Origin of the sequence: Lacticaseibacillus zeae subsp. silagei (assembly GCF_030770335.1) — a bacterium.
Classification (GTDB): Bacteria; Bacillota; Bacilli; order Lactobacillales; family Lactobacillaceae; genus Lacticaseibacillus; species Lacticaseibacillus zeae.
In genome coordinates this window covers 807,403-865,073 of the sequence record NZ_CP132484.1, presented here as the reverse complement: position 1 = coordinate 865,073, position 57,671 = coordinate 807,403, and the positions used below count along the sequence as shown (strand labels likewise).

Here is a 57,671-nt window from a genome sequence, read left to right as displayed (position 1 = left end):
ATCAGAAAAAAGCTACGGATCTAACGCCTTACCTGACGTCTGCGCAACGAAAAAATCCTGATTTATTGCATTATCAACGATACTTAAAACGTCTCTTCCTTCAAGATGGTGAAGGTTTGGCATATGGTGATTTGATGGACAACGGTGTGACCAATGAACACGATTTAGATGCGGCGGCCAGACTGATGGGGATCCTTAACTGGCGCTTTTTCACAGGTGATGACCACCCGAACAAAGCTGAACTCAAGCGTCTTCATGCCGATCCGGGGTGGGCGGTCCTCGAACGCTCGCCGATGTTGCGTCGTTATCTTAAAACCATTGTGCAGGATCACAATCTAAACGATCAGCATCTTGTCATCAAACATCCCTAATATTGTTTATCGGCAATGTTTCATTTTGTAAAAAGCAGGCCTTAGCGTCAACGCCAAAAGCGTTACTCTAAGGCCTGCTTTTAGCAGTACTGATGAACGAATGGCTTCTTGAGACTAGGATCACAATTGCGGCTGGCTTAAATGCTCTGTTAACCGAGTGATCGCTTTAGCAACGAGTTTCGGATCAGTGGCGAGGTTCAAGCGAATATACGTCGCCGTTTTGGGCGAGAACCATGCACCGTAGTCAACTGCCAAACCGCAGATGCCCTCAACAAAGGCCTTGACGTGGTCAGGTGCCACATATGCACCAATATCAACATAGGCTAAATAAGTCCCTTGAAGATCGGCAACAGTCGCTTTGGGAGCCGCCTGCGCTAAACCATCCAACAATTGCCGGTAGTTATACCGAACCACCTGAAGAACCTGATCCAGCCACGCAGCGCCATGCCGATAAGCAGCCTCGCCTGCGACCTGCCCCATCAAGCTGGTATCAACCGGATGCAGCTGTTTGATAAAGTCGTCATATTTGGCGCGCAGGTTTTCGTCTGGAATGATGATATGTGAGTTCAGCAGCGCAGCAAGATTGAACGTTTTCGAAGGGGCATTCAACACCACGAGATTTTGGCGGGCTTTGCCTTCCGCCACCTGCAAGGCTGACGTAAATTTAGGGCCGCTGACTTCAAGGTCACCGTGGATTTCATCGGAAACCACCGTGATATCATGCTGACTGGTAATCGTAAACAGCCGAGTTAATTCGTCCCGCGTCCAAATTCGTCCCACTGGATTATGCGGCGAACACAGAATCATCGCTTTAATGTGAGTTGTTGCCAGCGTCTTTTCCAATTGATCGAAATCCATTCGCCAGCCATCGGCAGTTAATTGCAGATCAACCGAAACTACGCGGCGGCCGAGGTCTTTGATCGCATTCATGAATGGATAATAAACCGGCTGCATGATTAAAACCGGGTCACCGGGGTCGGTCAGCCAGTTCACCATGGCATATAACGACTTCACCACGCCGACGCCAAACCGCATCCATTCCGGTTCGACTGTCACCCCATGGCGCTCTTTTTGCCAATTAATGAACGCACCATAATACGATTGTGGACGGATGGAGTAGCCAAACGTCCCTTCCTGTACGCGGGCGGTTAGGGCATCCAAGACCGCTTGCGGCGCCTTGAACTCCGTATCGGCAATCCACATTGGCAACAAATCATCCCGGCCAAATTCTTCTTTTAATCCATCCCACTTGACGGCATTACTATTTCGCCGATCAACCAAGTGTGCATCAACAAAGGCTGCAACGTCAGCTGGCAATTCTTCCATCAACGATCCCTGCTTTCTTGCTTTTGTTGCCATTGTACGCATCCATTCAGGGTGTGTCCACCGCGTTCAAGTCGCCATGACCCGCTAACGGCATACCGTTACTCAAGCAAGAACCTCTTTCAACGCCGGCTCAATCGCTTCAGGCGTTGTTTTCGGGGCGAATCGTTTCACAACCCGGCCATCGCGATCAACGAGAAACTTCGTGAAGTTCCATTTAATCGACTTCCCCAACTCACCAGGCGCTTCGGTTTTAAGATATTTGAAAAGTGGGGCCGTGTGCGCACCGTTAACTTTGATAAGCTGATGCATCGGAAAACTGACCCCATACTTCATTCGGCACGCCTCTGCCGCTGCATGACCGTCTGCCAACTCCTGTTTGAATTGATCCGAAGGGAATCCTAAGACGACAAAACCCTGATCTTTGTACTTTTTATATAGTTTTTCCAAACCGTCAAATTGCGGGGCAAACCCGCATTTAGTCGCCGTGTTCACGATCAGCAAGGGTTGCCCTTTATACTTGCTCAATGAATACTCTGCGCCATCTTCCAAAGTTGCATCGAAATCATAAATTGACATAGTTGGTCCGCCTTTCTTAATCAGAGTTGATGCCTTATACTAACACTTTTGGCGAAACAAACGGTACCGAAAAAATTCTTAAAACTTTTGCATACCGAAAAAATTCTTAAAACTTTTGCTTGCGTGGCCTACGCGCTTCCGCTATAATCATTTATGTTGTTGCCGCGATGGCGGAACTGGCAGACGCGCAGTGTTCAGGTCGCTGTGGGATTTATTCCCGTGCAGGTTCGATTCCTGTTCGCGGCATTTCATAGGATATTTTAGACTTCTTTAGAAAATGAAATGCCTATATATCAACGTTTTAGCCCTCCTAGGTTATCTTAGGCGGGCTTTGTTTTTGTTTTCAGGGGGGGACAAAAAGGAGACAAAATAAGCCTCCCTGAGCAAAGGAAGCGAATCATCGAGACTGTGTAGACTGGAACTAAAACTGCTTGGCTCAAATACGATCAAAAATTGCAAAAATGTAAATGATTCCTAAAATAAGCTCGAACGCCTATCGTCAATACTGCATCTAAGACTCACGCCACCTTGTATCTTTATAAATCACTTATCTTTTTTGTGAATAGGTGTTGACCGTTTGCTGTAAGATATGGATGGGTGTGTCCATTGTTCGAGTTTTCTAGGCGCTTCATCACCAGTTGCGAAAAACCGTTATTTGTATAAAATTCACGTAAATGAGGTTCATCGTCAACTTCAACGTATAAAACAAGTCCACCAACCACTTCATTTGCAACTTTTATAGTTTTATACGCCAAACTCAATAATTCTGCCCCAGTAATAAGATGAATGTCATGATACTGAAAGTTTAATCCAAGCTGCCCTAGTAATATCGAAGAAACGGCGTAATTCTCTTGCTCTGTCCTGTAGCCCATCGGCATCAGCTTGCGTTGCACAGACTTCGAAAGTCCACGCCAATTCTTCTTTGATATGGTCAGTGGTTTAGATGAAATAGAAAAATAACCAACAAGCACGCTTCTACCTTTGTACGAACTGAACACAAGTGTTGTCCGTGCTAGCGAGATTTTTTCAAACTCAATGCAACGCTCATGTAAGAAATTTTTACGTCTTTATTGATTGAAGTAAAAGAGGAGAGGCTCTCACGAACCTGCTCCTCAGGATACTTTTTTATAATTCCATTTAGAGAAACGAGATCAAGGGCCAACTTTCGCCCTCTCATGTCCACTACCAAAAAAAGAATCAAATTTGGCAGTTTTACTTAAGTCAGTGCTTGAGTAATGTCGAACCCTTTGTGTCACCTCAACATCAACGCGCTTAGACTGTTGTAACGCATTAGCCAAAGCACTCGCAGTTTTCGAAGTGAATTTAAAATCTGTTTGAAAGCTCTTCGTAGCCATGACTAACATCCCTTTCAATCTCATACTAAGCAATATTCTTACTCGATTTCAGTATTACTGGAGATCACCCAAATGTCAATAAAAACACTCTTAACCTAAAAAGATGGAGGCGAACTAATGACACATAAGACGCACCGCGCATTTGGCTGCTATGGGATTGCAACCATTGATCAGCACTTGATCGTCATTCGTAAAAATGGCGGCCCTTACATCCACCGCTTTGATCTTCCCGGCGGCAGCTTAGACGGCCCTGAGCCACTTGAGCATGATGTTTTGCGGGAGTTTAACGAGGAAACGGGACTCACCGCCACGATTGATCGTCAGTTGGGCGCTACCAGTTTTGTTTATCCTTGGCAGTATGAGCACTGGACCATTAATCAACATATCTGCGTTTTCTACACACTCACGATCACTGGTGGTCAATTAGCTAAAACCGTACCGCAATTCATCGGTCAGGATTCGCTAGGCGCGCAAGCCATCCCACTGGAAAAATTAACTTGGGAGAACGCCTCGCCGCTGGTCATGTTTGCAAAAAGTTTCTTACAAACCGGCCAAGCAGATTTAACCACTAAAACATTTCGTGAATGGACCGTGTTAAAGGAGGGCTCTGATTCATGAAGCAATTAACAGAACAGTTAGCGCAGGCAGTTGTGCGGCCACGGCAACGCAATACTTACAAAGGTAGTTTTGGCAAAATCCTTATTGTCGGTGGCAACGCACAGTTCGGTGGTGCCGCCATCATGAGTGCCAGTGCGGCGGTTTATGCCGGCGCCGGATTGGTCAGTGTGGCGACTGATCCAGTCAACCGCAGCGCCTTGCACGCCCGCTTGCCTGAAGCCATGATTCTCGATGCTGCTTCGTCTGCCCTCGAAACGGCTATTCGTCAAGCCACGGTAATTGTCGTCGGTCCGGGATTGGGAACCGATAACGCTGCCTTGGCGATTTTAAAGCGGGTCTTTGCGGCAGTTGAGCAGACGCAGGCTCTAATCATTGATGGTTCTGCCATTACCCTTGTGGCTGCGCATCATCTCGACTACCCGAACGCGCAGCTCATTTGGACGCCGCACCAGGTCGAATGGCAGCGGTTGTCTGGCCTTGCACTCCCCGACCAAACTGTCACCGCCAGTCAACAGGCGGCCAGCAGCATCCCTGGTATCGTTGTGGCCAAAAGTTCCCAGACGCATGTTTTTGTTGGCGATGACGTTTACGAAAATATGGCCGGTGGTCCGGCAATGGCCACAGGCGGCTCTGGCGACACGCTAACTGGCATCATTGCTGCATTTGCGGGTCAATTTCAGCCACTGAAGCAAGCGGTGTTAGCAGCCGTATTCGTCCACTCACATGTCGCTGATATTGTCGCTATGAATAGCTACGTGGCATTACCTACGATGGTGATTCGGGAGCTGCCTGCCTATCTGAAACAATTGTCTGAATCTTAAAAAGGTTACCAACCAATTCAGAGCATTTCCTTCATATAGGTGGGCAAGTCAGATTAAAAGCGGCAGCAAGAGCAGATTTTTCCACTCTTGCCGCCGCTTTTTATTAACGCAAGCTTATTTACACACCAAACTAATCTAGCCGTTATTTGGATATCTGTGCCAACTGTGCCCGTTCTTCATCTGTCAACGCGCGATAGTCGCCAGCGGCCATATTTTCCGGTAAATGCAGCGGTCCCATCGCGATGCGGGTCAAGGCAACCACCTCGTTGTCGACCGCCAACAACATACGCTTGATTTGATGATACTTACCTTCCGTGATCGTCATTTGAATCACTTTATTGTTAGTTGCCGGCACCACCGTTACTTCTGCCGGAGCTGTTGTAAAATCTTCTAAAACAATGCCTTGCTCCAACTGACGCTTCATGTCGTCAGTGAGTGCTTTTGCCAGTGTAGCGGTATAGGTTTTGGCAACGTGATGATTCGGTGCCAAGAGTCGATGCCCTAAATTGCCATCGGTGGTCAGCAGTAACAATCCGGTCGTGTCTTTATCCAATCGCCCAACCGGATATAAACCAGGCCGGTAATCATGCGGCCGAATCAAATCCAGAACAGTTGGTTGCACCGGATCCTCAGTTGCCGTAATGACCCCTGCCGGCTTATTCATCAAATAGTCGACTTCAAGCGGTCCATCGGCTTGCGCATCGTTCACTTCCACTGCGACGCCCGGTAAAATATTGTAACCCGGATCTGTCACAAGTTCGCCGGCAACTCGAACGCGTTTATCACGAATGAGCGCCTTGACTTCTTTTCGACTACCAAATTGCAAATGACTTAAATACTTATCTAATCGCATAACATCACCGAATGTGTAAGATTTCGCGTAACCGACTGACTCGTTCGCCAATAATCATGTCTGCCAAGCGCGTTTTTAAAATTAAATAACCATAAATCAATACCCCGACACCAACCGCTACCAACAAAACCAAAGCAGCGCCAAACTGGCTTTGCGGGTTAATGATCATACCGGAAAAATTCACGATCAGGTAACAAACGGCGCACATGATCAATGAAAACGCCAGAATACCGATACCGCGGCGAATCGTTTGACGCACGTGAATATTGTACATCCGATTCGTTGAATACAGCATCAACAGGCTTGATACCGTCATGCCAAGCATCGTTGCGATAATCGGCCCATAGACATCGAAAAAGAAAATCATCGGCCACTGCGCGATGACTTTGACCGCCATCCCCACTAACATTTCCTGAATCGCCAGACGATTGTTGAACAGGCCCTGAAGAATCGCAGCTAACACCGTAAATAGGCCCAGTAAAATTGCTAAAATTGATGACCACTGTAATAGCCTGATGCCCAACCAATCCATATCACGATAAAACAAAACATACAAAGGACGCGCAACCGCCACCATCCCAAAGGCTGAAGGAATCATTACAATAAAGAACAGCTGTAAGGTGTTCGTGATTTGCCGCGCCAACCCCGCAACATCACCACGCGTTTTGGCACCGGCCAGCAAGGGCACAACGGTAATGGCCATGGCAACCGCCAAGCTAACAATAATCATAATCAACTTATTCGCATTACCGGCAAATAAGGCGTAGAACCGATCCAGTTGGTCCTCACTTACGCGATAAAAAGCCTTCATCATCGGGTTAAACGTATATTGATCGATGATGTAGTAAATGTTAATCGTCGAATCCATGATGATGAATGGAATTGCCTGACGCACCACATCCAACAAAATCTCGTTGACGCTGATGTTCAGAGCCTGTTTACTTTGCGCCTCTAACGCATCTAAGCGCGGCTTTTGCTGAACAAAATACACAACCAATAGACCGAGTCCAAAAACTGCGCCAATAAACGCCGCAAACGTTGAATGAACCACCGCATCTAAGTAATGATGATTGCCGGCAACCATAATCGCATACGTCATCACCAGCATGTACAAAATTCGGGCGACCTGTTCAACAAACTGGCTGATCGCGCTTGGTGCCATTTCATTGTACCCTTGGAAAAAGCCGCGAATCAGACTCAACGATGGGATTAGCAGCAACGGCCACGCCAACGACCGGAAAACCGGGATCATCCGCGCATCCCCTGCCGCTAATAACGGTGCCAAAAGCCACATCGCACCGCAAGACAAAACACCCATAAGAAGCATGGCGATTGTCCCATGATAAAAGAGGCGCATGCCCGTTTTATACTCGCCCATCGCGTTGTACCGGGCAACTTGCTTGGAGACCGCCCCTGGAACACCCGCGGTTGAAATAATCAAAAACAGACTATAAATCTGATAGCCCTTGGTAAATAAGGCATTTGCCGTTAGAAAAGCTGCACCGAGCCAAATACGCCACGGAATGACATAGATGGCTCCTAAAATCCGCGAAAAAACACTGCCGGCAGTCATCCACGCCGAACCGCGGATCATTTTTTCCTTGTCTGAACGCGGCGGCTGATTACCGCTGCCCAGCAAATTTTCCATGATAAGCTCCTGTCGTGTTGCGTAATCCTTTATATTTTAGGCAATCCGCGCCTCACTTGCAATCTTTCCCGGATTTCTTTGGTGAATCAAAAGAAAACTTTGATAATTGTCGATAACACAATTATTAATATGATACCACGCCAAAGGAAGTTTAAAGACCGACTTGGCGTAATAGTCTGGAATGACGGGCTTTGTTTGGGGGGTTAACTTGTGTTTATAGTTGTTAGGGGGCTGGTTGATGCTCGCCAGCGCAGAAGCCTGCGTGTAAGGACCTTGGGTGCAATGGCCTAAGCCCGGGCCATCACGCCCAAGGCCACTTACACTCCGGCTTCTAACCGCGCTGACTCGCGCTCAAAAAAATCAGTCCCATCGACCCTCTCAGTCTTTGGCACCGATTTTGTTTTGCTGGAACCTAACGTTGAATGGTTGTCGTAAGATCTTGACGTCACGGATCTTCAATAACTCGCAATATCATCTCATTACTTGGCCACGATGTTGATGATTTTTCTTGGAACCACGATGATCTTTTTAATGTCCTTACCAGCCGTGAACTTCTGGACATTTTCATTGGCTAGTGCGGCTTGTTTGATGTCATCGTCGGATTCGTCAACATTGGCAGTGATGGAACCGCGGAGTTTGCCGTTGACTTGGACCATCATGTCGTACGTATCGGTCTTGAGCTTGCTTTCATCGTAAGTCGGCCATGGCGCATATGTCAGGCTGTGATCGTGGCCAAGTCGTGACCAGATTTCTTCCATCAAATGCGGGGCGATCGGTGCGAGCATTTTGACAAAACCTTCGACATACTCTAACGGCAAATCGTCGTCTTTGCGTGCGGAATTGATGAAGACCATCATCTGAGAAATTGCCGTGTTAAAATGCAAGGCTTCGTAGTCTTCGGTTACCTTTTTAACGGTTTCGTTATAAACCTTGTCCAAACGGCCGTCGTTGATGGTTGTGATGCGATCACGCAATTTGCCTTCGTCATCGATAAAGGCACTCCAGACGCGATCCAGGAACTTGCGCGCACCGGCCAAGCCCTTTGTGGACCACGCGATGCCGGCATCCAGCGGGCCCATGAACATTTCATAAAGGCGCAGCGTATCGGCGCCGTATTCGTCAACCACATCGTCAGGGTTAACGACATTACCCTTGGATTTACTCATTTTTTCATGATTGTCGCCCAGAATCATGCCTTGGTTGTACAGGCGCTGGAATGGCTCTTTATTCGGAATCGCGCCGATATCATAAAGGAACAGGTTCCAGAAGCGCGCGTACAAAAGATGCAGGACCGCGTGTTCAGCGCCGCCAATATAAAGGTCAACCGGCATCCACTGCTTGAGCTTGTCGTAATCGGCAAGTGCTTCTTTATTGTGCGGATCGACAAAGCGCAGGAAATACCATGAAGAACCAGCCCATTGCGGCATCGTGTTGGTTTCTCGCTTACCTTTGCGCCCGTTCTTGTCGACAACATTGACCCAGTCCGTCAAATTGGCCAATGGACTTTCACCGGTGCCACTCGGCTTGATATCGACTTCCTCAGGCAATACCAGTGGCAGTTCATCTTCCGGTACCAGCGTGGTTTCGCCGTCTTCCCAATGAATGACCGGAATCGGCTCGCCCCAATACCGCTGACGGGAAAAGACCCAATCACGCAACTTATAATTGACTTTGGCGCGACCAATCCCCTTATCTTCCAGCCAGCTAATCATCCGATCAATGGCGTCCTGTTCGTTTAAACCATCCAAAAATTCGGAATTGATGTGAACCCCATCGCCAGTGTAGGCTGCCTCATCAATATTGCCACCTTCGATAACCGGCTTGATTTCGATCCCAAATTTTTTGGCGAAGGCATAGTCACGATCATCATGCGCCGGTACTGCCATGATTGCCCCAGTCCCATAGGTTGCCAAGACATAATCCGAGATCCAGATTGGCAGTTTTTCGCCATTAACCGGATTGGTAGCATAAGCGCCGGTCCAGACGCCGGTTTTCTCTTTATCCAGCGCGGTCCGATCCAGATCGGACTTATGTGCAGCTTCCTCAACATAGGCATCGACAACTGCCTGCTGCTCCGGAGTCGTAATCTTTTCAACCAATTCATGCTCAGGCGCCATCACCACATAGGTTGCGCCAAAAAGTGTGTCCGGACGCGTCGTGAACACGTCGAATTTTTCCTGACTGTCAGTGACTGCAAAGGTAATCTGCGCACCGGTGGATTTACCAATCCAGTTGCGTTGCATCTGTTTGATCGATTCCGGCCAGTCTAGGTCATCGAGATCGGCAAGCAGTTTATCCGCATACGCCGTAATCTTCAGCATCCACTGCCGCATTGGTTTGCGAATGACCGGAAAGCCGCCGCGTTCGGTTTTACCATCGATAACTTCTTCGTTAGCCACAACGGTTCCTAAATCCGGGCTCCAGTTAACCGGCACTTCTGCTTCATAGGCCAACCCATGTTTATACAACTGTTCAAAAATCCATTGCGTCCACTTGTAGTAATTTGGATCTGTCGTATTGATTTCGCGATTCCAGTCGTATGAAAAGCCAAGACTATTAATTTGACGCTTAAATGTTTCAATGTTTTGCTTGGTGAAGGTACGCGGATTGTGTCCAGTATTCAAGGCATATTGCTCAGCCGGCAAACCGAATGCGTCCCAGCCCATCGGATGCAACACGTTGAAGCCCTGCATCCGTTTCATCCGTGCAACAATATCCGTTGCCGTATACCCTTCCGGATGTCCAACGTGCAGGCCTTGACCTGACGGATATGGGAACATGTCTAACGCATAAAAATTCGGTTTTTTCGGATCAGTCGTGGTATTAAACTCGTTATGTTCTGCCCAATAACGTTGCCACTTCTTATCGATCTTATGATGATCATATGCCATTTCTTTACCTCCTGATTATTTTGTGAGCGTGAACCGGCGCGCTTAGGGGTCGGAGTGTAAGCGGCCTTGGACGTGATGGCCCGAACTTAGGCCATTGCGACCAAGGTCCTTACACGCAGACTCCTGCGCCGGTGAACGCGTTACAACGTGAACTGGTTCACTAATTTTTCAAACAAAAAACCGCCCTATCTTCATTAGGACGGCTCAGCCGCGGTACCACCTAAGTTCTGTTTGCACAGCGCTCGAAGGAGATAACGGTCCGACCGGCTGCGATTACTGGCTTCACCGCAGCAACTTCAAAGGCCAGTTCAGTCTTAGCATCGTCAGGCTCGCACCACCGCCTGCTCTCTGATCCCCGCATCGACTTACTACTCCTTTGTTCGTTTGATGATTGCGTCAATCATAGCAAAAACCTTAGATGTGTTCAATGGTCTTTATGCTATTCTGTTCATATTAGTCATTTTCTTCGCGCATTCATCACAATTTATAGCGCTTAATTTTGGGGAGGTTTGTTTTGTTACATCGTCGTTCACTACCGCTCTGTCTTTCAGGAGCTGCATTGATCATTTTTATCACCCTATTGGTCGGCATTGTCACCGACGCCAATTGGATTCATACGGTCGATCAGCAAGTTATCGCTTTTGTAACCCATTTTCATGCAACAACGCTTAAGCCGCTGCTTCTCATCATTACCGAGTTAGGAAACCCGAGCATTTTAGTAGTTTTAACCATGTTGCTGGCAGCAGCGCTTTTACTTTGTCGTTATCGGACTGCTGCCGTGTTTACAGCGAGCGTTGGCGCCATCATGGGGGTGCTCAATGTCAGCATCAAATATCTGATCCAACGGCCGCGGCCGTTCATCGCGGATCCGCAAATTCGCGCCTTAGTCAAAGCTAGCGGCTTTAGCTTTCCCAGCGGACATTCCAGCGGCACCATGATGTTTTATGGCACCATCATTCTTTTGGCGTGGGCATTGTTTAAACATACGACTAGCAAATGGTTGATCACGATTCCGGCAGTCCTGATGATCGGTCTGACCGGTTATTCACGTATCTTTGTCCGGGTCCATTATCCGACTGATGTCTTTGCCGGCTTTTCGTTGGGATTCGCCTTGTTAATGCTGAGTTGGTGGTTTTTCAGCCCGTATTTGTCTCGCCAGCATCAACGTAAGCAAAAAGCAGATCGCTGAGTAAAACTCGCCATCTGCTTTTTTAATATCATAAGTTGACTGTGGTTGCCTGCATCGATGCACCACATATTGTCACTACCTATTTGTGTTGTTGCACATCCTGCACGGCTTGTTGAATCAGCTCTTGTTGCACGGCTTTTTGTGCCTGCTTCATTAGCGTGGTTTGATCGGCCGCCAACTTAGGATCGGCTTTGATCAGTTCTGCTGCTTTGGCTTTCACCTTTTTCGCCAAGGCGGCTTTTTGCTGCGCAGTTGGGTGCTGCAATGCTTTTAACTTGCTGCTAAGTTGTTTAGCCTGCGTCGTGGTCAGAACGAACCAGCTTTTGGGAATGGCGAGCTGGTTATGCTGAGAGACGAACTGGCCGGCGCCTTCATGGTTGAATAGCGCACCATAAAAGGCATTTTGGTATTCCCACCGCGTCGTCTTACTAGTCAAGGAAGCCGTCGTATCAGAAGTTTTAACAACCTTGTTACGCACGGCCAGGTCAGCTTTGGTATGCACGGCCTTTTTCTTAGGATCCGTTTTGTAAATATAAACGGCATGTTTACCGGCAGTCCCCACGGTTTGCTTCAAAAGCATCGGCATTTGCGCATTAGGTGATGCGGTATAAATGGTCTGCTCGTCGGTTGTTGTCCGCTTAACCATCCCAAAATGGGCATTATCATTCAGCGTGATGAGCAACAAACTGCCCACGACGCCAATACCAAACACGATGATCAATGCGGTGCGTTTAAGCGAACGGTGCATCATGATGAAACTAAGATAAAGGCCAATGACCATCAACCCTAAAAACCAAAGAATCATGCCTTCACCTTCTTTTCATCTTTAATCGTCACTTCTTGCGACATGGCATGACTATTCAGGAAGAATGTCAGAATCCAGCCGACAAGACTAAACCCGACTGCCAGTAAAAAGGCTGCGTGGTATCCATTGAGGGTGGCATTGAAAAAGTCTTGCTTATACTGCAACGGATTGCTTTTTACCAAGCTGGCTGCCGGTTTGGCGAGATTGGTGACGTTTGACAAGACTGAGATCAAAACGGCCGTCGTCATCGAAGTCGCAACCTGCCGGACCGTGTTGTTCACCGCCGTGCCATGGCGAATCATGTCAGGCGTCAACGCATTCATCCCATTGGTCGTCAATGGCATCATGACCATTGAAATTCCAAACATCCGCACGGCATAAATCACCGTAATGAAGATTGACGGGGTGTTGGTCGTCAAGAAGAAATATGGCAATGTCGCAATCGTAAGCAAAAATAGTCCTAATTGCGCCAACCGTTTTGCCCCGATTCGATCGAATACCTGGCCAGTGACCGGACTCATCACCGCAATTAAAAGTGCCCCCGGCAACAGTGTTAAGCCAGATTCCAGCGCGCTTTTACCGTGAATAATCTGTAAATAAAGTGGCAAAATCATTTCAACGCCAACCATCGCCATGTTGGCAATCGTACCCAAAACGGTTGACAGCGCAAAGATTTTACTCTTAAACACCCGCAATTCGACAAACGGTTCTTTTAAATGCAACTGCCGATAGCCAAAAATCACGATGAAAATAAGTCCCACGGCAATTGAACCAAGCACCATCGGATCACCCCAGCCATCGTTTCCGACTTCGGAGAATCCGTACAGCAAGGCACCAAAACCAATGGAGGATTCGATCAGTGACGGCACGTCCAATTTGGGATTCGACAGTGGCAAAACATTCTTGAAAAAGAACAACGCTGCGATGAGGACCAAACCGGCAATCGGAAGAATCATCCCGAACAAGACCCGCCAGCCGAAATTATCAATGACATATCCGGAAAGGGTCGGCCCGATCGCCGGCGCAACGCCGATGGCAATGCCGGCCATCCCCATGGCGGCCCCGCGACGATTTGGTGGAAAAATCGACATCATAATATTTTGCAATAATGGCATCGTGATCCCGACACCCAGAGCCTGAATCAAGCGACCCGCCAATAAGACCGCAAAACTATTGGCAATAAAGGCGACCAGTGTGCCAACAAAGAACGTTCCCATGGCACTCATATATAACCATTTGGAAGGCACCTTCGCGCTCAAGTAGGCCGAAACCGGGATCATAATCCCATTGACCAACATAAAGCCAGTCGACAACCACTGTACCGTTGCGGTCGAAATGTCGAAGGCTTTCATCAACGTCGGAAACGCAGTGGAAAGGATCGTCTGGTTCAGTACTGTAATAAACGTCCCGACAATGAGCGTGATGACCATCATAGGGACGTTGACCTGCTTCCCGTTGATATCTTTAACGTCCATAACTTCGCCTGATTTCTTTATAATATTTCGTGCTTTTCATATCACATAATGTAATATTGACAAGATAAAATATTACAATTAAACTGATTAGTTGTCAAGGCAAAGGAGGCAGACCAGGCCATGGGACTTTTCAATGAACGATTACGCTCACTCGATATTTCGCTAGGTATCGGCGAAACCAGCCGAGTTACCGGGGCCACCCCGACCCAAATCCGCTATTGGGAAAAAAAGCATCTGATCCAGTCACATCGCCACGAAGCAAATGGCAACAAGCGTTATTCGCTGTCTAATATCGCGTTGATCGTCATGATCAAGTCCATGCTGGATGAAGGCTACACCTTAGCCAAGGCCAGTGAAGAAATCGAAAAGTCACACCAAAAAGCCGATATGCTTCACGTCCTAATGAGCACCCGTTTGCAAGGCATTCAGTATGACGATCATCAAACTTTTTTAAATTTTGGCCCACTGGAAAATGACCCTAGTTTTGATGTCATTGCCGTGGTTCAGGAAAACACCGCCAAGCTGTATAAAAAAGCCATCCAGCCACCTATGCCACCGCATCAAGGTTCGCTTCCCGAAAATAAAGATGATACAGGTAGGTCAACTTTATAAGTCCGCGGTGGCAGAACTGGTATCAGCAACCATTTTCAGACAAAAACGATCCTCGAGAGCAATACAAAATTTGCTTGTTCTCGAGGATCGTTTTTTTTACTTTGTCATATAGCGCATTGGCTGGCTTTTACCATCTCGCAAGCTCAGATTCTTTTACCAAGGATTCAAGCTTCCTCGTCAGTTTCCTGAGTCGTTTCTTTTGACAGAACCTTTTTTGCTTCAAAGTGGTTCGCTATCAATGCCAGCGCAACGATCACAATGGAGAAGAAATAGATATTGTGGAGTCCTTCATAGAGAATCTGGCGAAGTGTCGGTAAAACGGTGGCAGGTAAATTCTGCGCCGTATGCGGATTGATGAGTTCATTAAGCATATTGCTATTTAATCGGCCATCAGCCGCAACGCCTTGTGTCAGTCGTAAGTTGAGAACAATGCCATAAATCGACACCATCAATGTCTGCCCCAACGTCCGTGATAATGTGTTAAAGCTCGTTGCAACTCCTACCTGATCAGGCGCAACAATGGCCTGAGCCGTCACAGTCGTAATCGTAATCACCAAGCCAAAACCAAATCCAAGACTGCCAGCTACCAGCAAGAAGACAAAATAAGGCGTTGATTGCGGGACAAGCGCCAAAATGAGACTACCGCCAAGTAACCAAATCATGGCACCGGTCAGGATCGGCTTAGGCTGGAAGCGGCCAAGCAGCTTGCCGGCAACAAAGGAACCGACAACCCACATTAACGAGCTTGGGGTCACGGCAAAACCACCGAGGGAAGCATCCATTCCCAGAATGCCTTGAATCCACATCGGCATATACACTTCAAAACCAATCACGAATCCTGAAATCAGCGCCGCAATCAAATTGTGAACGACAAACGTGCGGTTCTCAAACAACTTAAGGTCGATAATCGGATCAACCGCATGTTTTTCCGCTTGCCAGAATCGCCAAAAGCCAAAAGCCGCCACAATGGCCATGCCGGCAATTTGCCAAAGTGCGTTAGGTTCGGCAAGCGCCTGAAAACCGTACATCAGCGCCAGCAAGGCAATCAGTAACCAAGCCGTTCCGCGAACATCCAGCGGCTGCCGCACCTGACGCCGATCTTCTTGCAAAAAGAACCAAACAATGCCGAACGTCAGCAAGCCCAGTGGCACATTGATGAAGAAAATCCAGTGCCAACTCAACTGGTCAACAATAAACCCGCCAAGCAACGGGGCAATCACCGAGGCAATTCCCCACATTGACCCGTTAAAGCCCAGCATTTTGGCCCGTTTTTCAAATGGATAAATGTCCGCAATGATCGTGAAAGTCACCGGCATAATGGCCCCGGCACCAATACCCTGGATCGCCCGGAAGATGATCAACATGATCATTGACTGCGATAAGCCAGATAATAACGAGCCGATGACAAAAATCGTCAGGCCAATTAAGAAGACTGGTTTACGGCCGATTTTGTCACTTAATTTACCATAAATCGGCGTCGCCATGGCGTTGGTCAACAGGAAAATCGAAAAGACCCAGTTCATGAGATGTACACCATGCAGGCTGCCGATAATCGTTGGCATCGCGGTCGAAACGATCGTACCTTCAATGGCGGTCATAAAAGTGCCGATAAAAATAGCCGTGGTGACAAGTGCAACATTTGTTTTTCTTTGCTTCATAACTACCTCTCTAAAGTGGTGATGTGATGTTGATGGTCGAGCAGCAGCGGTGACGTGTGGGGAGCCGTTTGCTAGCGTGGAAGTCTGTAGTTTAAAGAATCAACCCCTTACTTTTGCTCTCTATAACGCGTTCGCCAGCCCAGAAACCTGCATGTAAGGACCTTGGTCGCAATGGTCAAAGACCGACCATCACGCCCAAGGCCACTTACACTCCGGTTTCTAACCGGGCTGGCTCACGCTCACACCATAACGCGTTCGCCGGCGCAGAAGCTTGCGTGTAAGGACCTTGGTCGCGATGGCCTAAACCCGTGCCATCACGCCCAAGGCCACTTACACTCCAGCTTCTAAGCGCGCCGGCTCACGCTCACACAAAAAGACGACCCAACCGGTTTTCTCCGGCTGTGGCCGCCTCTTTTCTCGCTAATCTCGGTACTTGAGAAGTGCTTGCACCTTGTCGAGGTGTTCCCAAGGAAGATCAACATCTGTACGTCCAAAATGACCGTAAGCCGCCGTTTGTTCGTAAATCGGCCGCTTGAGGTCTAACATTTTAATAATTCCGGCGGGCCGTAAGTCAAAGTTCTCACGGATCGCCTGTTCAATCAGTTGTTCGGAAATGGCGTTGGTGCCAAAGGTGTTGACGGATACCGACACCGGCTTGGCAACACCGATCGCGTAAGCCAGTTGGACTTCAACGCGCTTGGCTAAACCAGCTGCTACAATGTTCTTAGCAATATAGCGAGCGGCATAACTGGCGGAACGATCAACCTTAGTCGCATCTTTACCGGAAAAGGCGCCGCCGCCATGCCGGGCAAAACCGCCATAGGTATCGACGATAATCTTGCGTCCAGTCAAGCCGGAATCAGCCTGGGGACCGCCTAAGACAAACCGGCCAGTCGGATTGACATAGATTTTCGTGTCATCGTCCATCATGTCAGCCGGAATGATTTTGCGAATAATTTTGGCCTCCACATCACGCCGGATTTCTTCAAGGGTGACGTCAGGGTCATGTTGAACGGACACGACGACCGAGTCAACGCGAATCGGTTGTTCGTTGTCATCATATTCGACCGTGACCTGGGCTTTGGCATCCGGGCGCAAATAACTGATTTCGCCATTATGCCGCAATTTATCGGTCCGCCGCATTAACGCATGGGCTAATGAAATTGGTAAAGGCATGTAAGTATCGGTTTCATCAATCGCAAACCCAAACATCATCCCTTGATCACCGGCACCGATCTTGTCTAACGGATCGGTATCAGATTCACGGGCTTCAAGGCTTTCATCCACACCCTGAGCAATGTCCGGGCTTTGCTCGTCCAATGCCACTAAAACACCGACACTGTCAGGATCAAAACCGGATTCTTTCGTATACCCGATTTTCTTGATTGTGCCGCGGACAACGGATTGAATGTCGACATAGGCATTCGTCGAAATCTCGCCAACAACCAAAACTAAACCAGTCGTCACGGTTGTTTCACACGCAACTCGGGAATCGGGATCTTTTTCTAGCATCGCATCCAGGATGGCATCGCTAATCTGGTCAGCAATTTTATCCGGATGTCCTTCTGAAACAGATTCAGAAGTAAATAAATGGCGTTCTTGCATCGTTTGTTTCCCCCTCATGATTTTCGGTTACAAGGCATGTTCGTTAACGGATAACGAACCCCATCGGGAATGTTTTGCAACTATAGTAGCATAACATAATATTTGTAAAATTTCCGAAAATCTTTGTCTATGTCACGAGGGTTCTGTAAAATGAAATTGTTACAGAAAGGACATTCATATTGAAAAAGTTCAATCAAAATGCCTATGCAGCAGCTTTTATTGGCCAGGTACTTGCTTACCCATTCTTAATTGCCACCGGATTGCAAATCAGTTGGAACTTTCAACTGATCGCACTTTTGCTGATGACCCTCTGTCTCGCCGGCACGGGGTTTGTGAAACGCTACGACCTGATGCTGCTGTTAGCTGCCATCATGGGGCTTCTCGGTGCCATCAACCAATGGCTGTTGCTACCGCTAATTGCGGTGCAACTCGTGATCACGTTACTTTTACGAACGCAGAAAATGCCCTCCCAATGGATGAATACCGTGATCTTCGGGCAAGCACTTTTAGCGCAGGTCATCATCATATATGCCTGCCTACACTTCTTCAATCGGACGATGTTATTGGATTTAGCGCTTCTTTATTTACCTGCGCTCATTGGATTGTGGGCCAACCACCTGCCAAAATGGGCTGACTTAATCCTGCTACTGGTCGTCGGGGCTATCGGTTATTTCCAACAGCGCATGAACCTAATTGCGATTGCTGGTATGTTGGTTGTAGCGCTCGCCATCAGCAGTCGTCGATCCTTTAAGTTACCGGCTTACAGCTATCAATTCAGTCCTCTTATAATGGCGTTACTTCTTTACTTAACCCGGTTGCATGGCTAGTAGCATTTCAGTTGTTCGTCTCTAAATACGTCAATTCAGACCCGCGACGATGGTTGTTGCGGGCTTTTTGTGTCGAAAATCAGCCTAAATTACGCTTTCCCAGTTAGAATGCTGGGCATCAGTTTGTTTTTCTATGGTACGCTCCCAGTCGCAGAAAAAGCGTCAGCTCCTATTTCGGGGGCTGACGCTTCACTTAATTGAATGCTGCAGGCATTTTTAGATTGACAATTGGCATTTTATCAGCAAATCAATGTTGGCATTAGCCCATAGCTTTTGATTAGTTCAGGCCGTATGCCAGCGTCCATGTCAGACTTGCTTCATAGATACCGTTTTGAACAACTGCGGTCTTAGGTAGCACAAGCTTGATATTTTTCTTGTCCCAAGCAAAGACGTTCGCGCCTTCACCTTGTTCAGGTGCGGCATAGGCAACTTGATGACTTGTATCGTTCGTGCCTAAATTCAACGTTGTGGTCTTGGCGATGTCAGCCACCGGTGTCAACGGGCCTACAGGGGTGAAGCCATCATCCTGCACTTCGTTGGTCAAGGCATAGACGCTGCCGGTTTGACCATAAGCCGTGTTGGTGAAGGTCAAAGTTGCATCATCAATGGTTTTACCGGTGTCCCCGCCGTTATCGTTTTTCAGTGTCAACGGAGAATCAGCTTTGACATTAAGCGTCCAGGAACCGGCCTTGCTATCAGTTTTGCCACTTGCATCGAGCTTATTCTCTGCATCGGTCCGCGTGGTTTGCTTGTCAACAACGGTGGTCCAAACTTTCCCCTTAACGGCAGACAGAGCCTTATCATCGGTGTTTAAAATCGCGGTAAGGTTCGTGTCGCCGCTCTTGTAATTAGGATACCGGTTGTTCGTTGCATTTCCGGCGTTGATTCCGTCGGCAGTGAAAACCGGATATTCAGAAACAAATGATTCGTGATTCCCGAAGTCAAGAATCTTTGGCACCATCTGCAGCCGCAGATAACCCGTGTTCCCAGATGGTGCCGTTTGGCCAAAGGAAATCCCCGCGGTCGTTTTGCCTTCCTGTGGTAGCGCCTGGCCACCGTTGACATTAGCATTGCCATCAACCGTTGCTGCCTGAACCGCACTCGGTGTTGCAAGCGCCAATCCCGAAAGAAGCAGCGCCCCAGTAGCAAGTGTACTGGTCATTTTTGTCACTTTAAACATGAAAACCCTCCTTAGTTATCTTCAATCCCACCATCGTTGCGAACGCCCTAGTGAATGCGTGATGATGAGATAAAATCATCCAAAACCTGTGTCCCCCAGCTAAATCAGTTAAAAGAGATTAACTGTTTTCCACGTATTGAAATCGTTGTAAGTCTTAATCGTTAAACTCAGACAAATCACAAAAGCAATCAATAAGACGATCGTCAAACCGATTAAGAACCATTTGACGCGACGATACGAAAAACGCGTGATCAATGCCTGCACCTGCATCACCTCCTTTGTTGCCTGTTGAAATTAGATTTCAGCCGATTTTTTGGCTTTACGGTGTTGACGCCAGCGGAAAAGGACAAAACCGATGATACCCAACACCACAATGCTGATCGCAACCTTCAGCAAATTCCATTTTTGTTGCGCCAGGCGAAATGCGGTGTGCGAACTGGCGATTAGTTTGCCATCACCGGTAATGCGCACATACTGAGTGATGGTCTTTAAATGCCGTCCCTGTTTAATTTCCGCAAGCAGTCGATATTGACCGGATACAGGTTTTTGCCCTTGAATATCGTGCGTCATCACAAACTGAGTCTGAGGCGCGATCCGTGACAACGGCTGCTGCATTTTAAGCGAGAAAAAGCGGCTGGAGGCATTGGTCAGTTGCACGGATGCCGTTGCGTCTTTTAAAAAATGGCGCTCTGGATTCAGAAACCGGTAACGCAACTGAAATCCGGATGATCTTTTGACCAAACTCGTCTGCTTTAGGCGCAGCGCCTCCAGACTTTGAAAATTACGTCCTTGATGCAAAACCAGCCCGATGGTGTAGGCAATACGCTGACGAACGTTGGCCGTGTCAGTAGGTGTCAGTGCGATTAGATGAATAGCCGACAGGTAAGTGCCTTTTGGCCGGGCCTTACTCGCTTTTAGGACAACCGGTACATCCTTTGTCTCGCCCGGTGCAAGCGTAATCTGCGCTGGCGTTTTGACTAGGTCACTGCCGGCAATGGTTAAATACTGCCGATTCACTTGTTTGGGTTTGACATACTGCACAACCCCGTTAGTTCCGGTTTGGGCATCGAGAATCGATACCCCGACAGTTAAAGCTTTTGCACTGGCGTTATAGGCTTGTACGGTAATCGTTCGATCTTCGGTTTGCGGCAATTGAAGCTCATAATATCCTGCCGCTTTTTTAACCTGATTATCGTCGGGAATAACAGGCGCCACCATAAGCGTCTGTTGAGGGTTATTGACAGCAGCAACAGCTGTTTTTATCTGATAACCGCTAAATAACAAACACGCAAGTAACATCGCAATGAAGACCAATTGCTGGCAGCGTAATCGCCTTTTCATGACTTTGGCCTCAGTTTAAGCACCCATAACAGCGCCCCTGAACTCGCTAGCAACAGCACGCCGCTGCCGATGGTGGCATAGAGCCAATGATTAACCGGCTTTTTTATTGCCCGTTCGTTAACGGTTTTGGCCTGCGAAGTCGTCACCTTCATGGTTTTCTTAAATGTCCAATTCACCGGAAAACGATTGTAGGTACTCAAGCCCTTTATCGTGGCTTTAATGTGATACGTTCCGGGCTTCATCTCGTCATAACTCCAAGAGACAGGGAAAACCATTTTTGAATTTGGCGCAATCATGACGTTGCTGGCCTGGTAAGTGCGAACCTCGCCTTGATCGGCACCAATACTAACGTCGACTTTTGCCTGTGAGATCGCCATGGTTTCAACGTTACGCAGGGTCACTCCTAACGCCGGATGCTTTTGAAACAAGATCGGTTTGGTTTCGTCGTATTTGACATCCGGGAAAACTTCATAGTTCTGTCCCCGCAAGACGACACCGACTGAATAAGCATAGTTCGAGCCGATCGCCGTGCTGCCTGATTTGCCTTTATCCACCCTTTCAATGAAATGCCAATCGCCATAAATCATCCCATCATAATTGTTCTTAGGCATAGTAATCGTGGCAGTGATAACCTTCATCTGCTTAGGCGCCAGTTTAATCGTGGCACTGCCGCGATCTAACGCTGCTACTGTTGTGAATGGATGTTTCAGACTCGGATCCAAGTCATTTGTCTTCGGTGTAAATTCGATTCCACCACCATCTTGCGTATAGGCATTGCGCAAGTCGCTGGCCACCGTAATATTTTTATCTGAAAAATTTTGAACCCGCATTTGAATGGTATGGGTGGAATCTTTTGGATAGACCAAGTCAAAATAATTTAACTGGGTATTGGTTTGGGCATCCGGCAAAACCGGTTGCACTTCAAAATCAGTTTTTTCACTTTCGTTTTCTGCTAACACGCGTTGTGGTACGGTTCCAAAAAACACAAGCCCCAAAACAAGCAGCATGCCGTACCACGACTTTTTCCATTTCAAACCTCATTCCCCCTCGCTTGCCGCCTTAACTAAATACGGCAGGTTGGCCAACTTGACCCTCACGGCAACATCGACAGATTCCAGGTCAACGTTGTCTTGTAGTGTGCCTGGTAACGCTTGGTGCTTGCTGGTACGTGCAGGCCGACACTTGTTGGGGCACTGTCGGCATCCCCGAAGTTCAATCGCCACGTGCTTGCCCCACTATTGTCATATAGGGTACCGGTTGCTTCGGCTTGTTCCGCATCGTCCTTGAGATAGTGGCCCCGCTTATCAATTGCGGCCAAGACCGTGGATTTTGTAGCTGTTGGATCCAATGCAAAATCATCAGGTGCTTTATAAATCAAGTTGTCTTGTTGCGCCCAAGCCGGTCCGGAAACCATCGTGTGTTGCAGCCGCGGATTCAGAAAATGCAATGTGGCATTATCCAATGTATGCGACACGTGCAAATCAGGATTTTGGCTGTCAGGTTTTACCTCCGAAGTGAATTGTCCATTTTGCTGAACACTGAGTTGCCATTGGGAAACCCCGTAATAATCTTCAATCGTGACCCCAAACGGCAATTTCTGTTTGGTTTTCGCCTGATTCTCGCCAATGTAATAGGTACGATCAACACTGTTGGTGTCAAAATCACCAAAGTCCAACGACGGGTCAACTGTCAATTTCAGCATCGGTTTCTCATACCGATAAGTGATCACGGTTTCCTCCTTATTGAAAACCGGATCGACAACTTCGGCCTGATCAAACGTTGCCTGGGTAAGGTCGGCGTTGCTGGCCTGATCAATGACGGTCCAATCCTTGATCGCTTTAGGACGAATTGCGCTAGCGTCAACGTCTGAAACTTTCTGCCCGATTTTGCCCGTGACTGTCACTTCAGGTGCGATCACTTCTGGCTTAGCCATATCGCTAGCCCGATTCACATAGCGGAAAGTAACTTTACCGGTTGTGGCCGGTAAATGAATCGTGGTCTGATTTGAGGTGATCTGATCACTCCCGGAACCGCCAACCGACGCTTGATTCAAAATCGTTTCAGCAGTATCTTGGCGGGCAATTTTGGCAGTAAACCGAACCTTAAAACTGTCGCCGTCTTTAATGGTGTACGGGAACGGAATCGTATGATTGGTTTTAAAATTTTCTTCGGCGGCAGTATATGGCTTAAACGCCCCACCTGTATCAGCGTTGGCTATCTGTAAGGAACCATTTTGGTAAGTGTGGTTTGCGTCAAGTTGGTCTTTAATACTGCCGGTGGTGCCGCCAAGCAAATTGGTGTAAGTCAGCTCATAAGTGACCAGATCACCGTCTTTGGCGTCGGTTGATGTTTTAAAATCCGTTTCCCCAGCCGTATCGTTACGAACCGCCTTTTTCAAGACATAACTCAATGGGGGTCGGCGGGCTTCATATTGATAGGTCACGGTATACGGCACAATGGCTGAAAACGTTCCGGCATCCTTTTGATCTGGCGTATTCGCCGTATATTTACCTGTGTACTGATACCAGTCATCGCCTTTATGAATCCATTCCGGCCGCCGCTTAGCCGCATCCCACTGATTTCCCGGATCACCGGGAATCGTGAGTGGGTCCTGGATGGCATTACCTGCTGTGTCCACAAAATTAACGGTCACCGGCTGGGCATTTTGTGGCATTTTCAGCAACGCCACTGCTTGGAAAGTCGGGTGCGTACCACTGGAACCGGTATAACCAAAGAGCACCTTGTCTGATTTGAAGTAATCCAATACATTGTTAATTCTAAAAATGCCGCCTTCTTTGGGATTACCATCCATGTAATACTGAAGATCACCACCTAGAATTCGTACACCGTCCTTATACGTGACAGATGGTGTCCACTTAACCGTAAACGGACGAAATTTACCATTTGAAAGTTTCGTTGCATCCGTTAAGGGAACGTATTGAAGATGTCCAACGTCTCTAGAAGTTTTGGTGGTCAATGGGGTCTCACCCGGTCGAACTACTCCTAAATGGCCGGTCATTTTGGTATTCGGATAATCATAATCATACATATCATCAAATTGTGCCCTATCGCCGCTCCAGTAACTATCCATCTCAATAGACAGTGCATTTTGAATATAGTGGCTGATCAACTCCTGCTTCGGCGGCCCGCTTCTGGACCATGGATACGCGCCTAAGCCCCCGCCTGGCGCACCATAAGCGGCAATACCTTCAGGATCATTTTGCAAAGTAAACGTCATCCCGTCTGCATCATAACCAGGCCGCGAACCAAAGTAATGAGCCGTCTCGTAGGTAAAGGCGCTGTTAAGATCAATCCGCTGTTTACTCCACATACCACCAATTTGCCAATTTTGATAATTCGCTGACCCAGTCACAATCAATGCTTGCGGATAAGTTGTACTAAAAGACGAACGGTTCTGGTTATATTCCGGCTTTGCCATGCTCTTGAAAAAGTAATCCGGTGCCTTTAATGCAGAATCTGGAATACCCGAATCAGGTGGAATATCATCATCCGCCGCTACGGCCTTTTGAATCGGAAACAATAACATAAAAAACATCGCAACGAAAATCCCAGCAATCGTCAGTACACGTTTCACCCACATCACCCCCAACTTTTCAGCAATTCTTAAAAGCGTTTTCTTTTATCGAATCTTACCGTACGATAACTATAACAAGGCTGTTAAACATGGACAACATAATATTATGTATATTTCATGACTTATAAGTTAATATAATACCCGTTTTTCTATTTTGATTTCCTAAATAAACTATTAAGGCCATAAACTTTTATGAGAACATCGTGTTTTTAATTTTTATGTAAACATTACAAGCTCAAAATTGCTTTTTTATTGTTTTTGATTCGTTATGTTCATTTCTTGAGTTTTAGCCAAATAGTAACAGTCACCGTACTCGCCTAAATTTCAGTTATTCATAATTACTGGCTGTCAGTTAAGTTTCTTGTGAGTAGTTAATTGCTAAATAAATTTATAAAGATGATCCGTTTGACGCCTTTATCTGGAGGTTAGCGATACATTGTGCGAAATCAATCAAGCAAGCAGATGTCATCATGTTATAATTTATTTAATAGAAATTGATAGGAGGTATTCCCGTGCAAAGTCAAAGCCGTGAAGGCAACCGCGTTTCACGTCGGTTCTTTGTTATCTTGTTTGTTTTTTCGTTGTTGGTTTCGGCTTTGGCATTCACATCAAGCAAAGCTGCAACCACGAGTGCTGACAAAAGTATTCCGATGATAGGATTGAAGGGCAACGATGCGACGATTACCGACATGAATGGCCATGACGTCACCAATGAGCCTAAACTTTCCAAAGACTTCATCTACACCCTTAATTACCATTGGCGCGTGCCCGACCAAACTGTTGTTGCAGCAGGCGATACGGCAAAAGTTAGCTTACCGGCCACGGTCGTCATTCAAACCGATCTTAGTTTTCCAGTGAAAGATCCCAAAACAGGCGCCGTTATCGGCAAATTTTCCGCTAAAGCAGGCAGCCAAACAGCGCTTTTGACGTTCACCGACTTCTTCAGTCATTCCACTGTAGAGCGAACTGGCACTTTAACCTTTACTGCCCAAGGTACATATGATGACCATGAGCATCATCAAGTCGGCTGGTATATTGCTAAATCAGGATGGGCAGTCCTGCCGCCCGCTAATGCTTCAGCAGCTGAAAAAGCTCAGTATGTCGATAGCCTTGGCCGACCTAAAATTCTGCAGTGGGAAATTACCGTCAATCCCCAAATGGTCCAAGTTAACCACCTAGTTCTCAATGACACCCTTGGCAGTGGTCAAACTTTTGACGCCACTCGAAAAATCCAAGTTCAAACTGGCAGCTATTCCCAAGGTGCTTTCCACCAAAACGGCACCATGAACCCGGATTATCAAATTAAAGGAAACCAAATTAAAATTGAACTAGGTAATATCGACCGAACCATTAAGATTGATTTATGGACAAATCCAAGTCCGGCAAGTTTTGCTCAAACGACAACGTGGACAAACCAAGTATCTGCAGAAGCTCAGAATCAAGGCAGTGGCTTGCCGACAGATGCAAAAGGCAAAATCGTGTGGACAGATAATGGCAGCGGTAACGGTAAGGTTGGTCAAGTCACACTAATCAAACGTGATCAAGATCATCCCAAAAAGGTGTTAACGGGTGCGGTTTTTGCTCTTTACCGCGCCAACCACACCTTGGTTCGCGCAAACCTAACAACCGATGCCCAAGGTCAGCTAACCATTCGTCAATTATTGGCCGGTAGCTATTACTTCGTTGAGACAAAAGCACCTAATGGCTACGAGCGCAATCAAACGCCGTTACCCTTTACAATTAATACCCAACATCCGCAAGTCACCATTCAAGTAAACGACCGAGCTTCTGCAACCCCGCCACCGGTCAAACCTTCGACATCATCGATGCCTTCTGCGTCTGCAAGCAAGCCGTCTGAATCAGGTTCAAGGCTCCCATCCACATCATCAAAACCTTCCACATCGGTAAGTGATTCTTCTAATTCAAGTTCCAAGCTGCCCGCTACCTCGTCAGAGTCCTCTACATCGGTAAGCAGTTCTTCTACCTTAAGACCGAAGCACCCGTCAACATCGTCACAGCCTACTACATCCATAAGTGATTCTTCTAATTCAAGTGCCGAACTGCTATCCAAATCTAACAACCAGCCCGGAGGCATGAATCATTCTCAAAATCAGCGTCATCTGCCGGACACTGGCGAACGCCTGGAAATCGCCGCCGCCATGTTAGGTAGCTTTCTAACATTAATTGGAGTTGTTCTGTTCGTTAAAGTCCGCAAGTAAATTGAACTAAGCAGTAAATTGCCATGATGACATAATGAGGCTGTTATCATGGCTTTTATGCGTCTCCCAACCACGGACATATATGAAGACGGTTTAGATCAGTTGCCAATCAATGCATCACCGCTAAATGAATACCGCCGAATCATGAAACGGTTTTGGTCTCGTTTTTTTAAAGCAGACAAAATCAGAGCAAAAAAAGAAACCCGAAATGCTATCAAATCAGCATTTCGGGTTTCTTGTGGAAAGTATGTAGAGACAACAAAACGGAGAGTAGTCAGAAAAGTATTCTGCAAATCCTTACATAACAAGAGTTCTAACACTTTTAAAAGTCTAACCGCAGTCACATGAGTTTTGTTAGATTGCTTTTTGGACTGTGACTACGTTAGCGGCTACGGTCGAGGGTGTTATCATACATATTCATGTAATTTCAAAACAACAAAAAAGCCGTCATACTAGGATTTTGACCTAACATGATGGCATAATGATTACCATTTCCGGAGAGTAAGGGATTCGAACCCTTGATACAGGTAAAACCCGTATACATGGTTTCCAACCATGCTCCTTCAGCCTCTCGGACAACTCTCCATAAAAAACTCCGGTTGTCAGGCTCGAACTGACGACAACCTGATTAACAGTCAGGTGCTCTACCAACTGAGCTAAACCGGAATAAACAGCGTGGCAGCTTCCTACCCTCGCAGGCAGTTTCCCACCAACTACTCTCGGCGTGAAGAAGCTTAACTTCTGTGTTCGGCATGGGAACAGGTGTATCCTTCTTGCTATCGCCACCACACTTATGAGAACTTTGCGCTCTCAAAACTGGCTATCATTGTTGCTTGTTTGCTTTGCTGAGAATCGGCGTATTTCATCGAAACGCGTTCGCAGTCGCAGAAGCCTGCGTGTAAGGACCCTGAGTCCATTGGCCAAAACCCGGCCAACGAACTCAGGCCCGCTTATGCTCCGGTTTCTAAGCGCTCCTGCTCACGCTCTACTTGGTTAAGTCCTCGACCGATTAGTACTGGTCCGCTCCATGCATCGCTGCACTTCCACTTCCAGCCTATCTACCTGATCATCTCTCAGGGGTCTTACTTCCATATAGGAATGGGAAATCTCATCTCGAGGAGGGCTTCACACTTAGATGCTTTCAGCGTTTATCCCTTCCGTTCATAGCTACCCAGCGATGCGCCTGGCGGCACAACTGGTACACCAGCGGAACGTCCATCCCGGTCCTCTCGTACTAAGGACAGCTCCTCTCAAATTTCCTGCGCCCGCGACGGATAGGGACCGAACTGTCTCACGACGTTCTGAACCCAGCTCGCGTACCGCTTTAATGGGCGAACAGCCCAACCCTTGGGACCGACTACAGCCCCAGGATGCGATGAGCCGACATCGAGGTGCCAAACCTCCCCGTCGATGTGGACTCTTGGGGGAGATAAGCCTGTTATCCCCAGGGTAGCTTTTATCCGTTGAGCGATGGCCCTTCCATACGGAACCACCGGATCACTAAGCCCGACTTTCGTCCCTGCTCGACTTGTCAGTCTCGCAGTCAAGCTCCCTTCTACCTTTACACTCTGCGAATGATTTCCAACCATTCTGAGGGAACCTTTGGGCGCCTCCGTTACATTTTAGGAGGCGACCGCCCCAGTCAAACTGCCTACCTGACACTGTCTCCCGCCACGATCAGTGGCGCGGGTTAGAGTGTTCATACAGCTAGGGTAGTATCCCACCAACGCCTCCATCGAAACTAGCGTTCCGATCTCTACGGCTCCTACCTATCCTGTACAAGCGGTACCAACACTCAATATCAAGCTACAGTAAAGCTCCATGGGGTCTTTCCGTCCTGTCGCGGGTAACCCGCATCTTCACGGGTACTATAATTTCACCGAGTCTCTCGTTGAGACAGTGCCCAAATCATTACGCCTTTCGTGCGGGTCGGAACTTACCCGACAAGGAATTTCGCTACCTTAGGACCGTTATAGTTACGGCCGCCGTTTACTGGGGCTTCAATTCTGGGCTTCGCTTGCGCTAACTCATCCTCTTAACCTTCCAGCACCGGGCAGGCGTCAGCCCCTATACATCATCTTTCGATTTAGCAGAGACCTGTGTTTTTGATAAACAGTTGTTTGGGCCTATTCACTGCGGCTGACCTTGCGGTCAGCACCCCTTCTTCCGAAGTTACGGGGTCATTTTGCCGAGTTCCTTAACGAGAGTTCGCTCGCTCACCTGAGGATACTCTCCTCGACTACCTGTGTCGGTTTGCGGTACGGCTAGTTTATTTCTCACTAGAAGCTTTTCTTGGCAGTGTGACATCAGGAACTTCGCTACTTTAATTTCGCTCCCCATCACCGCTTGTCCTTATGGTCGCAAGCATTTCACTCGCCACCAGACTTGCGGCTTGGACGCACTTTTCCAGCCGTGCGCTTTCCTTAGCCTCCTGCGTCCCTCCATCGCTTAAACAAAATAAACTAGTGCAGGAATCTCAACCTGCTTGTCATCGACTACGCCTTGCGGCCTCGCCTTAGATCCCGACTAACCCTGGGAGGACGAGCCTTCCCCAGGAAACCTTAGTCATACGGTGGATCAGATTCTCACTGATCTTTCGCTACTCATGCCGGCATTCTCACTTCTAAGCGCTCCAGCCGTCCTCACGATCGACCTTCAACGCCCTTAGAACGCTCTCCTACCGCGCACCCTTACGGGTGCACCCACAGTTTCGGTATTATGCTTAGCCCCGGTATATTTTCGGCGCAGTGCCACTCGACTAGTGAGCTATTACGCACTCTTTAAATGGTGGCTGCTTCTGAGCCAACATCCTAGTTGTCTGTGCAACGCCACATCCTTTTCCACTTAGCATAAATTTAGGGACCTTAACTGGTGATCTGGGCTGTTCCCCTTTCGACAATGGACCTTATCGCTCACTGTCTGACTCCCGGAGTAAGATCGATGGTATTCGGAGTTTATCTGAATTCAGTAACCCTTGATGGGCCCCTAGTTCAAACAGTGCTCTACCTCCATGATCCATCCTCCGAGGCTAACCCTAAAGCTATTTCGGAGAGAACCAGCTATCTCCAAGTTCGTTTGGAATTTCACCGCTACCCACAACTCATCCCAGCATTTTTCAACATACATGGGTTCGGTCCTCCAGTGTGTTTCACCACACCTTCAACCTGGTCATGGGTAGGTCACTTGGTTTCGGGTCTACATCTGCCTACTCATTCGCCCTGTTCAGACTCGCTTTCGCTCCGGCTCCGACTTTTCATCTTAACCTCGCAGGCAAACGTAACTCGCCGGTTCATTCTACAAAAGGCACGCCATTACCCCTTAACGGGCTTTGACTAATTGTAGGCACACGGTTTCAGGAACTGTTTCACTCCCCTTCCGGGGTGCTTTTCACCTTTCCCTCACGGTACTGGTTCACTATCGGTCACTAGGGAGTATTTAGCCTTGGGAGATGGTCCTCCCGGATTCCGACGGAATTTCACGTGTTCCGCCGTACTCAGGATCCTGGACGGAGAGTCCGCCGTTTCGCTTACAGGGCTTTCACCTTCTATGGCGCAGCTTTCCAGCTGACTTCGACTACGTCGAACTTTGGTAACTCCAATGTCCAGTCCTACAACCCCGAGAAGCAAGCTTCTCGGTTTGGGCTCTTCCCACTTCGCTCGCCGCTACTATGGGAATCGAGTTTTCTTTCTCTTCCTGCGGGTACTGAGATGTTTCAGTTCCCCGCGTCTGCCGCCGACAAGCTATGAATTCACTTGCAGGCAATACACTGCTGTGTACTGGGTTCCCCCATTCGGAAATCTCCGGATCAAAGCTTACTTATAGCTCCCCGAAGCATATCGGTATTAGTTCCGTCCTTCATCGGCTCCTAGTGCCAAGGCATCCACCGTGCGCCCTTTGTAACTTAACCTGTACTGACTTGCGTCAGCGGTTATGCGATGCGAATTTCTAAATTAGAAACTCATACAAATACGCTGTGTTCTCGGCAATTTAAAGCATTTACAACAATGATATCCAGTTTTCAAAGAACAAAGTCGCACCCGCTAGGGTGCTTGAGGGTCGTCCCCTCAAAACTAAACAAAGTTTCGTGTGTGCAGGTTTCCGTCAGACTTAATGTCTGTTTCCTTAGAAAGGAGGTGATCCAGCCGCAGGTTCTCCTACGGCTACCTTGTTACGACTTCACCCTAATCATTTGTCCCACCTTAGACGGCTCGCTCCCTAAAAGGGTTACGCCACCGGCTTCGGGTGTTACAAACTCTCATGGTGTGACGGGCGGTGTGTACAAGGCCCGGGAACGTATTCACCGCGGCGTGCTGATCCGCGATTACTAGCGATTCCGACTTCGTGTAGGCGAGTTGCAGCCTACAGTCCGAACTGAGAATGGCTTTAAGAGATTAGCTTGACCTCGCGGTCTCGCAACTCGTTGTACCATCCATTGTAGCACGTGTGTAGCCCAGGTCATAAGGGGCATGATGATTTGACGTCATCCCCACCTTCCTCCGGTTTGTCACCGGCAGTCTTACTAGAGTGCCCAACTGAATGCTGGCAACTAGTCATAAGGGTTGCGCTCGTTGCGGGACTTAACCCAACATCTCACGACACGAGCTGACGACAACCATGCACCACCTGTCATTTTGCCCCCGAAGGGGAAACCTGATCTCTCAGGTGATCAAAAGATGTCAAGACCTAGTAAGGTTCTTCGCGTTGCTTCGAATTAAACCACATGCTCCACCGCTTGTGCGGGCCCCCGTCAATTCCTTTGAGTTTCAACCTTGCGGTCGTACTCCCCAGGCGGAATGCTTAATGCGTTAGCTGCGGCACTGAAGGGCGGAAACCCTCCAACACCTAGCATTCATCGTTTACGGCATGGACTACCAGGGTATCTAATCCTGTTCGCTACCCATGCTTTCGAGCCTCAGCGTCAGTTACAGACCAGACAGCCGCCTTCGCCACTGGTGTTCTTCCATATATCTACGCATTTCACCGCTACACATGGAGTTCCACTGTCCTCTTCTGCACTCAAGTTTCCCAGTTTCCGATGCGCTTCCTCGGTTAAGCCGAGGGCTTTCACATCAGACTTAAAAAACCGCCTGCGCTCGCTTTACGCCCAATAAATCCGGATAACGCTTGCCACCTACGTATTACCGCGGCTGCTGGCACGTAGTTAGCCGTGGCTTTCTGGTTGGATACCGTCACGCCGACAACAGTTACTCTGCCGACCATTCTTCTCCAACAACAGAGTTTTACGACCCGAAAGCCTTCTTCACTCACGCGGCGTTGCTCCATCAGACTTGCGTCCATTGTGGAAGATTCCCTACTGCTGCCTCCCGTAGGAGTTTGGGCCGTGTCTCAGTCCCAATGTGGCCGATCAACCTCTCAGTTCGGCTACGTATCATGGCCTTGGTGAGCCGTTACCTCACCAACTAGCTAATACGCCGCGGGTCCATCCAAAAGCGATAGCTTACGCCATCTTTCAGCCAAGAACCATGCGGTTCTTGGATTTATGCGGTATTAGCATCTGTTTCCAAATGTTGTCCCCCACTTAAGGGCAGGTTACCCACGTGTTACTCACCCGTCCGCCACTCGTTTTAAGTTGAATCACGATGCAAGCACCGTTCATCGACCAAAACTCGTTCGACTTGCATGTATTAGGCACGCCGCCAGCGTTCATCCTGAGCCAGGATCAAACTCTCATATAAATATGAGCTGTTCGAATAGCTCGATTTGTTGTTCTAGCGAATTGACTTCGCAAATGTTACTTTTTGCCTCGATACCGAAGTATCAAGGACCCTGCACATTTAAACGAAACTTTGTTCAGTTTTCAAAGGACGATCTTGCCAAAAGACAACTTTGATAGATTATCATGCCAACAAACGAGTGTCAACACTTTTTATTAATCAGCTTCACAACAAGGTTATGAAGCAACTTCTATCTCTTTCCAAAAAAGAAAGTTCGGTTTTTGACAGCAATAATATAATACCAGTAACCTCGACAGCACGCAAGCATTTTTCTCAAAATGCTTGCACAAATCATTGCCATAAAATAGCTATCGAAAATGAAACCTACGCGTTCATCCACAGTTTTTCGCGCAAAATCAAAAAGTGCGGCAATCAGGCTAGACCTGAAAACCGCATAAACTGAAATAGCTTAACTTTTTCGACGCGAATTATTGTTCACTTTGTATGCTGCTTTGCTGGCTTCATACCCAATTTAACCTGGCAATCAGGACAAATACCGTAGACTTCAAGATGATGGCCGCTCACCTTAAATCCAGTTTCTTTAGCCGCAACCGCTTCAACGTCTGTCACTCCTGGGTAGGTAAAGTCAAAAATCTTACCACAATTTGTACAGATCGCATGGTAGTGCGGTTCAATTGGAAAATCAAAATGTGTTGCCGCATCATTGGAAGACATTTCTTCAACTAGATTAAGGTCCACCAACAGACGCAAATTGTTATACACCGTGGAAACACTCATATGCGGAAATTGCGGTGAAAGCTTTGCATAAATCATCTCGGCTGTCGGATGTGCAGTGCTGTCGATCATGTATGAAATGATCGCTTCACGCTGTGGTGTGACCCGAATCTGCTTTGCTTTGAGCAAGTTAATTGTCTTGTTATAAACTGCCTGATTCATCGCCAACCTCCTAATTATAAACATTATCATCTAGTAAAATTGTACGCCTTTTTCTAATGTAGCACAACCTTTACTTACAAAAGTTTAGAATTTCTCAGTACTAGATACTTAAGATTCACGCATGAATTTGTGTACACCAAAACGGATTATCCCTCAGCGACAACCCTGATACATCTAATTTGGCCAAGGGCTTTGATCATATTGTCACCTTTACACATTACAAAGCGCCCCTATGAAGACAGGCTGTCAATTGAAAAAAGCAGCGCCTCAGTGGGCACTGCTAAACCATAATCATCGTGACTACTTTGAGTCATCGCTGCTATCGTCATCACTACTGCTTTTAAGTTCGGGCGCATCGGTTTTGTATTCATCCACCGTAGACTTACCCTTATTTTGCGCCTTCAGACTCGTACCGTCTTTTTGGGCAGCTTTGAGCTTCTTTTTCGTATCGGTTAACTTATACGAAAAGTCACTGCGATCGACTTTTTTAAAGCCGCTTGGCGTATAGAATCGGAGAAGGTCACCGTTAATCACGCGATCTGACAAGGAAAGTTCAGTCGTCACGCGGTTGGTAGCCGCATCAACTGTCTTTTTCTGACTGGCTGATAGTTTGCTGATCTTCTTGCCAGTGCTGGTGTTAAAGTACTGACTTCCCACCTTGGTAAAGTCAGGCGTCACAAAATCCCCGTTTCTGAATGCAACTGTTTGTGGATGGTTGGGCGACAGCAAATCAGAACCAAATTGAACAGTGTTGTTATCCTTGACACCAAGTAAATTCAAAATGGTCGGCAACGCATCGATTTCCCCACCGTACGTGTGATTAATGCCGCCTTTGAGTCCTGGCATATGGATCATAAACGGCACCCGTTGATACATGGCATTGTTATAGTCATTAAAGCCGGAGATGTTGGTTAACTTAGCCATCGCCTTCTTATGGTTGTTGGAAATCCCATAATGGTCGCCATATAGCACAATCATTGACTTATCATACAATCCGGTTTCTTTTAACCAATTGAAAAATTCACCCATGGCTTCGTCAAGATAGCGCGCTGTCTGCACATACCCGTCTACCGTGTCATCGCCTGTATCGGTTTTACTGATCGTTTGGTTGGCCTTATCCAGAGTATACGGATAATGGTTGGTAACCGTGATCATTTTGGCATAAAACGGCTGCGGTAGCTGTTCAATGTATTGAGCCGAATCTTTAAGGAAGATCTTATCTTTCAGACCATAGCCCACGTCATAATTCTTACCGCTTGAGAAGTAATTCTTCGAGAAGAAGTAATCATACCCCCAAGACTTATACGTATTATCGCGATTCCAAAAGCTTGGTACATCCCCGTGGAATGAAGCGGTCGTGTAGCCATGCTGATCCAAAATAGCCGGAGCTGCCTGGAACGTGTTGGTCGTGCCATCTGTCACCATAGCTGCGCCTTCAGGTAAACCAAATAATGAGTTCTCCATCATCATTTCGGCATCCGCGGTTTTACCTTGGCCGACTTGATTAAAGAAGTTATCAAACGATAAAGTATCAGATTCGTGATACAACTTATTCAAGTTTGGTGTGACTTCCTGGCCATCCCATTTGAAGTCGATCATAAACTGCTGCAGGCTCTCCAGGTGGATGATGAAAACATTTTTACCTTTTGCCACACCCGTGTATTCCGCATTTGGGGCGACGCGATTTTTGTTTAAGTAATTCAGTACTGACTTAACATCGCTCGAATCGGCATTAGCTTTGGTGGCGCTGTTTTTAGCTGTCTTAACGCCATCGACGACCGTGTAAGCATTCAGGCCGAGATACTTGACGATATAGTTGTTATCAAAAGTCCGGGTCAGCAAACCAGAACGATCGCTGTAGGCCATCGCCAAGTTGGCGCCAAACATCAATACCGCCAGCAACGAAACACCGAGAGCAAACCGTTTTTTGATCGGGCGAATATCCATGCGAATCACTTTAAACGCCAGCAATAAAATCAAAATGATTACATCAACAAAAACCAGGAAATCCGTTGGTTGAACAATCCCCATGATCCCTTTGTTTAAGTTATTGGAAACTGCTCCCGATCCTTTGATCAACGCAAACGTCAAGAAGTCTGAGAATTCCCGATAATAAAGCACATTGGCAAAAAGCCAAACAGACGTCAATGCATCAATCACCAGCATCGTGACATACGATTTTCGTCCGGACATATATAAAGCAATGCCAAAAAGAAAAAGCGTTGTCGGGATGGGATTAATCGCCAAAATCAGATGTTGAAAGCTGCCGGTGACTCCCAAGTTAAATTTGGCTTGATATGCCCAGTACGTCTTTGCCCAGAATAAGACAATGGCAAGGGCCAAAAAGCCGAGTCTTGTATTGAAAAAACCTCGAAGTTTAGTGCCGATCTGGTTCATTTGGAGCCTCCAAGTCATTGTTTAATGTCAAAAGTATAGCACATTCGCTAGGATAACCGCTTGTTTCTCAAAAGACAAATGTTCACCGTTGATTAAAGCTTAATTATGGGCAATCTTAAAGAAGCCTTAAAATGGGACGTCCGGATATCGTGGAGAACGAGCGTTGTATTATTTGCGGTGCGTGTCATGCGAAGCTCTGCTTTCCATAGAGCTGTTCACCGGCACAGAAGTCTGCATTGTAAGGACCTTGGTCGCAGTGGTCAATGATTTCTTACTGGGGATTGTTCTATTAGAGGCAAAAAGCTAATTGATTTTCGCTTTCTATAACGCGTTCGCAGTCGCAGAAATCTACGTGTAAGGACCTCAAGCCTAAATGGCAAAACCCAGCCATTTAGGCTTGAGGCCACTTACACTCCGATTTCTAAGCGCTCCTGCTCACGCTCACATAAAAAAGAGGCCAACCCTTTCAAGTCCGCCTCGTTCAGCACTCAGACTTAAGCCTGGTCGCTGTCGTTAGTATCATTAGTGTCCTCGTCTTCATCAAAATCCATCAGATCATAGATTTCCATGGCCGCAAGATCGATGTTGTCAAACTGGAAAGTCTGGTGCGTTCCAAGTTCTTCAAGTTCATAAGTTTCGGTCTTGGGATCGTATGTCACGAGGCCCTTTTCATCACCATTTTTTTCGAAGCGGCGTGACTGTGTCTCGCCGTCGCCTGTCTGCATGGCTTCGAGGCGTTTGATGATGGCCACGAGCTGTGATTGTTTCATAAAATGGCCTCCTAATTTTTCCTATTTCAAGAAATAGCTTAGCATAAACCGCCGCCTCTGTGGGAGAAATATCACTTCAAATTGCAGTTTTATCCGCTTTGATAACGTTGCGCGACGACGGGTAAATGGACTATGCTATTTGCAACCTACATATAAGGAGCGCGCGTATGACATTGCAACCACTAAATGAACAATTACCGGCGATTGAGGTCAGTGAAATCCGGCAATTTGATGAAAGTGTCAGTAAAATTCCCGGCATTTTGAAATTGACCTTGGGTGAGCCTGATTTTAACACACCAGAACACGTTAAACAGGCGGGTATCGCGGCCATTCAGGAAAACTATTCCCATTACACCGGCATGGTCGGTGATCCTGAATTACGGGCAGCGGCCCAGCATTTTTTCAAAACTAAGTACGGAACGGATTATGATGCCGCGGATGAAATCCTGGTGACCGTGGGCGCGACTGAAGCCTTGGCAACGGCAATTACCACGATTAGCGATCCAGGTGATGCAATCCTGGTTCCCTCCCCCATTTACCCCGGCTACATTCCGCTTTTGACTTTGAATCATGTGACCCCGATTTATATCGACACCAGCAAAACTGATTTTGTATTGACGCCGGAGCTCATCGAGGCCACCATTGCTGCCAACCCTGATGCCAAAATTAAGGGTATCATCCTGAATTATCCTAGCAATCCAACCGGCGTGACCTACCACGCTGCCGAAGTTAAGGCCATCGCCTCGATCGCCGAAGCACACGACCTTTATATTATTTGTGACGAAATTTATTCTGAGTTAACTTATGACGCTACCCATATTTCAATGGGGCGTTACGCTTACGATCGGACATTCGTCGTCAACGGCTTATCTAAATCCCACGCCATGACCGGCTGGCGCATCGGTTTCCTGATGGGCCCGCGTCACTTAATCGCTGAAGCCAAAAAGGTGCACCAGTATCTCGTTACTGCCGCAACTACCATTGCGCAACGTGCCGGCATCGAAGCTCTGACTAAGGGGGCAGACGATGCCCAGGTCATGAAGGCAGCCTATATCAAACGGCGCGATTTTGTTTATGCCGCCCTTATTCAAATGGGCTTTGAAGTGGCCCGCCCTGATGGTGCCTTTTACCTTTTTGCCAAAATTCCTGAACGGCTTCATATGCATTCGCGTGAATTTACCCAAGCACTAGCCAATGAACAAAAGCTGGCGCTGATTTCCGGAACAGCATTCGGCCCGGGTGGTGAAGGCTACATCCGTATCAGTTATGCCGCTTCAATGGACGACCTTAAAGAAGCGGTCAAACGGCTGCGCGCTTTCATTGCCAGCCGAACTGACTGATTTCTCCAAAATAGACTTCCTGAGTACAGCAACTTAAAAAAGTGACGTTCGCGACCAGACTGCCTCCAAATGGTCGCGAACGTCACTTTTAATTTGTCTGAATCTTTACGCACAAACCGCAGCGCAAGACCTGATGCTCAGGAAATCTTATCCGACTTTTTGGGTGGTAAGGCCATCGCAATGATGCCGCAAATCATGCCGAGATAATAAGTTAAAAAACGCCACAATAACATCCCTAAGACCAACTTGGATGGCGAGGCAACATACGTCGCAAACAGCGTCTTAAAGCTGTATTCCGCACCGCCAGCACCACCGGGAATCGGAAACAGGCTCACGATCATGACGATCATGACGTGCAGAACAATCACCTCAACAATGCTGACGTGATTAACCCCGAGTGCCAGAAGAACAAAATACGGCACCGCATAATAAAGTAACAGCTGCACCAACGTCAGTAAACAAGCCTTGATCACGCGCACTTTTTCCCGCTTCAAATGCAGACTTTCCGCATAAAACGTATCGATTTTATGATCAAGATCGGTCTGCATCGCCAGTTTTCTTTCCGGCTTCACAAACCAGCCAACCGGCACCATGATGAGTCTGACCAGCCGCTTGGTAAATTTGTAATAGTACATCACCATCAACAAACCGACAATCACGATGACATGAATGACAAAGCCAAACACAATAAATAAAGCCAGCGCGCCGAAATGTCTGGAAACCTGATCAAATCCGATGACCAACGTTAAGATGAAATTGATCAGGACCATAAATTGATAGACGACAAATTTCATCAAAAGCACCGAGCTCGCACGACCCGCCTCAACGCCGCTTTGCATCAACGCAAATAACTGAGCCGGCTGACCACCGGAAGCCATTGGCGTAATCGCGTTGAATAGCTGCTCGACAAGTGGCACCCGCAGCGCTGTCTTAAAATCCAGTGTATCCGTCCCGTTCTTGATAAAAATCTGGACGACAAACGTTTCGACAATCCATGAGCCGAACATGAGCAAAAAGGCCACCAGCAACCACTTTAGATCAAGTGATAATAACTCGTGCACCAGCTTGGCGCCATTCAAATCACGCGCTTCGTAAATAAAAATGCCGGCGCCAATCAGAACCATGATTAGGACGGCCAGTTTGTTCTTCCGTGTCATATAACTCCTCGGCTATTGCTTCCCTAACGCGGCTTGCTTTACGTAGAAATCGTGCCAGATCTTTTCAAGGCGGCTTTCCGCATAAACCTGCGCTGCCTGATGACTTTTAGCCGCATAAGTTGCCAACAGCTCCCGGTCATCCGCCAAGGCCCGAATCCGCGCCTGCATATCATCGACATCAACCGCGGTAATAGCATAAGGGGTGATGATCTGCTGGTAAAGCTCAAGATCACGTACCATAACCGGCGTATCGGTTGCAAAAGCTTCAAGCACCGACATCGGAAACAGTTCTTCAAAGGATGGCAAAAGAAACAGATCCGCCATGTTATAGTAATCAATCATGGTTTCCCGCGGCATAATACCGGTAAAGTCCAGATTAGCCGGCGCATTGGCGACTGCCTGCTTAAGCCGTTCATAGCCTTCAGTGATCCGACCAAATGAAAATCCACCCGCCCATACGAACCGAAAGTCAGGATTCTGTTGGGCCAACTTGATAAAATCACCGACGCCTTTCCGATCCTGCACCTGACCGGCACCAAAAATCACAAAGTCATCGGGTTTAAACCCATTTGCATGCCGCAATGCCTGCCGTTTCTCGGCTGACACCGGATGAAACGTCCGCTGCGAAACAAAATTCGGAATATACGTCACTTTGTCGGGACTGATCCCATAAGCTTCCAATTTCGGAATGAAATTGGGATTGACCACGACCAATTCATCCATCCGCTTATAAAAGGCAAGCGTATATTTATCAAGCGTCCACCGCGCAACTCGCGGCAACTTTAAGCTGGCATCCAACGTGCTGGGAACAAAATGAACAAATCCGATTTTTCGACCTCGTTTTTTGGAAAAGGTTGAGGCGTAAAACTTAGGATCAATTGTATGATAATGGCTAATGTCACTGCGCGTATAACGATTCACATTGATTTGAAACTCATTGGCAAAGTCATGCTTGAGCAGCCCCATTAATTCTGTGTAAACTGCCCCCACGCCTTGCCCCGCCACTTTATTAGCGGACGAAAACATGTTAATAACGATCATAGTTAGCCTTTCATGGTCCGTTTACTCGTACTTTCATCGGTCCATGGCGCAGATTCATCAGCTTCATTAGGCGAATAATGACTGATAACATCACGATAGAAATCAAGCACGCGATCCCCGAAACGATCCGCAGAAATGGCAGCTAGTTTTTCAGCACGCGGTTTAGGGTCATCATAAGCGTTAGGATGACGCAGATAATTCACAACTTGATGAACCATTTCCGCTTCGGTTGAAAAAGTGGTTCCAAGCGCAGGATCGTCGAGTAAATGATCGGTGTAATCGCCTGACAAAGCCACCACTTTTCGATCTGCCGCCATGGCTTCAATGTAGGTTAACCCCTGGGACTCCGAATCACTTGCCGACACAAAAACATCGCCAACCCGGTAATAATCACCCACATCATCATGATTGATTTCACCGGTGAATTGCACATGATCGGCAATTCCTAACTCGGAGGCCTGTGTCTCCAGATCTTCTCGCGCTGGACCGTCACCGACAATTAAAAGAACAGCATTAGGGATCTGCGCCAAAATGGCCGGCATCGCACTGATCACCTTGTCGATCCGCTTCTCATAAGCAACCCGACTGAGTGAGATCAAGACCGGTACATCAGCTAGACCCAGCTTTTCACGAAGATGCGGATCTTTTTGCTCGGCAAATTGGGTTAAGTCAACTCCGGTCGGTATGATCTTAATCTGCGTTTTGACACCATAGCGCCGTAACGTGTCGTAAACCCGTTCAGACGGCGCAATCACGCCACTGACATGATAAAGAAAGGCACGCGTAAATTGTTTCACATGATACGGCTTTAGCAGATGACCATTTAAAACATAGTGCAGGTAATCTTCATACATCGTGTGATAAGTATGGATGGTTGGAATCTTTAATTGCTTCGCCACAAACTTGCCGATGTAACCCATTGAAAACTCGGTTTGCGTGTGGACAATATCCAAGTTTAATTCCTTTGCTACGGCATAGGCATGAAACAATCCACGGACAGCAATTCGCCGATCGGTAAAGGACACGAATGGCACACTCGTAAAACGGAATAAGTTGGGCTCGACAGCATCATCTGGCACATGTGGATCGGTGGTCGTAAAAATATAAACCTGATGACCTTTGCGTTCTAGATCGTCCTTCAAGGTCTTGATGGACGTCGCGACACCGCTGACTTGCGGAAAGTAGCTATCTGTAAAAATCCCGATATTCACCTGATCCCCTCCAGACGTCATTTGTTTAGTATAAGTATAAAGATAGGCTTAGCTAAATGCAATTTTCTCACAAACCTTTAGAATTATCTTACCTTGCCGTCAAATTAACCTCATCAGGCAAAAGTCGTAAGTTTTTTCCCAGTCGTTTTGTAAGCATTGTTGAAGCCAGGCCTTTTATAAACTATCTTCTCCGTTCGCTATCCATAACATTTTTAATAATAGCCAACAAAGCAATCATCTTTTAGCCGTCTGCTCGGCATGGGTGCTGTCATCAGATGGCGGCATTTTAACCTTGGCATTGACCCGCCGTGCTCTGCGGAAATACTTGGAAAAAATGTGGCTGTTGATTCCCCAGAAGTAGAAAACAATCGCACCTATCACAATCACCACAAAGTCCATGGGATAGTGAATCCAGTTTAAACCATTAAACTCACGACTGCCAATTAAGGAAATGACCGACAGGAAGATCAGGTAGCCGATCATCCACGCGGACGCTTTCAGCTGTTGCCATGTCGAACGCCAGCCCGAACGCCATTCATAAAATAAATACAGTGGAATGCCTAAGAAGATGACGCCGATGACTTCCACTGTCGTTGGCCACTTCGCCCAATATGCTGCCAGTGAAGTTAACACAAACGCCAAGGGTGCCATGAAACGCAATCTGGCTGACTTAACCGGTCGCTTAAAGTCAGGTGCCATGTCGCGTAATGAGATAACCGTAACCGGACCAGTCAGATAAGCGATCAGCGTAGCCGTCGAAATGACGCTTGCCAGTGTTCCCCAAGACGGGAAAATCGAGACCATGACCATACTCAAGACTGCATTGACTACCATTGCGACTCGCGGCGTTCCGTATTTTTCGTCAATTTTACCGATGAATTTAGGAATATGGTTGTTCCCGACCATGGCCTGAAGTGCGCGCCCTGATGAAGCGACAAACGAGACGCCGGTACCAAATGGCGACACAAAGGCATCCATATAAAGCAAAACGGATAACCAGTGAATTCCTAATAAAATGGCCAGATCAGCAAATGGTGAATTGAGATTCAATCCTTTCCACCCGTGCGTTGCCAACATGTTCGGCGAGATCGTCGTAATGAAGACACTTTGCAGCAAAATATAGATCACCCCGCTGATTAACAGCGAGATGCCGATGCCGCGTCCGATGTTTTTCTGCGGGCGTTTAACATCGCTGCCCATATTGATCACGGTCTGGAACGCATTAAACGAGAAAATAATCCCTGATACCGATGTTGCCGCAAAAATCGGTGCGCTCCCATATGGCATCAAGGTGGCAAACGAGTGTCCATAATTTTCGGGATGGAAGCTCGACATTGCCAGCAAAATAATCGTCAGCAGCGGCACCCCGATTTTAAAAATCGAAATGAAGCTGGTAAACCGCGTCAACAGCGTGACTGACCAGTAATTAAGCAATGTGAAAATAATAATAAACGCAAAGACGACTAGCAAGCCCTCCGGCGTTATCTTGCCTGCCTTTAAAAAGCCGCGAGTAAAGCCCGCCCATTGCCACGGCCACGACGCCATATACTGCACGGCCGCCACAGCTTCGATCGGCAGCAAGGTGACCAGCGAAATCCAGTTGGCCCATGATGCGATGAAACCGACCAGCGAACCATGTGAATACTGGGCAAATTTGCTCATCCCGCCAGACTCAGGAAACATGGTCCCCAGTTCGACATAGTTATAAGCGATGACCCCAATGATGACGCCACCAATGATCCAGGAAAAAATCGCAGCTGGTCCGGCAACTGCGGCTGCTTCCCATGATCCAAAAAGCCAGCCGGAACCGATCAACGAACCAAGCGCCAGCATGACTAATTGAAATAGACCAATTTTATTATCTTTTCCTTTAGAAGCGATAATATGAACCCTCCTTATAAAATGACTTTTATAATTTAACGCAGATTTCTCCATATGTAAAATAACCTGACTCGTAGGATGGCGCCACAAACAAAGTCATGGGACTGGTGGCGCGTGCCTGAGATTTTTTGGGGTCTTTGCAGAAATCAATCATTCTTGTCACCTGAAACGAAAAATAGAAACGATCTGTCCTCACATACCGGTTTTATTTTGGCAATCGTTAATGTGGGATTTAGTTGAAGCTTCAATTGCGGGATCTCATTTAAAAAAGTTGTCACTTCGGCATTAAATACGCACGCTCTCATTTTTTCGCGAAAAAATAAGAAAATAATGTTATTAATTTTGCATTTTCAAAAGTGCTATCTGTTCTCCTTTTCGCGAGCATACAAGTGATTAAATGGTATAACTGAACAATTGTTCGCTATTCAATTGCAAACGTTTTATTGTAGAATAATCTTGTCATTACAGGGTAATACTGCTAGTTAATCGGAGGGAGGAGGCGATATGAAACAAGTAGAAATAGAACTCATACGTGAAGCTGTAAACGATTCGGCAGCATTTGGCAAACTGTTCGCTCAGTATCGGCCATTGGTGTTGACGGTTTTAAAACCTTACCATCTCAGAGACTTTTCATACGACGATTGGATGCAGGAGGCCCGGATTGCGATGCTTAAAGCCGTTGTTCGCTATGACGGCAGCAGCGGCTCACAGTTTGGCCCCTACTATCGGATGGTTTTAAAATCCCACCTGCGCTCGGTGTTGCGCAAACACTTTGCCCATAAACGCCGCATTGACGCCAACGCTATTCCGGTCAATGACACGTCACTCGAGTCCTTGCATGATCGACTGGCAATTCGCTCAGTCGAAGACGGACTGCTAATGCGCGTCGAATTCTTACAGTTTCTGGAAAGTTTGTCACCCTTGGAATATGAGGCATTTGAGGCGGCCATTCTATATCCGTCCAAAAAGCCCATGCTTGATCGGCATCGACGCGCGTTGGAACGCGCTCGCGCGAAGATTCTGAAGTTCTCGCGGGAAGACGAGTAACAAGAACTCCAAAAAGCTCCCCGGGATTGCTGAAACGCCACAACTGCCTTACCATGGCCGTTAACGACGGACACGGTAAGGCAGTTTTGCGTGATATGAATTTATTTAGCTAAAAACCGGGCTACGAGCCGGCATTTAGCTTAGAAGTGCTTTTATCTTCAACTTTCTGGAATCCTGTGAGTGGCCATAGTCTCATTCCGTTAAAGCGACCACCCGTTTAGGGATTTGGGACAACAAACACAAAAAACTAACCCACAACTTTTAAGCAAGCCATACGCATCAATCCAGCCAAGTTGGAGTGTCAAATCCTTGTAAAACTTGCCACTTTAAAAAAAACTTTATCTATTCAGTATTGAAACAGTCCAGCTCACGCCGAAATCTCTTCGAATCAGCCTACCAAGCCAGTTGGACACACGTAAAGATCAATTCCGAAGAGTCGATTTTTGGCGTCATTATTGATATGATCAATAGAAGGCAACAAGTTATGGAAAAGCAACAGCGACAGGCCTCAAGATGTGTGCTGCAAAAGACAGCGCGTCTCACATGCACTCAGAAAACCTGGTGACACAAAAAACACTAACATGAGCGCATGTCCATCACATCTACAGAAGGTACCTGTTAATTAGATGACATTGAAAAAGCCTGAGGCCGCATTCACACGTCCACAGTGATGAATGACTAACGCTGCCATACACTTCTTATTTATGACTGCTTGGCATTCCTCTTTTCAAAACAGAACCAAAATATTGAGCAGTCAATTTCCACGCAGAAATGGAGGAAATCAAAATGGATATCGTTATTGTTATCGGTGGTGCGCTATTTGTCTTAGGCATGTTGATCGCAGCCGTAAACACGCGCATTGATTATGGATTCTTCACCCACTATCGAAGTGTCAACCGCGGCGTTAATTTGATCGCGATACTGCTCATCATCATCGGTTTAGGGATCGTCATTCTTAAATTCATGGCAAATGGACAGTAAGCCTGTCTCATACCCAATAAATCGGAAAATAAAGCCCAAAGTTCCTTATGCGCACCGAAAAGTACCACTCAGACCACACCATGAGCCTATTCACCAGAAAAAGCTGGGGCAAATGACAAAAATCAAACAGCGAACAGTAAATTCGAAAACGGTTCATGAATGAAAGATGATCGGCATTTGGCACAGAAATTACCAGATAGCCGATCATTTTTTTAGACCCCTCACCTATTTCAAGGTACAAAAAAAGCCCCACTATAGGGGCAAGTCTACCGGTGATCGGGGTCGAACCGATACTCCATTGCTGGAACGGGATTTTGAATCCCGCGCGTCTGCCAATTCCGCCACACCGGCATAATGTAAAATGGCACTCTCTTGCTGGGCGTTAACCGCAAGATAAGGCGGTGATCGGAATCGAACCGACGATCAAGGTTTTGCAGACCCATGCCTTACCGCTTGGCTACACCGCCATATTCATCAAGTTAAGCGCGTTTCTCCTATGGCAGTTGGAGAAAATTGGGGTAGCTGGATTCGAACCAGCGCATGACGGAGTCAAAGTCCGTTGCCTTACCGCTTGGCTATACCCCAGTAAAAGGGCGGTATGTGGGGATCGAACCCACGTATGCCGGTGCCACAAACCGGTGTGTTAACCGCTTCACCAATACCGCCATGATAAGCAGGGATAGTAGGAGTTGAACCCACACTGACGGTTTTGGAGACCGTAGTTCTACCATTAAACTATATCCCTATAAATGGAGGAGATAGGATTCGAACCTATGAACCCGAAGGAGCGGATTTACAGTCCGCCGCGTTTAGCCTCTTCGCTACTCCTCCATAATGGCGCGGGACGGAATCGAACCGCCGACACATGCAGCTTCAATGCATTGCTCTACCGACTGAGCTACCGAGCCATTTAGATCGCTTTTATGAAGTTGATGTTCCCCTCAATTAGAGGGGGACGGTTCCAACGGGACTCGAACCCGTGATCTCCTGCGTGACAGGCAGGCGTCCTAACCAACTAGACCATGGAACCATGTAATTGCGGGAGCAGGATTTGAACCTGCGACCTTCGGGTTATGAGCCCGACGAGCTACCGAACTGCTCCATCCCGCGATAATAATAAAGGAGAATGAGGGATTCGAACCCTCGCGTGGACTTACGCCCACCTGACGGTTTTCAAGACCGTTCCCTTCAGCCAGACTTGGGTAATTCTCCATCTAACCATGACCCGTACGGGATTTGAACCCATGTTACCGCCGTGAAAGGGCGGTGTCTTAACCACTTGACCAACGGGCCACAACGGAGAAGGAGGGATTTGAACCCTCGCACCAGTTTCCCGGTCTACACCCTTAGCAGGGGCGCCTCTTCAGCCACTTGAGTACTTCTCCATGTGCAATATAAAATTAATGGAACAATGGGCCTAGGTGGACTTGAACCACCGACCTCACGCTTATCAAGCGTGCGCTCTAACCAACTGAGCTATAGGCCCATATCATAATCGCAGCGGGTGACGAGAATCGAACTCGCGACAACAGCTTGGAAGGCTGTGGTTTTACCACTAAACTACACCCGCATAAGGGTGATTATGAAATGGCGCGGGACAGAATCGAACTGCCGACACATGCAGCTTCAATGCATTGCTCTACCGACTGAGCTACCGAGCCGCAAACGGTCCCAACGGGACTCGAACCCGTGATCTCCTGCGTGACAGGCAGGCGTCCTAACCAACTAGACCATGGAACCATGTAATTGCGGGAGCAGGATTTGAACCTGCGACCTTCGGGTTATGAGCCCGACGAGCTACCGAACTGCTCCATCCCGCGATAACAGTAACAAATCGATTATACCGAACAGTGACCACCCTGTAAAGATGGACCTTGTAGGGCTCGAACCTACGACCGGACGGTTATGAGCCGTCTGCTCTAACCAACTGAGCTAAAGGTCCAAGCTCAATCGCGGCGGGGGGGATCGAACCCTCGACCTCCCGGGTATGAACCGGACGCTCTAGCCAGCTGAGCTACACCGCGAAAAAACCATATGGACTGGCGTCCAATCGGGAAAACAGGATTCGAACCTGCGACCCCCTGGTCCCAAACCAGGTGCTCTACCAAGCTGAGCTATTTCCCGTCCAATGCACCCAGTAGGAGTCGAACCTACAACCTTCTGATTCGTAGTCAGACACTCTATCCAGTTGCGCTATGGGTGCAAATCATGATAATACCGAGGAATCTTTCGACCAAACGCACCCTCGGCACTGCGTTTGGAAAGCGGAAGACGGGATTCGAACCCGCGACCCCCACCATGGCAAGGTGATGTTCTACCACTGAACTACTTCCGCATGAAACAAGATGCTTATCAAATTATTGGTGCCATGCCGACTAAAGGATTCGAACCTTCGACCCCCTGTTTACAAGACAGATGCTCTACCAACTGAGCTAAGTCGGCAAAAATATCGACTTGAGCCGCCATTTAAAACCAATAATTCTCTGAGCCGTGACAGGCTCGAACTGTCGACCCACTGATTAAAAGTCAGTTGCTCTACCAACTGAGCTAACGGCTCAATGGAGGATACAGGGCTCGAACCTGTGACCCTCTGCTTGTAAGGCAGACGCTCTCCCAACTGAGCTAATCCTCCATATGTAAGCGTGGCAGCTTCCTACCCTCGCAGGCAGTTTCCCACCAACTACTCTCGGCGTGAAGAAGCTTAACTTCTGTGTTCGGCATGGGAACAGGTGTATCCTTCTTGCTATCGCCACCACACTTATGAGAACTTTGCGCTCTCAAAACTGGCTATCATTGTTGCTTGTTTGCTTTGCTGAGAATCGGCGTATTTCATCGAAACGCGTTCGCAGTCGCAGAAGCCTGCGTGTAAGGACCCTGAGTCCATTGGCCAAAACCCGGCCAACGAACTCAGGCCCGCTTATGCTCCGGTTTCTAAGCGCTCCTGCTCACGCTCTACTTGGTTAAGTCCTCGACCGATTAGTACTGGTCCGCTCCATGCATCGCTGCACTTCCACTTCCAGCCTATCTACCTGATCATCTCTCAGGGGTCTTACTTCCATATAGGAATGGGAAATCTCATCTCGAGGAGGGCTTCACACTTAGATGCTTTCAGCGTTTATCCCTTCCGTTCATAGCTACCCAGCGATGCGCCTGGCGGCACAACTGGTACACCAGCGGAACGTCCATCCCGGTCCTCTCGTACTAAGGACAGCTCCTCTCAAATTTCCTGCGCCCGCGACGGATAGGGACCGAACTGTCTCACGACGTTCTGAACCCAGCTCGCGTACCGCTTTAATGGGCGAACAGCCCAACCCTTGGGACCGACTACAGCCCCAGGATGCGATGAGCCGACATCGAGGTGCCAAACCTCCCCGTCGATGTGGACTCTTGGGGGAGATAAGCCTGTTATCCCCAGGGTAGCTTTTATCCGTTGAGCGATGGCCCTTCCATACGGAACCACCGGATCACTAAGCCCGACTTTCGTCCCTGCTCGACTTGTCAGTCTCGCAGTCAAGCTCCCTTCTACCTTTACACTCTGCGAATGATTTCCAACCATTCTGAGGGAACCTTTGGGCGCCTCCGTTACATTTTAGGAGGCGACCGCCCCAGTCAAACTGCCTACCTGACACTGTCTCCCGCCACGATCAGTGGCGCGGGTTAGAGTGTTCATACAGCTAGGGTAGTATCCCACCAACGCCTCCATCGAAACTAGCGTTCCGATCTCTACGGCTCCTACCTATCCTGTACAAGCGGTACCAACACTCAATATCAAGCTACAGTAAAGCTCCATGGGGTCTTTCCGTCCTGTCGCGGGTAACCCGCATCTTCACGGGTACTATAATTTCACCGAGTCTCTCGTTGAGACAGTGCCCAAATCATTACGCCTTTCGTGCGGGTCGGAACTTACCCGACAAGGAATTTCGCTACCTTAGGACCGTTATAGTTACGGCCGCCGTTTACTGGGGCTTCAATTCTGGGCTTCGCTTGCGCTAACTCATCCTCTTAACCTTCCAGCACCGGGCAGGCGTCAGCCCCTATACATCATCTTTCGATTTAGCAGAGACCTGTGTTTTTGATAAACAGTTGTTTGGGCCTATTCACTGCGGCTGACCTTGCGGTCAGCACCCCTTCTTCCGAAGTTACGGGGTCATTTTGCCGAGTTCCTTAACGAGAGTTCGCTCGCTCACCTGAGGATACTCTCCTCGACTACCTGTGTCGGTTTGCGGTACGGGTAGTTTATTTCTCACTAGAAGCTTTTCTTGGCAGTGTGACATCAGGAACTTCGCTACTTTAATTTCGCTCCCCATCACCGCTTGTCCTTATGGTCGCAAGCATTTCACTCGCCACCAGACTTGCGGCTTGGACGCACTTTTCCAGCCGTGCGCTTTCCTTAGCCTCCTGCGTCCCTCCATCGCTTAAACAAAATAAACTAGTGCAGGAATCTCAACCTGCTTGTCATCGACTACGCCTTGCGGCCTCGCCTTAGATCCCGACTAACCCTGGGAGGACGAGCCTTCCCCAGGAAACCTTAGTCATACGGTGGATCAGATTCTCACTGATCTTTCGCTACTCATGCCGGCATTCTCACTTCTAAGCGCTCCAGCCGTCCTCACGATCGACCTTCAACGCCCTTAGAACGCTCTCCTACCGCGCACCCTTACGGGTGCACCCACAGTTTCGGTATTATGCTTAGCCCCGGTATATTTTCGGCGCAGTGCCACTCGACTAGTGAGCTATTACGCACTCTTTAAATGGTGGCTGCTTCTGAGCCAACATCCTAGTTGTCTGTGCAACGCCACATCCTTTTCCACTTAGCATAAATTTAGGGACCTTAACTGGTGATCTGGGCTGTTCCCCTTTCGACAATGGACCTTATCGCTCACTGTCTGACTCCCGGAGTAAGATCGATGGTATTCGGAGTTTATCTGAATTCAGTAACCCTTGATGGGCCCCTAGTTCAAACAGTGCTCTACCTCCATGATCCATCCTCCGAGGCTAACCCTAAAGCTATTTCGGAGAGAACCAGCTATCTCCAAGTTCGTTTGGAATTTCACCGCTACCCACAACTCATCCCAGCATTTTTCAACATACATGGGTTCGGTCCTCCAGTGTGTTTCACCACACCTTCAACCTGGTCATGGGTAGGTCACTTGGTTTCGGGTCTACATCTGCCTACTCATTCGCCCTGTTCAGACTCGCTTTCGCTCCGGCTCCGACTTTTCATCTTAACCTCGCAGGCAAACGTAACTCGCCGGTTCATTCTACAAAAGGCACGCCATTACCCCTTAACGGGCTTTGACTAATTGTAGGCACACGGTTTCAGGAACTGTTTCACTCCCCTTCCGGGGTGCTTTTCACCTTTCCCTCACGGTACTGGTTCACTATCGGTCACTAGGGAGTATTTAGCCTTGGGAGATGGTCCTCCCGGATTCCGACGGAATTTCACGTGTTCCGCCGTACTCAGGATCCTGGACGGAGAGTCCGCCGTTTCGCTTACAGGGCTTTCACCTTCTATGGCGCAGCTTTCCAGCTGACTTCGACTACGTCGAACTTTGGTAACTCCAATGTCCAGTCCTACAACCCCGAGAAGCAAGCTTCTCGGTTTGGGCTCTTCCCACTTCGCTCGCCGCTACTATGGGAATCGAGTTTTCTTTCTCTTCCTGCGGGTACTGAGATGTTTCAGTTCCCCGCGTCTGCCGCCGACAAGCTATGAATTCACTTGCAGGCAATACACTGCTGTGTACTGGGTTCCCCCATTCGGAAATCTCCGGATCAAAGCTTACTTATAGCTCCCCGAAGCATATCGGTATTAGTTCCGTCCTTCATCGGCTCCTAGTGCCAAGGCATCCACCGTGCGCCCTTTGTAACTTAACCTGTACTGACTTGCGTCAGCGGTTATGCGATGCGAATTTCTAAATTAGAAACTCATACAAATACGCTGTGTTCTCGGCAATTTAAAACATTTACAACAATGATATCCAGTTTTCAAAGAACAAAGTCGCACCCGCTAGGGTGCTTGAGGGTCGTCCCCTCAAAACTAAACAAAGTTTCGTGTGTGCAGGTTTCCGTCAGACTTAATGTCTGTTTCCTTAGAAAGGAGGTGATCCAGCCGCAGGTTCTCCTACGGCTACCTTGTTACGACTTCACCCTAATCATTTGTCCCACCTTAGACGGCTCGCTCCCTAAAAGGGTTACGCCACCGGCTTCGGGTGTTACAAACTCTCATGGTGTGACGGGCGGTGTGTACAAGGCCCGGGAACGTATTCACCGCGGCGTGCTGATCCGCGATTACTAGCGATTCCGACTTCGTGTAGGCGAGTTGCAGCCTACAGTCCGAACTGAGAATGGCTTTAAGAGATTAGCTTGACCTCGCGGTCTCGCAACTCGTTGTACCATCCATTGTAGCACGTGTGTAGCCCAGGTCATAAGGGGCATGATGATTTGACGTCATCCCCACCTTCCTCCGGTTTGTCACCGGCAGTCTTACTAGAGTGCCCAACTGAATGCTGGCAACTAGTCATAAGGGTTGCGCTCGTTGCGGGACTTAACCCAACATCTCACGACACGAGCTGACGACAACCATGCACCACCTGTCATTTTGCCCCCGAAGGGGAAACCTGATCTCTCAGGTGATCAAAAGATGTCAAGACCTGGTAAGGTTCTTCGCGTTGCTTCGAATTAAACCACATGCTCCACCGCTTGTGCGGGCCCCCGTCAATTCCTTTGAGTTTCAACCTTGCGGTCGTACTCCCCAGGCGGAATGCTTAATGCGTTAGCTGCGGCACTGAAGGGCGGAAACCCTCCAACACCTAGCATTCATCGTTTACGGCATGGACTACCAGGGTATCTAATCCTGTTCGCTACCCATGCTTTCGAGCCTCAGCGTCAGTTACAGACCAGACAGCCGCCTTCGCCACTGGTGTTCTTCCATATATCTACGCATTTCACCGCTACACATGGAGTTCCACTGTCCTCTTCTGCACTCAAGTTTCCCAGTTTCCGATGCGCTTCCTCGGTTAAGCCGAGGGCTTTCACATCAGACTTAAAAAACCGCCTGCGCTCGCTTTACGCCCAATAAATCCGGATAACGCTTGCCACCTACGTATTACCGCGGCTGCTGGCACGTAGTTAGCCGTGGCTTTCTGGTTGGATACCGTCACGCCGACAACAGTTACTCTGCCGACCATTCTTCTCCAACAACAGAGTTTTACGACCCGAAAGCCTTCTTCACTCACGCGGCGTTGCTCCATCAGACTTGCGTCCATTGTGGAAGATTCCCTACTGCTGCCTCCCGTAGGAGTTTGGGCCGTGTCTCAGTCCCAATGTGGCCGATCAACCTCTCAGTTCGGCTACGTATCATGGCCTTGGTGAGCCGTTACCTCACCAACTAGCTAATACGCCGCGGGTCCATCCAAAAGCGATAGCTTACGCCATCTTTCAGCCAAGAACCATGCGGTTCTTGGATTTATGCGGTATTAGCATCTGTTTCCAAATGTTATCCCCCACTTAAGGGCAGGTTACCCACGTGTTACTCACCCGTCCGCCACTCGTTTTAAGTTGAATCACGATGCAAGCACCGTTCATCGACCAAAACTCGTTCGACTTGCATGTATTAGGCACGCCGCCAGCGTTCATCCTGAGCCAGGATCAAACTCTCATATAAATATGAGCTGTTCGAATAGCTCGATTTGTTGTTCTAGCGAATTGACTTCGCAAATGTTACTTTTTGCCTCGATACCGAAGTATCAAGGACCCTGCACATTTAAACGAAACTTTGTTCAGTTTTCAAAGGGCGACTTTGTCAAAAGACAACTTTGATAGATTATCATGACCAACGTATCATGTCAACAACTTTTTAGAGTGAATATTTATTCAATCCATTTCAATTGCGACTTCATCATACGAGTCGTTTATTTCATCCGTCAAGAATCGACGTCTTTGTTTTGACAACAACAAGTATCATACCAGCACTTCAACAATCTAGTCAACAAAAAATTAGCAGAAATTCAAAGAATTACCAATTCCGATAAATGGCGAACATTTTAATCCGATTTGTATAAATATTCGCATTTATCGCGAACAATATGCAGTAAAATGCGTTTAAAGTTCATTTAACTCATGACGCTTACAGTCGGATATGTAGCTGTTTGCGCTGACTACTGTGGAAAACGGCCACTGAAAGTATTTTGCCACGTCAATTTCCAAATACCTAACATAATAAACGCCACTTCATTTAGCCGCCAAATCTCGGTAATCACCCTACTTAGCTAAGCGATCTAAGTTGTCGATATCAGGTCATCATTAAAATGTGCGGTACCTGCGTTTATATCAACTTTACAAATCATCAGTCAAACATTCTCGCACCATGACTCGTCATTGACATCCGACTAACTTCCTACAAAGCAACCGCACAAGTCAGTTTGCTTTCAACGGCCCTGCCCTTCCTCTCACTTACCGCGCCTTCACGCTTTTACAATTGCTTACCGCCTCAACGAAAGAAAAAAGCCACTCATTTTTGAGTGGCTTCTTCGTTTAAATGTTCAAGTGCTTCAGCGACCCACCCATCTAAGTGAGCGGCAATCGGTGCAAAGCCGGTGTGAAATTTACGACTTGTCCAATAGTGCTTACGGCGACGCTTCTTACTTAATTTAGGCGGCGCCTGTAAAGCACGCAAAGATAAACTGATTTTATGGGTATATTCGTCGATGTCCAAAATCACAACTTCAACTCGCTGGCCGACGGTAAAAATATCGCTGGTGTCCTTGACGTAACCATGCTGGCATTCTGAGATGTGCACTAATCCTTGCGTGTGCTCATCCAGCATCACAAACGCCCCGTATGGTTGGACGCCGGTGACTTTGCCAGTCAAGATATCTCCTATGCGATATTCCATTCTGACACTTCATTTCATTGGATTTCTCTTTGAGTATACCCTAAAAATCACTTGCAACCAATATCAGTCTTGAATCGTCAGTGCATCAATCGTCACAGGCTCAACTGGCTTGTCGTTGGCACCCGTTTTGACTTTGCTGATCTTCTCGACCACTGACATTCCTGACAATACCTGTCCGAAAACGGTATGGCGATGATCAAGCCATGGCGTCCCGCCTTGTTGGTAAGCGTCAATAATCGGTTCCGGGAACCCGGCTTCGCTTAATTGAGCCTTCATGCTTGGGTCCAAATGCGTATTGGTCACGATGAAAAATTGACTGCCGTTCGTATTGGGACCAGCGTTGGCCATTGACAGGGCACCTTTCAGGTTGAAAAGCTGATTCGAAAATTCATCCGCAAACGGCTTCCCCCAGAGGCTTTCTCCGCCCATGCCGGTACCAGTCGGATCACCGCCTTGAATCATGAAGTCTTCAATGACCCGGTGAAAAATGACGCCATCATAATAGTTCTTTTTAGCCAAGCCGACGAAGTTTTCAACGGTTTTGGGGGCTTGTTCCGGAAATAGTGCAATTTCAAATTGCCCTTCGCTGGTTTTAAAGATTGCTTTTGGACCTTTGAAATCGGCCAGTTCTAATTGTGGATAGTCCATGTTCGTTCTCCTTCTTTAGTCAAATAACGTGCATCGTTCTAGGCGTAGTATACCAGCATCGGCAACTCGCGCCAATTAAATGAATAGACGGAACCCTTCTACAACCTTAACGTTGGCATTAAAAATCAGTTGCTGCGCTTTCTACACTTTTCCCCAATTAACGCAACGCCCGCGCTTTATGGCACTTTAATCTCCCTAAATTGCCGGCATTCTCCGCCTTCGTCAACTTGGTAACTATTCGCAAAATATGGTAGGGTATGAACGTCATACTATATAGAAACGGAGCATTGCAAATGTCAGTGCAGCATGTATATGAAATCACTGTGATTGGTGGCGGGCCTGTTGGTATGTTCGCCGCCTTTTATGCTGGCTTACGTCAGGCAGACGTCTTATTGCTTGAGAGTCTGGACGAACTTGGTGGCCAAACCGGTAATTTATACCCAGCCAAAATTCTTTACGATATTGGCGGCTTTCCCCACGTCAGCGGAAAAGATCTGGTTTCACAGCTGAAAACGCAGCTGATGCATTTTCACCCGGATGTTAAAACTGCTACGGAAGTGCAAACGATTGATGAAGCAGAAGACGGGACGTTTATTCTGCATACAAGTCAGGGCGACTTCCGGAGTAAAACCGTCATCGTTGCGACAGGTGGCGGGGCGTTTACGCCCCGTAAACTGGCCGTTGATTACGATCCGGCATTAGAAGGCAGGCAATTGTTTTACTTTGTTCAGGATCTGGAGACCTTTCGCGATCAGGACGTGGCAATTGCCGGTGGTGGCGATTCGGCCATTGACTGGGCTTTGGCGCTGGAGCCGGTGGCCAAGCATGTCAGTCTGATTCACCGGCGCGCTAAATTCAGGGGCCTCGAGGCAAGTGTGGCAGCACTTGAAAAAAGCAGCGTTGCCATTCATACGCCTTATTTGATTGAGGCGGTTAAACAGGAAAATGACAAGCTCGCCTTGCAGTTAAAGGAAGTTCGCGGTGACAATGAGCCGGTTTTAACAGTCGATAAGTTGCTGGTTAATTATGGTTTTGTCACCGACAAGCGCCATCTCCAAGCTTGGCAGTTTAAGACCGATCGTAACGGCATTCTGGTTGATTCCCAGATGCAAACCAGTCGCCCGGGAATTTTTGCTATTGGCGATGCCGTCAGTTATGCGGGAAAACTACCGCTGATTGCCAGTGGCTTCGGTGAGGCACCAACGGCCATTAACGAAGCACTTAGCCGGCTTTATCCGGAACGGCGGCAAGCGTTACACAGTACCCAGCTTTATCGATAATAATCAGCCTTACCCCCACCCAGCCTAAAGGAAAGCGTGAGATTATGACCAATGAAGAAAAGCTTTATGAACGGACGATCCAATTGTTGCATGAGCGCGGCGTTAACTTAAGCGACATCGGCGAACTTGTCATGTTTTTGCAGGAACGTTTCATCCCTAACTTAACCATTGAAGAAGCAACCCAAAACGTTCGAATCGTTTTGCGCAAACGCGAAGTGCAAAATGCGGTTATGACCGGTATTGCACTGGATAAGGCAGCCGAGGCCAACCAGCTTGAAGAGCCTTTGCAGAAAATCATTGCCGAAGATGAAGGGCTTTACGGTGTCGATGAAGTCTTGGCCTTTTCTATTGTCAATGTTTATGGTTCAATTGGTTTTACCAATTACGGCTACATCGATCGGATTAAGCCAGGCATACTGGCCAAGCTCAATGCCCACGAGCCCGGGATTATCCACACCTTCCTTGATGACATCGTTGGAGCCATGGCGGCAGCGGCGGCTAGTCGACTGGCGCATTCGCATCCGGAAATCGAAGACGATATTTATTGACGTTTTTCTAAAATTTGCCTTTGTTTCATGAAATTTTCATATTATCCCGTATAATGAAATGTAAATTCATTAAAGGAGCTTACCTAATGACCCAACTGTTTGATTTCATCCTGCATATCGATGAGCATTTGATCACCATCGTTAATAGCTTCGGCCCTTGGACCTATGTCATCCTCTTTGCGATGGTCTTTATCGAAACAGGGGTTGTTGTCTTCCCGTTCCTACCTGGGGATTCACTGTTGTTCGCTGCCAGTGCGTTAGCTGCCAATGCCGCCTATAATTTAAATGTCTGGATCCTTTTCGCAGTCTTTTTGGCTGCCGCGGTTTTAGGCGATACGGTGAATTATGAAATTGGTAAACGCGTGGGGTCGGCCGCTTCTACCGGTAAAGGCTGGTTTGGCCGCCTGATCAACCGCGACAAGCTGCTGCAGGCCGAAGCGTTTTTTGACAAGCACGGCGGCAAAACCATTGCGATTGCCCGCTTCATGCCACTCATTCGGACATTTGCACCGTTTGTGTCAGGCGGTTCGCGGATGCATTATGGTAAGTTCATCCACTATAATTTATTAGGCGGCTTCCTCTGGGTTACCTTATGTGTACTCGGCGGCTTTTACTTCGGCAACGTAACGTTCGTCAAAGAGCATTTTTCGTTAGTAGCGCTTGGCATCGTTTTGATTTCACTCTTGCCAATGGTCATCGCTGCCGTTAAAACCCGCACTGCTAAAGTTGTGGATCGTTAAACCAATCATCAAATTTTCTAGGTATGCAAAAACGCATGCTCCCAATGTCACAACGATATTGGAAGCATGCGTTTTTTGATTTTTACAATGGTGACTGACGCTGGGCATCTTGACGACCGCGCCAGATGCCCCATACCATG

The 57,671-nt window shown here is 47.8% G+C and carries 38 protein-coding genes, 28 tRNA genes, 6 rRNA genes, 1 riboswitch and 1 other annotated feature (2 of these 74 only partly in view); of the genes, 14 read left to right on the top strand and 58 right to left on the bottom strand.

Going from position 1 to position 57,671, the window contains the following annotated elements:
* Window positions 1–371, top strand: partial view of a metallophosphoesterase gene (locus tag LACZS1_RS04155; RefSeq protein ID WP_070650257.1) — the 3' portion only. The gene continues 958 nt to the left of window position 1, outside the view; 371 of the gene's 1,329 nt are visible here — the last part of the coding sequence; its start codon lies beyond the left edge, outside the window; its stop codon occupies window positions 369–371.
* A 120-nt stretch (window positions 372–491) separates the two neighbouring features.
* Here LACZS1_RS04155 and LACZS1_RS04150 read toward each other — a convergent pair whose 3' ends face one another.
* Both LACZS1_RS04150 and LACZS1_RS04145 read right to left on the bottom strand, forming a co-directional pair.
* Window positions 492–1,697 carry a MalY/PatB family protein gene (locus LACZS1_RS04150; RefSeq protein WP_070650258.1) on the bottom strand — a complete coding sequence of 402 codons (1,206 nt, stop codon included), beginning with the start codon at window positions 1,695–1,697 and terminating at the stop codon, window positions 492–494.
* Window positions 1,698–1,799: 102 nt separating this feature from the next.
* Complete coding sequence (locus LACZS1_RS04145; protein ID WP_047107482.1) at window positions 1,800–2,273, bottom strand: glutathione peroxidase; 474 nt, start codon at window positions 2,271–2,273, stop codon at window positions 1,800–1,802.
* 161 nt (window positions 2,274–2,434) lie between these two features.
* Here LACZS1_RS04145 and LACZS1_RS04140 point away from each other — a divergent pair.
* Window positions 2,435–2,519: transfer RNA gene (locus LACZS1_RS04140), tRNA-Leu, on the top strand.
* A gap of 290 nt (window positions 2,520–2,809) precedes the next feature.
* Here LACZS1_RS04140 and LACZS1_RS04135 read toward each other — a convergent pair.
* Window positions 2,810–3,244 carry a hypothetical protein gene (locus LACZS1_RS04135; RefSeq protein WP_070650259.1) on the bottom strand — a complete coding sequence of 145 codons (435 nt, stop codon included), beginning with the start codon at window positions 3,242–3,244 and terminating at the stop codon, window positions 2,810–2,812.
* A gap of 501 nt (window positions 3,245–3,745) precedes the next feature.
* Here LACZS1_RS04135 and LACZS1_RS04130 point away from each other — a divergent pair.
* Both LACZS1_RS04130 and LACZS1_RS04125 read left to right on the top strand, forming a co-directional pair.
* On the top strand, window positions 3,746–4,246 hold the full coding sequence (locus tag LACZS1_RS04130; RefSeq protein WP_070650261.1) for an NUDIX domain-containing protein: 501 nt from the start codon (window positions 3,746–3,748) through the stop codon (window positions 4,244–4,246).
* Window positions 4,243–5,067 (top strand): NAD(P)H-hydrate dehydratase, encoded by an 825-nt coding sequence (locus LACZS1_RS04125; RefSeq protein ID WP_070650262.1) that lies wholly within the window; start codon window positions 4,243–4,245, stop codon window positions 5,065–5,067. Before LACZS1_RS04130 ends, LACZS1_RS04125 begins: the two co-directional genes overlap by 4 nt.
* Before the next feature lie 142 nt (window positions 5,068–5,209).
* Here the strand turns inward: LACZS1_RS04125 and LACZS1_RS04120 are convergent, their stop codons facing one another.
* The 3 genes from LACZS1_RS04120 to leuS all read right to left on the bottom strand — a co-directional run bounded on the left by LACZS1_RS04120 (window position 5,210) and on the right by leuS (window position 10,459).
* Window positions 5,210–5,920 (bottom strand): pseudouridine synthase, encoded by a 711-nt coding sequence (locus LACZS1_RS04120; RefSeq protein ID WP_070650263.1) that lies wholly within the window; start codon window positions 5,918–5,920, stop codon window positions 5,210–5,212.
* 4 nt (window positions 5,921–5,924) lie between these two features.
* Window positions 5,925–7,568 (bottom strand): putative polysaccharide biosynthesis protein, encoded by a 1,644-nt coding sequence (locus LACZS1_RS04115; RefSeq protein WP_047107488.1) that lies wholly within the window; start codon window positions 7,566–7,568, stop codon window positions 5,925–5,927.
* Window positions 7,569–8,047: 479 nt separating this feature from the next.
* Entirely contained in the window at window positions 8,048–10,459 is a 2,412-nt protein-coding gene (gene leuS / locus LACZS1_RS04110; RefSeq protein ID WP_070650265.1) for a leucine--tRNA ligase, read from the bottom strand.
* Between the two features lie 192 nt (window positions 10,460–10,651).
* Window positions 10,652–10,845 (bottom strand) — a binding site (T-box leader).
* A gap of 128 nt (window positions 10,846–10,973) precedes the next feature.
* On the opposite strand from leuS, the gene LACZS1_RS04105 reads away from it, so the two are divergent.
* On the top strand, window positions 10,974–11,648 hold the full coding sequence (locus LACZS1_RS04105) for a phosphatase PAP2 family protein (RefSeq protein WP_070650266.1): 675 nt from the start codon (window positions 10,974–10,976) through the stop codon (window positions 11,646–11,648).
* A 79-nt stretch (window positions 11,649–11,727) separates the two neighbouring features.
* Here the strand turns inward: LACZS1_RS04105 and LACZS1_RS04100 are convergent, their stop codons facing one another.
* Window positions 11,728–12,453, bottom strand: coding sequence for a DUF4811 domain-containing protein (locus LACZS1_RS04100; protein ID WP_070650267.1), 726 nt, complete (start codon window positions 12,451–12,453; stop codon window positions 11,728–11,730).
* A complete protein-coding gene (locus LACZS1_RS04095; protein ID WP_010489547.1) occupies window positions 12,450–13,928 on the bottom strand; it encodes an MDR family MFS transporter in 1,479 nt (492 codons plus the stop codon). The genes LACZS1_RS04100 and LACZS1_RS04095 overlap by 4 nt, the downstream gene beginning before the upstream one ends.
* Before the next feature lie 120 nt (window positions 13,929–14,048).
* On the opposite strand from LACZS1_RS04095, the gene LACZS1_RS04090 reads away from it, so the two are divergent.
* On the top strand, window positions 14,049–14,540 hold the full coding sequence (locus tag LACZS1_RS04090) for a MerR family transcriptional regulator (RefSeq protein ID WP_070650268.1): 492 nt from the start codon (window positions 14,049–14,051) through the stop codon (window positions 14,538–14,540).
* Between the two features lie 164 nt (window positions 14,541–14,704).
* Here the strand turns inward: LACZS1_RS04090 and LACZS1_RS04085 are convergent, their stop codons facing one another.
* Together LACZS1_RS04085 and metK are read right to left on the bottom strand one after the other, a co-directional pair.
* Window positions 14,705–16,198 carry an MDR family MFS transporter gene (locus LACZS1_RS04085; protein WP_070650269.1) on the bottom strand — a complete coding sequence of 498 codons (1,494 nt, stop codon included), beginning with the start codon at window positions 16,196–16,198 and terminating at the stop codon, window positions 14,705–14,707.
* A gap of 420 nt (window positions 16,199–16,618) precedes the next feature.
* Window positions 16,619–17,803 carry a methionine adenosyltransferase gene (gene metK, locus LACZS1_RS04080; protein WP_010489553.1) on the bottom strand — a complete coding sequence of 395 codons (1,185 nt, stop codon included), beginning with the start codon at window positions 17,801–17,803 and terminating at the stop codon, window positions 16,619–16,621.
* A riboswitch (SMK box riboswitch) is annotated at window positions 17,801–17,888 on the bottom strand. (Overlaps the previous gene by 3 nt.)
* A gap of 94 nt (window positions 17,889–17,982) precedes the next feature.
* Here metK and LACZS1_RS04075 point away from each other — a divergent pair.
* Window positions 17,983–18,630: a hypothetical protein gene (locus LACZS1_RS04075; RefSeq protein ID WP_070650270.1), complete on the top strand. Its 648-nt coding sequence runs from the start codon at window positions 17,983–17,985 to the stop codon at window positions 18,628–18,630.
* A 277-nt stretch (window positions 18,631–18,907) separates the two neighbouring features.
* Here LACZS1_RS04075 and LACZS1_RS04070 read toward each other — a convergent pair whose 3' ends face one another.
* The 5 genes from LACZS1_RS04070 to LACZS1_RS04050 form a co-directional block, all read right to left on the bottom strand.
* Window positions 18,908–19,810 (bottom strand): WxL domain-containing protein, encoded by a 903-nt coding sequence (locus tag LACZS1_RS04070; RefSeq protein ID WP_010489557.1) that lies wholly within the window; start codon window positions 19,808–19,810, stop codon window positions 18,908–18,910.
* 108 nt (window positions 19,811–19,918) lie between these two features.
* On the bottom strand, window positions 19,919–20,074 hold the full coding sequence (locus LACZS1_RS04065; RefSeq protein WP_093997912.1) for a hypothetical protein: 156 nt from the start codon (window positions 20,072–20,074) through the stop codon (window positions 19,919–19,921).
* Between the two features lie 30 nt (window positions 20,075–20,104).
* Complete coding sequence (locus LACZS1_RS04060; protein WP_070650271.1) at window positions 20,105–21,151, bottom strand: DUF916 domain-containing protein; 1,047 nt, start codon at window positions 21,149–21,151, stop codon at window positions 20,105–20,107.
* Window positions 21,148–22,158: a WxLIP family cell surface protein gene (locus LACZS1_RS04055; RefSeq protein WP_274804305.1), complete on the bottom strand. Its 1,011-nt coding sequence runs from the start codon at window positions 22,156–22,158 to the stop codon at window positions 21,148–21,150. Before LACZS1_RS04055 ends, LACZS1_RS04060 begins: the two co-directional genes overlap by 4 nt.
* A gap of 86 nt (window positions 22,159–22,244) precedes the next feature.
* Window positions 22,245–24,707, bottom strand: coding sequence for a lectin-like domain-containing protein (locus tag LACZS1_RS04050; protein WP_306402823.1), 2,463 nt, complete (start codon window positions 24,705–24,707; stop codon window positions 22,245–22,247).
* 551 nt (window positions 24,708–25,258) lie between these two features.
* Here LACZS1_RS04050 and LACZS1_RS04045 point away from each other — a divergent pair.
* Window positions 25,259–26,965, top strand: a complete 1,707-nt coding sequence (locus tag LACZS1_RS04045) for a SpaA isopeptide-forming pilin-related protein (protein WP_070650274.1) — start codon at window positions 25,259–25,261, stop codon at window positions 26,963–26,965.
* A 495-nt stretch (window positions 26,966–27,460) separates the two neighbouring features.
* On the opposite strand, the gene LACZS1_RS04040 is transcribed toward LACZS1_RS04045, so the two are convergent.
* The 8 genes from LACZS1_RS04040 to LACZS1_RS04005 all read right to left on the bottom strand — a co-directional run bounded on the left by LACZS1_RS04040 (window position 27,461) and on the right by LACZS1_RS04005 (window position 36,764).
* Window positions 27,461–27,550, bottom strand: a tRNA-Ser gene (locus LACZS1_RS04040).
* An 8-nt stretch (window positions 27,551–27,558) separates the two neighbouring features.
* A tRNA-Asn gene (locus tag LACZS1_RS04035) sits at window positions 27,559–27,631 on the bottom strand.
* Window positions 27,632–27,638: 7 nt separating this feature from the next.
* A 5S ribosomal RNA gene (rrf, locus tag LACZS1_RS04030) occupies window positions 27,639–27,755 on the bottom strand.
* Window positions 27,756–27,954: 199 nt separating this feature from the next.
* Window positions 27,955–30,872 (bottom strand): 23S ribosomal RNA (locus LACZS1_RS04025).
* Window positions 30,873–31,091: 219 nt separating this feature from the next.
* A 16S ribosomal RNA gene (locus tag LACZS1_RS04020) occupies window positions 31,092–32,661 on the bottom strand.
* The 16S, 23S and 5S rRNA genes sit together here with 2 tRNA genes alongside, the layout of an rRNA operon.
* 474 nt (window positions 32,662–33,135) lie before the next feature.
* Window positions 33,136–33,597 carry a Fur family transcriptional regulator gene (locus LACZS1_RS04015; RefSeq protein ID WP_070651103.1) on the bottom strand — a complete coding sequence of 154 codons (462 nt, stop codon included), beginning with the start codon at window positions 33,595–33,597 and terminating at the stop codon, window positions 33,136–33,138.
* Window positions 33,598–33,897: 300 nt separating this feature from the next.
* Window positions 33,898–35,994 (bottom strand): LTA synthase family protein, encoded by a 2,097-nt coding sequence (locus tag LACZS1_RS04010; RefSeq protein ID WP_070651101.1) that lies wholly within the window; start codon window positions 35,992–35,994, stop codon window positions 33,898–33,900.
* 494 nt (window positions 35,995–36,488) lie between these two features.
* Window positions 36,489–36,764, bottom strand: a complete 276-nt coding sequence (locus LACZS1_RS04005; RefSeq protein WP_010493839.1) for a YkuJ family protein — start codon at window positions 36,762–36,764, stop codon at window positions 36,489–36,491.
* A 167-nt stretch (window positions 36,765–36,931) separates the two neighbouring features.
* Here LACZS1_RS04005 and LACZS1_RS04000 point away from each other — a divergent pair, with 167 nt between their 5' ends.
* Window positions 36,932–38,104, top strand: a complete 1,173-nt coding sequence (locus tag LACZS1_RS04000) for a pyridoxal phosphate-dependent aminotransferase (protein ID WP_070651099.1) — start codon at window positions 36,932–36,934, stop codon at window positions 38,102–38,104.
* 137 nt (window positions 38,105–38,241) lie between these two features.
* On the opposite strand, the gene LACZS1_RS03995 is transcribed toward LACZS1_RS04000, so the two are convergent.
* The 4 genes from LACZS1_RS03995 to LACZS1_RS03980 all read right to left on the bottom strand — a co-directional run bounded on the left by LACZS1_RS03995 (window position 38,242) and on the right by LACZS1_RS03980 (window position 43,448).
* A complete protein-coding gene (locus tag LACZS1_RS03995; RefSeq protein ID WP_010493841.1) occupies window positions 38,242–39,261 on the bottom strand; it encodes a lysylphosphatidylglycerol synthase transmembrane domain-containing protein in 1,020 nt (339 codons plus the stop codon).
* Window positions 39,262–39,273: 12 nt separating this feature from the next.
* Entirely contained in the window at window positions 39,274–40,302 is a 1,029-nt protein-coding gene (locus LACZS1_RS03990; protein WP_070651097.1) for a glycosyltransferase family 4 protein, read from the bottom strand.
* 2 nt (window positions 40,303–40,304) lie between these two features.
* Window positions 40,305–41,513 carry a glycosyltransferase family 4 protein gene (locus tag LACZS1_RS03985; RefSeq protein WP_070651094.1) on the bottom strand — a complete coding sequence of 403 codons (1,209 nt, stop codon included), beginning with the start codon at window positions 41,511–41,513 and terminating at the stop codon, window positions 40,305–40,307.
* Window positions 41,514–41,747: 234 nt separating this feature from the next.
* Complete coding sequence (locus LACZS1_RS03980) at window positions 41,748–43,448, bottom strand: APC family permease (RefSeq protein ID WP_083311593.1); 1,701 nt, start codon at window positions 43,446–43,448, stop codon at window positions 41,748–41,750.
* A 450-nt stretch (window positions 43,449–43,898) separates the two neighbouring features.
* Between LACZS1_RS03980 and LACZS1_RS03975 the strand changes: the two genes are divergently transcribed.
* On the top strand, window positions 43,899–44,441 hold the full coding sequence (locus LACZS1_RS03975) for a sigma-70 family RNA polymerase sigma factor (RefSeq protein ID WP_010493845.1): 543 nt from the start codon (window positions 43,899–43,901) through the stop codon (window positions 44,439–44,441).
* Window positions 44,442–45,227: 786 nt separating this feature from the next.
* Window positions 45,228–45,422 carry a hypothetical protein gene (locus LACZS1_RS03970; RefSeq protein WP_025013782.1) on the top strand — a complete coding sequence of 65 codons (195 nt, stop codon included), beginning with the start codon at window positions 45,228–45,230 and terminating at the stop codon, window positions 45,420–45,422.
* 267 nt (window positions 45,423–45,689) lie between these two features.
* On the opposite strand, the gene LACZS1_RS03965 is transcribed toward LACZS1_RS03970, so the two are convergent.
* The 30 genes from LACZS1_RS03965 to LACZS1_RS03820 form a co-directional block, all read right to left on the bottom strand.
* Window positions 45,690–45,773, bottom strand: a tRNA-Leu gene (locus LACZS1_RS03965).
* A gap of 45 nt (window positions 45,774–45,818) precedes the next feature.
* Window positions 45,819–45,889 (bottom strand) — tRNA-Cys (locus LACZS1_RS03960).
* A gap of 46 nt (window positions 45,890–45,935) precedes the next feature.
* Window positions 45,936–46,007: transfer RNA gene (locus LACZS1_RS03955), tRNA-Gln, on the bottom strand.
* Between the two features lie 7 nt (window positions 46,008–46,014).
* Window positions 46,015–46,087: transfer RNA gene (locus LACZS1_RS03950), tRNA-His, on the bottom strand.
* 9 nt (window positions 46,088–46,096) lie between these two features.
* Window positions 46,097–46,167 (bottom strand) — tRNA-Trp (locus LACZS1_RS03945).
* 5 nt (window positions 46,168–46,172) lie between these two features.
* Window positions 46,173–46,253 (bottom strand) — tRNA-Tyr (locus tag LACZS1_RS03940).
* A 4-nt stretch (window positions 46,254–46,257) separates the two neighbouring features.
* A tRNA-Phe gene (locus LACZS1_RS03935) sits at window positions 46,258–46,330 on the bottom strand.
* A gap of 48 nt (window positions 46,331–46,378) precedes the next feature.
* Window positions 46,379–46,452, bottom strand: a tRNA-Asp gene (locus LACZS1_RS03930).
* A 6-nt stretch (window positions 46,453–46,458) separates the two neighbouring features.
* A tRNA-Met gene (locus tag LACZS1_RS03925) sits at window positions 46,459–46,532 on the bottom strand.
* A 10-nt stretch (window positions 46,533–46,542) separates the two neighbouring features.
* A tRNA-Ser gene (locus LACZS1_RS03920) sits at window positions 46,543–46,634 on the bottom strand.
* Between the two features lie 9 nt (window positions 46,635–46,643).
* Window positions 46,644–46,715, bottom strand: a tRNA-Glu gene (locus tag LACZS1_RS03915).
* 4 nt (window positions 46,716–46,719) lie between these two features.
* Window positions 46,720–46,807: transfer RNA gene (locus LACZS1_RS03910), tRNA-Ser, on the bottom strand.
* Between the two features lie 27 nt (window positions 46,808–46,834).
* Window positions 46,835–46,908: transfer RNA gene (locus LACZS1_RS03905), tRNA-Ile, on the bottom strand.
* A gap of 13 nt (window positions 46,909–46,921) precedes the next feature.
* Window positions 46,922–46,992: transfer RNA gene (locus LACZS1_RS03900), tRNA-Gly, on the bottom strand.
* Between the two features lie 18 nt (window positions 46,993–47,010).
* Window positions 47,011–47,083: transfer RNA gene (locus LACZS1_RS03895), tRNA-Phe, on the bottom strand.
* 5 nt (window positions 47,084–47,088) lie between these two features.
* Window positions 47,089–47,162: transfer RNA gene (locus LACZS1_RS03890), tRNA-Asp, on the bottom strand.
* Window positions 47,163–47,168: 6 nt separating this feature from the next.
* Window positions 47,169–47,242: transfer RNA gene (locus tag LACZS1_RS03885), tRNA-Met, on the bottom strand.
* Between the two features lie 48 nt (window positions 47,243–47,290).
* Window positions 47,291–47,364: transfer RNA gene (locus tag LACZS1_RS03880), tRNA-Ile, on the bottom strand.
* Between the two features lie 8 nt (window positions 47,365–47,372).
* A tRNA-Met gene (locus LACZS1_RS03875) sits at window positions 47,373–47,446 on the bottom strand.
* Window positions 47,447–47,472: 26 nt separating this feature from the next.
* Window positions 47,473–47,546 (bottom strand) — tRNA-Pro (locus LACZS1_RS03870).
* 5 nt (window positions 47,547–47,551) lie between these two features.
* Window positions 47,552–47,625 (bottom strand) — tRNA-Arg (locus LACZS1_RS03865).
* 60 nt (window positions 47,626–47,685) lie between these two features.
* Window positions 47,686–47,757 (bottom strand) — tRNA-Gly (locus LACZS1_RS03860).
* A 34-nt stretch (window positions 47,758–47,791) separates the two neighbouring features.
* Window positions 47,792–47,864, bottom strand: a tRNA-Thr gene (locus LACZS1_RS03855).
* Between the two features lie 42 nt (window positions 47,865–47,906).
* A tRNA-Lys gene (locus tag LACZS1_RS03850) sits at window positions 47,907–47,979 on the bottom strand.
* 2 nt (window positions 47,980–47,981) lie between these two features.
* Window positions 47,982–48,054, bottom strand: a tRNA-Val gene (locus LACZS1_RS03845).
* A gap of 8 nt (window positions 48,055–48,062) precedes the next feature.
* Window positions 48,063–48,179 (bottom strand): 5S ribosomal RNA (rrf, locus tag LACZS1_RS03840).
* Window positions 48,180–48,378: 199 nt separating this feature from the next.
* Window positions 48,379–51,296 (bottom strand): 23S ribosomal RNA (locus LACZS1_RS03835).
* 219 nt (window positions 51,297–51,515) lie between these two features.
* Window positions 51,516–53,085 (bottom strand): 16S ribosomal RNA (locus LACZS1_RS03830).
* 846 nt (window positions 53,086–53,931) lie between these two features.
* Window positions 53,932–54,315, bottom strand: a complete 384-nt coding sequence (locus tag LACZS1_RS03825; RefSeq protein WP_010493829.1) for a CvfD/Ygs/GSP13 family RNA-binding post-transcriptional regulator — start codon at window positions 54,313–54,315, stop codon at window positions 53,932–53,934.
* Window positions 54,316–54,378: 63 nt separating this feature from the next.
* Window positions 54,379–54,963: a peptidylprolyl isomerase gene (locus LACZS1_RS03820; RefSeq protein WP_047107444.1), complete on the bottom strand. Its 585-nt coding sequence runs from the start codon at window positions 54,961–54,963 to the stop codon at window positions 54,379–54,381.
* A gap of 293 nt (window positions 54,964–55,256) precedes the next feature.
* Between LACZS1_RS03820 and LACZS1_RS03815 the strand changes: the two genes are divergently transcribed.
* The 3 genes from LACZS1_RS03815 to LACZS1_RS03805 all read left to right on the top strand — a co-directional run bounded on the left by LACZS1_RS03815 (window position 55,257) and on the right by LACZS1_RS03805 (window position 57,531).
* Window positions 55,257–56,243, top strand: coding sequence for an NAD(P)/FAD-dependent oxidoreductase (locus LACZS1_RS03815; protein WP_047107428.1), 987 nt, complete (start codon window positions 55,257–55,259; stop codon window positions 56,241–56,243).
* 44 nt (window positions 56,244–56,287) lie between these two features.
* Window positions 56,288–56,791 carry a phosphatidylglycerophosphatase A family protein gene (locus LACZS1_RS03810; protein ID WP_010493824.1) on the top strand — a complete coding sequence of 168 codons (504 nt, stop codon included), beginning with the start codon at window positions 56,288–56,290 and terminating at the stop codon, window positions 56,789–56,791.
* An 86-nt stretch (window positions 56,792–56,877) separates the two neighbouring features.
* The gene (locus LACZS1_RS03805) at window positions 56,878–57,531 is read left to right on the top strand and encodes a VTT domain-containing protein (protein WP_010493822.1); all 654 of its coding nucleotides are present in this window, start codon (window positions 56,878–56,880) and stop codon (window positions 57,529–57,531) included.
* A gap of 82 nt (window positions 57,532–57,613) precedes the next feature.
* Here LACZS1_RS03805 and LACZS1_RS03800 read toward each other — a convergent pair whose 3' ends face one another.
* A protein-coding gene (locus tag LACZS1_RS03800; protein WP_070650587.1) for a TIGR01906 family membrane protein crosses the window boundary here: on the bottom strand, window positions 57,614–57,671 show its end. 575 nt of this gene lie beyond the right edge of the window; only the last 58 of its 633 coding nucleotides appear in the window; the start codon falls outside the window, past its right edge; it ends in the stop codon at window positions 57,614–57,616.

What these genes read in the sequence shown, in the direction of transcription:
- LACZS1_RS04100 (WP_070650267.1), bottom strand. Translation starts at nt 12,453, where the DNA reads ATGATTCTTTGGTTTTTAGGGTTGATGGTCATTGGCCTTTATCTTAGT.
- LACZS1_RS03820 (WP_047107444.1), bottom strand. Translation starts at nt 54,963, where the DNA reads ATGGACTATCCACAATTAGAACTGGCCGATTTCAAAGGTCCAAAAGCA.
- LACZS1_RS04055 (WP_274804305.1), bottom strand. Translation starts at nt 22,158, where the DNA reads ATGCTGCTTGTTTTGGGGCTTGTGTTTTTTGGAACCGTACCACAACGC.
- LACZS1_RS03970 (WP_025013782.1), top strand. Translation starts at nt 45,228, where the DNA reads ATGGATATCGTTATTGTTATCGGTGGTGCGCTATTTGTCTTAGGCATG.
- LACZS1_RS03825 (WP_010493829.1), bottom strand. Translation starts at nt 54,315, where the DNA reads ATGGAATATCGCATAGGAGATATCTTGACTGGCAAAGTCACCGGCGTC.
- LACZS1_RS03805 (WP_010493822.1), top strand. Translation starts at nt 56,878, where the DNA reads ATGACCCAACTGTTTGATTTCATCCTGCATATCGATGAGCATTTGATC.
- LACZS1_RS03810 (WP_010493824.1), top strand. Translation starts at nt 56,288, where the DNA reads ATGACCAATGAAGAAAAGCTTTATGAACGGACGATCCAATTGTTGCAT.
- LACZS1_RS03990 (WP_070651097.1), bottom strand. Translation starts at nt 40,302, where the DNA reads ATGATCGTTATTAACATGTTTTCGTCCGCTAATAAAGTGGCGGGGCAA.
- LACZS1_RS04125 (WP_070650262.1), top strand. Translation starts at nt 4,243, where the DNA reads ATGAAGCAATTAACAGAACAGTTAGCGCAGGCAGTTGTGCGGCCACGG.
- LACZS1_RS03980 (WP_083311593.1), bottom strand. Translation starts at nt 43,448, where the DNA reads ATGGAGAAATCTGCGTTAAATTATAAAAGTCATTTTATAAGGAGGGTT.
- LACZS1_RS04145 (WP_047107482.1), bottom strand. Translation starts at nt 2,273, where the DNA reads ATGTCAATTTATGATTTCGATGCAACTTTGGAAGATGGCGCAGAGTAT.
- LACZS1_RS03995 (WP_010493841.1), bottom strand. Translation starts at nt 39,261, where the DNA reads ATGACACGGAAGAACAAACTGGCCGTCCTAATCATGGTTCTGATTGGC.
- leuS (WP_070650265.1), bottom strand. Translation starts at nt 10,459, where the DNA reads ATGGCATATGATCATCATAAGATCGATAAGAAGTGGCAACGTTATTGG.
- LACZS1_RS04085 (WP_070650269.1), bottom strand. Translation starts at nt 16,198, where the DNA reads ATGAAGCAAAGAAAAACAAATGTTGCACTTGTCACCACGGCTATTTTT.
- LACZS1_RS04095 (WP_010489547.1), bottom strand. Translation starts at nt 13,928, where the DNA reads ATGGACGTTAAAGATATCAACGGGAAGCAGGTCAACGTCCCTATGATG.
- LACZS1_RS04115 (WP_047107488.1), bottom strand. Translation starts at nt 7,568, where the DNA reads ATGGAAAATTTGCTGGGCAGCGGTAATCAGCCGCCGCGTTCAGACAAG.
- LACZS1_RS04060 (WP_070650271.1), bottom strand. Translation starts at nt 21,151, where the DNA reads ATGAAAAGGCGATTACGCTGCCAGCAATTGGTCTTCATTGCGATGTTA.
- LACZS1_RS04090 (WP_070650268.1), top strand. Translation starts at nt 14,049, where the DNA reads ATGGGACTTTTCAATGAACGATTACGCTCACTCGATATTTCGCTAGGT.
- LACZS1_RS04050 (WP_306402823.1), bottom strand. Translation starts at nt 24,707, where the DNA reads ATGTTTTTTATGTTATTGTTTCCGATTCAAAAGGCCGTAGCGGCGGAT.
- LACZS1_RS04000 (WP_070651099.1), top strand. Translation starts at nt 36,932, where the DNA reads ATGACATTGCAACCACTAAATGAACAATTACCGGCGATTGAGGTCAGT.
- LACZS1_RS03815 (WP_047107428.1), top strand. Translation starts at nt 55,257, where the DNA reads ATGTCAGTGCAGCATGTATATGAAATCACTGTGATTGGTGGCGGGCCT.
- LACZS1_RS04010 (WP_070651101.1), bottom strand. Translation starts at nt 35,994, where the DNA reads ATGAACCAGATCGGCACTAAACTTCGAGGTTTTTTCAATACAAGACTC.
- LACZS1_RS04070 (WP_010489557.1), bottom strand. Translation starts at nt 19,810, where the DNA reads ATGTTTAAAGTGACAAAAATGACCAGTACACTTGCTACTGGGGCGCTG.
- LACZS1_RS04005 (WP_010493839.1), bottom strand. Translation starts at nt 36,764, where the DNA reads ATGAAACAATCACAGCTCGTGGCCATCATCAAACGCCTCGAAGCCATG.
- LACZS1_RS04120 (WP_070650263.1), bottom strand. Translation starts at nt 5,920, where the DNA reads ATGCGATTAGATAAGTATTTAAGTCATTTGCAATTTGGTAGTCGAAAA.
- metK (WP_010489553.1), bottom strand. Translation starts at nt 17,803, where the DNA reads ATGCAAGAACGCCATTTATTTACTTCTGAATCTGTTTCAGAAGGACAT.
- LACZS1_RS03975 (WP_010493845.1), top strand. Translation starts at nt 43,899, where the DNA reads ATGAAACAAGTAGAAATAGAACTCATACGTGAAGCTGTAAACGATTCG.
- LACZS1_RS04130 (WP_070650261.1), top strand. Translation starts at nt 3,746, where the DNA reads ATGACACATAAGACGCACCGCGCATTTGGCTGCTATGGGATTGCAACC.
- LACZS1_RS04150 (WP_070650258.1), bottom strand. Translation starts at nt 1,697, where the DNA reads ATGGAAGAATTGCCAGCTGACGTTGCAGCCTTTGTTGATGCACACTTG.
- LACZS1_RS04015 (WP_070651103.1), bottom strand. Translation starts at nt 33,597, where the DNA reads ATGAATCAGGCAGTTTATAACAAGACAATTAACTTGCTCAAAGCAAAG.